The organism is Arthrobacter terrae, assembly GCF_015708085.1.
Taxonomy (GTDB): Bacteria; Actinomycetota; Actinomycetes; order Actinomycetales; family Micrococcaceae; genus Arthrobacter_M; species Arthrobacter_M terrae.
Genome location: NZ_JADNYM010000032.1, coordinates 1 through 49,548, shown reverse-complemented (window position 1 = coordinate 49,548; position 49,548 = coordinate 1). Strand labels below are relative to the sequence as shown.

Sequence of the window (49,548 nt, the reverse complement as noted above, 5' to 3'; positions counted from 1 at the left end):
AAGGCCCACAGCGCCGATGGTACTGCACTCGTGAGGGTGTGGGAGAGTAGGACACCGCCGGACAACCATTCAAAGGACCAGGCCCCGCACACCGTGCGGGGCCTGACCCCTTTAACACCCCACAACCCGGACCCCTGGTGGGTTCCCGAAAGGGCATGGTGCTGGTTAGGAATCCTCGCCCAGCGTGGGGTCTGAGCTGCAGCGGAACAGTGGTTGGCGCTAAGACTTCCAGCTTGGCTTTAGGTTGGTTGCATGCCAGTTGAATTTCTCAGTGATGACCAAGTAGCGGTATATGGCCAGTTCTCAGGTCCGATTTCACGGGCCGAGTTGGAACGGTTCTTCTTTCTAGATGACCAGGACTTGGAGCTGGTGGGTCGCCGTCGTGGCGAGGGCAGCCGGCTGGGCTTTGGGATTCAATTGGGAACACTGCGGTTTCTGGGAACGTTTTTTGATAATCCGTTGGCGGTCCCGGAAGAGGTGATCAATTTCGTGGCAACACAACTCGAAATCGTCGACGATTCCGTTTTGGGCAGTTACATGGAGCGGTCAAAGACGCCCTACGAGCACCGCTGGGAGATAGCCCGGGCATATGGGTACCGGCGATTCTCAGAACCAGAGACTGCCAAAGAATTTAGAAGCTTCTTGATGGCGCGTGCGTGGACACGGGCCGAGCGACCGACCCAGCTCTTTGATCAAGGCGTAGCGTGGCTTCGTGCGGAGCGGGTGCTGTTACCGGGTGTGAGCGTGTTGGCCAGACTCGTCGCCGAGGTCAGAGCGATGGCCGGGGATCGGTTGTATTCGATGTTGGCGGAACGGGTGTCACCGGATCTTTGCCGCTGCCTTGATGGTTTGCGCACGGTGCCGGGCGATTCCCGGTCCTCGGGATTGGAGCGGCTGCGTCGGGCCCCGCCCCGGGCATCGGGTCCCGAGATGGTCCGTGCCACCACCTGTAAGAAATCGTTTGAATACACCAACTCGACAGTGGAGCCGGACACGGCGGCTTGCGGTGCGGGAGTCCTCTGAAAATGATACTGGTGCTGCGAGACGCCGACGAAGGTCCGGTGGCCCGGCTCCTAGGCAAGTATCACGGCAAAGCGCAGCACGCATCATGGCTGAAGGTTCGTGACCACAACCCTCGTGTGCGGAACAGGGCGAAAATGGTGCCCCGTGTCCTTCCGCGTGACCAGGCATTAGAAGATCGGCAAAACCGCTCTCAACCGCTACAGATGGCCAATATCTGGGGCCGGAGCCATGTTCAGCCAACTCTTCAAAAACGGTTTTGAGACGGTTTCGGGGTCCGGCGACACGCCGATCAAAAACCGTCCATAACCGGTCTCACAACATGTCCGACACGCAGCGATGTTGTGAGACGGTTGTGCGACAGTTGACCCATGGAAACCCACCATTTCAATCTCATCGGCTATGCACGCGTTTCCACCAACGGTCAAGACTCCCAACTCCAGCGCGATGCCCTTGAGGCTGCCGGCTGTGGCCGGATCTTCGAGGACAAAATTTCCAGCCGCGCCACCGCGCGCCCGGGACTCGTAGAAGCAATCGACCATCTCCGTCCGACGGATACCTTGTGCGTCTGGAAATTGGACCGCCTCGGCCGATCGGTGAAGGAAATGCTCACCATCGCCGACGGCCTCTATGACCAGGGGGTAGGCCTGCGCATTCTCACCGGAACCCTGACGGGAACCTACAGCTCGACTGGAGAAGGGAAATTCTTTTTCGTCATGATGGCCGCGTTCGCCGAACTCGAACGCGACATGATCCGTGAACGAACCATGGCCGGACTCGCCGCAGCCCGCTCCCAAGGCCGCACCGGCGGCCGCCCCACCGTCATGGATGCCGATACCCTCGCCGCTGCCCAGGCCAGACACGCCAACGGGGAAAGCCCCACGCGGATCGCCAAAGCCCTGGGCGTTTCCCGTGCCTCTATATACCGACACCTGCCAACCAGCAACACCTGAATCATGCCACCCAAACTAATTCCTTAGCGCCAACCACTGTTCCACTACCGGTCAGACCCCAGCGTGCCGCCTTCCAGAATCTTCATGGTGGCGGTATCCGCGGTGAGCATGATGGCGGCCTCGTCGCGCCGGTGCCGGAGAATGGTGTCCAGGTAAGACTGCACGGCTTCCGCTAGCGGAACGTAACGGTCCTGCTGCTCAGACATGTACCAGCGGTGCTCCAGCACCTCGTGCACTACTTCGGCCGGTTCTAACTTGCCGCCCAGTTCGCGGGGGATGGACCGGACAATTGGCTCGAACACGTGGCTGACCCAGGAGTGGGCGCTGATTTCCTCGTCCACTTCAGGGCTGTTGTCCGCACGGTAGGTGTCCATGTCGTTAAGCAACCGCCGGGCCTGGTTTTCCTGGGCATCGATTCCCGTCAGGCGCAGTAACCTGCGTTGGTGGTGTCCGGCGTCGACTACCTTCGGCTGCAATGAGATGGTGGCGCCGTCGGGGGTGGTTTTAATCGTGTACTCGCCAACGTCGAATCCCAGTTCATTGAGGCGCCGGATGCGGGCACCCACGCGCCAGCGCTCACCAAGCTCAAAGGACTCCTTCCCGGTCAGCTCCCCCCAGAGCCGGCGGTAGCTGTCCATGATCAGCTCGCTGGTGGCAACCGGATCCACCTTTTCTTCGATCAGGCCACCCTCCAGCAGATCCATCAGTTCGCCGGCAATGTTGACCCGGGCGATCTCCAGGTCGTATTCGCGCTGCCCGGTGGAGAGGTCCGGGTACAGTTCGCCGGTTTCGGCATCCACCAGGTAGGCGGCGAAGGCCCCGGCGTCACGGCGAAACAGCGTATTGGAAAGTGAGACATCACCCCAGTAGAAGCCGATGAGGTGCAGTCGGACCAGCAGAAGCGCCTGGGCGTCAATGAGGCGGGTGAGGGTGTCCCGACGCAGCATCTGCGAAAACAGTGCGCGGTACGGCAGTGAGAATTTCAAATGGCGCGTGACCAACACCGGGTCCAGCGCGGCTCCTTCTGCGGTGGTGCGCCCGCTGATGACGGCGACCGGTTCGACGCAGGGAACGTCCAGGCGCCGCAGCTTACGGAGCATGTGGTATTCATGCTTTGCTACGTGCTCGCTGGTTTCCTTGATAGCGATGACGGAGCCGCTGAGGTGGGCGAAGCGCACCACATGCCGGGAGATTCCGCGGGGCAGGGCGGCCAGGTTTTCCTCCGGCCATTCCTCCAGGGCGATGTGCCAGGGGAGGTCCAGCAGTTCAGGTGCCGCCGTTGCCGCAGTGATATTGAGCGAGCCAAGAACACCGGCCGGTGGTGCCTCCGGTCGGGGGAGCTTCCCCTTCTGGCCGAAGTCCGTGGGCTCATCTGTCCACCGGGCGCCTGCTGATTCCGTCATGGGTCAATTCTCGCTTAAATGGTGGCAACGCTAAATGGCACAGGCGCTGAACAACACAGGCGCCGATCAACACAGGCGCCGAACAACACAAACGCGGCGGCACCCCGGAGGTTGCCGCCGCGCGCTAGGTGGATCCTGCTTAGTCTCCGAGCCGCAGTCCGGAGGTGCTGTCGAAGAGGTGGATGTGGCCCTGCTGTGGACGCACGAACAAGCGGTCACCCTTCGCCGGTGGGCGACGGCCGTCAACGCGGGCCACCATGTCGTAGTTCTTGCCGTCCACCGTGGTGTGCCCGTAAATGTAGGCATCCGCGCCCAGTTCTTCGACGACGTCAACCTCAACCTGGAGGCCTTCGCCCTCCGGAGCCATTTCCAGATCTTCCGGCCGCACGCCCACGGTGACCGTATTACCTGCGGCGGCACCGAGCACCTCGCTGGGTACCGGATAGACGGCACCGCCAAACTTCACGCCGCCGTCGGTGACGGCCAGCTCGAGCAGGTTCATGGCGGGGGAGCCGATGAAGCCGGCCACGAAGACATTATTCGGGTGGTCATACAGCGCCCGCGGGGTATCGACCTGCATCAGCAGCCCGTCCTTGAGCACAGCCACGCGATCGCCCATGGTCATTGCCTCGACCTGGTCGTGCGTGACATACACGGTGGTCACACCGAGCCGGCGGGTCAGCGAGGCGATCTGCGTGCGGGTCTGCACGCGCAGCTTCGCGTCAAGGTTTGACAGCGGCTCATCCATCAGGAAGACCTGCGGATTACGCACAATCGCCCGGCCCATGGCAACGCGCTGGCGCTGACCGCCGGAGAGCGCCTTCGGCTTGCGGTCCAGGTACGCCTCGAGGTCCAGCAGCCGGGCAGCTTCCTTGACCCGGGTGGCGCGTTCTTCCTTCGGCACGCCGGCGATCTTCAGGGCGAAGCCCATGTTATCCGCCACGGACATGTGCGGGTAGAGCGCGTAGTTCTGGAAAACCATCGCGATGTCGCGGTCCTTCGGGGGGATGTCGGTCACATCGCGGTCACCGATCAGAATCCGGCCGGAGTTAACGTCTTCCAGTCCGGCGAGCATGCGCAGCGAGGTTGATTTACCGCAGCCGGAGGGTCCAACGAGGACGAGGAATTCGCCGTCGGCGATTTCAATGTTGAGCTTGTCAACAGCGGGCTTCTCGGTGCCCGGGTACAAACGCGTAGCGTGGTCAAAAGTAACTGTAGCCACAGTCTTCAATCCCTTCATCGGCAGGTACGTGCCGAACGATCCGTAGTGAATGGTGATTTGTATTCAGTTAGCCGCGGCAGCGTGCGCCACCTCAGCAGTATGTCACACAAAACGTGATGTTCATCTCAGCAGCTGGGGCAGCAGCAGCATGCCGGCCGGGTATGCTCAGCCGCGGGTCCGGCGGGAGTCCAGCACCAACTCCAGCAGCGGCCCGACCGCCTCCGGCGAATCGATCCGAAATAGGGCTGCCGTCTGCCCGGAACCCACTTTGACGCCGACGTCCTCCGGACCGAGGGCGCTGAAGCCGTGTTCGTCTGTGACATCGTCGCCGGCGAAGAGCACCGCAGTGGCGTGGACCGCGTCGCGCAGCGTCCGCAGCCCCTGGCCTTTGTCTGCGCGCACCACGGAGACTTCCAGCACGCGCTTGCCGGCGCTTAGATAGACGCCGGGTAGGGCGTCAAGGGCAAGATGCGCTTGTTCGACGGCGGCGGCAGCCACAGCATCGGTCGCCATTCGGGTGTGCAGGACAATGCCGGCGGGTTTTTCCTCCAGCAGGGTTCCCGGGTGCTCCCCGGCAATATCCCGGAGCAGGGCGCTGGCCTGTCCGAGCAATCGTGCCTGGTCCTCGGTCAATGTCAGCGGCCGTGCGTCGGGTCCGAGCCACACTTCTGCGCCGTGACTGCCGATCAGCAGGGCCTCCCGCGGCGGGCTGGCGACCCGGCGCAGACTGGCCAGTGCGCGCCCGGAGATCAGCGCCGTCGTCGTGCCCGGCAGCTGCGCCAAGGCGGCGAAGGCGTCCGCAGCTGCCGGCAGCGGGCGCGCGTCACCGGCCAGCGGGACCAGGGGGGCCATGGTGCCGTCAAAGTCCATGGCCACCAGCAGCCGCGGCGTCCGGCACAAACGTTCGACGGCGGCGATCAGGTCTGCGGGAAGCCCGGCCGGATCAGCGGTCATCCCGGACGGCCTTTTCATCCAGCGTGACCAGGAAATCCTGCGACCAGCGCTCCACATCATGGTCCAGCACCTGCCGGCGCATAGCACGCATCCGGCGGCTGGCGGCCGCTGGGCTGAGATTGACCGCGGCCATAATGGTCTCTTTCAGCCCGTCGATGTCATGCGGATTGACCAGCATCGCCTGCCGGAGCTGGTCCGCAGCGCCGGTGAATTCACTGAGCACCAGCGCGCCGGTGTTATTGACCCGGGCGGCAACATATTCCTTGGCCACCAGGTTCATACCGTCCCGCAGGGCCGTGACGAGCAGGACGTCAGCGGCAAGGTAGAGCGCCACCATTTCCTCCACCGGGTAACTGTGGTGCAGATACCGCACTGCGGTGTTCTGGATAGTGTCGAACTGGCCGTTGATCCGGCCCACGGTACCCTCGACCTCTTCACGCAGCATCCGGTACGTTTCAACGCGTTCCCGGCTGGGGCTGGCGACCTGGATCATCGACGCGTCTTCAACCTTCACCTTCCCCTCGCTGAGCAGTTCGCCGTAGGCCTTGAGCCGGTGCGGGATGCCCTTGGTGTAGTCCAGCCGGTCCACGCCCAACAGGATGGTTGTGGGATTGCCCAGATCGCTGCGGATCTGGCGTGCCCGTTCAATCACATCCGGGCGGCGGGCCAGCGTCTGGATGTGCTCTACATCAATGGAGATCGGGAAGGCCTCGGCGCGCGCAATATGGCTCATTTCGCCGTCGGGCGTTGGAACATGCACCTGCTTTTGCTTCACGCTCGCGCCAAGGAAACGGCGGGCCGAGCGCAGGAAATTAGCCGTGTCGTTAGGTCGCTGGAAGCCGATCAGGTCCGCGCCGAGGAGCCCGTCAATAATGGCCCGGCGCCAGGGCAGCTGCGCGAAAATCTCCGGCGGCGGGAACGGGATGTGGTTGAAAAAGCCGATCCGCAGGTCCGGCCGGCTCTGCCGCAGGTACCGCGGCACCAGCTGGAGCTGATAATCCTGCACCCAGACCGTGGCGCCCTGGGCAGCGGAGTGCGCGGCGGCGTCGGCGAACCGATGGTTGACCCGTCGGTACACATCCCACCAGGTGCGGTGGAACTCCGGCGGCGCAATGACGTCGTGGTACAGCGGCCAGAGCGTTGAATTGGAGAAACCCTCGTAATACTGCTCAACCTCGTCGCTGCTGAGCGTCACCGGGATCAGCCGCATGCCGTCGTTATCGAAGGCCGCCAGATCCTCATCCGGTGCACCATGCCAGCCGACCCAGGCGCCGTCGGCTTTGTTCATGACCGGGGCAAGCGCGGTGACGAGGCCGCCCGGAGAACGCCGCCAGCCGCCGTCGCCCTCCGACGCCGGAATTCTGTCCACCGGCAGGCGGTTGGACACGACGATGAAATCGAAATTTCCCCGGGGTGCATTGCCCATCGGGGTGCGTGCTTGAATGATCTGGCTCGGACGAGTTTGAGGATCGGACAACAGTGTCTCCCGCGTTTGTCTGGTGCTTATCCGCCAGCCTATATGTTCCGGAAACTTCGCGCCTTTTGGCCGTTAGTACAGCCCCTCAATGCAGGCCGCCGGTGGGGTGTAACCCGAACTCCCCGGTTCGTCCCCTAAAATGGGGGAGTTGCCGCCGCGTGGAACTTCCGCGCCCACTGACACGAGGAACTATGACCCCGCAGAACGAGCCACGTCCCAGCAAAGCCGAACGAACCTCGCAGGCCCGTGAAGAGGCCCGCAGGATCCGCGAAGCACACGCCAAGAAGGAGAAACGCAACGGTTGGCTGATCCGCGGCAGTGTCCTGCTGGCCGCCGTCGTCGTTGTCGCCATCGTCGCGCTGCTGATTGTGCAGGGGACCAAAAAAGCGCCGGAAACCGCCGCCAGCGGACCCGTCCCCGCCAACGCCAACATCTACGGAGGCGTTGTGCAGGGCAAAAACGGCGTGCTGGAGCACCCGTCCCCGGGGCAGGTCGACAAGGCCACGCTGACGGCCGCACCTTCCGCCGGGGCCAGCGCCACGGCCACCGACCTGGGCGCGATCGGAATTGAACCCAGCCCAGCGGGCGAGCCCGTGCAGATTGTGGCTTACGTGGACTTCATCTGCCCCGCGTGCAAACAATTCGAGGACACCTACGGCCCGGTGCTCAAGCAATGGCAGGACTCCGGGAAAGCAACCGTCGAGTACCGGGCCGCCGGCATCCTGGACCAATACTCCACTACCAACTACTCCTCGCGGTCGGCCGCCGCCGCCGCCTGTGTGGTGGATGAATCCCCAGACAAATACGCCGCCTACTTCAGTGCTCTCTTCGCCAAGCAGCCCGCCGAAAACAGTGCAGGCCTAAGCAACGACGAGCTGAAAAAGATGGCAAAGGACGTGGGAGCTGCGGACATCGGCAGCTGTGTGGACAACTCCACCTACCGGCCGTACATCCAGTACAGTACGGCCGTTGCCCATGCGCACAACATCAACGGCACCCCCACCGTGTTCGTGGACGGCAAGCAGTACACGGATACGTCAGTTGCGTTCGACGCGTTTGCGCAGCCCATTATCGACGCGAAGAAGTAGCGGTTTTCGCTGGTTTCCGGACGGGCCTCGGGGCGGTCGCATTTAGCGATGCGGGCGCCCCTGGGCTAGTCTTGTGTAGCTGGCTTTTGGGCCGGTTACGCCTCCTTAGCTCAGTTGGCCAGAGCACCGCTCTTGTAAAGCGGGGGTCGTCGGTTCGAATCCGACAGGGGGCTCAAAAAGCCCGGAATGACGGGGATTTCGGTAGTTGCAATGGCCCCGATAAGGGGCTATTTCAACTTAAGTCTCCCCAAACTCTCCACATTGGGTCTCCATATTCATTAGTTTTCACCCTTCTTGGCGGGAGGCGGAGGCCCTTCCATCGGGCTGAAGGCATCCACGACGGCACTGGTGTCCAGGGCCTCCTCATGCCTCAAAAAGAGGGTACGTCGGGTCTGTGGCCACGCAGATCGTTCCGGAGCCGGTGATGTCTGCGGGCACGATTGCCGCGACGGCCAAGCGACCACCGAAAAATATGCCACGAAACGGTCATGGCAACCCTGAGTGAAGAAACTTGCGTTCTGCAACCAGTCCGGTTTCTACGATACGAACGTGTCGAGCTGTTCATGGCGGTGCAGTGGCACCAGCTCACCTTGGTCGCGTTCGGCACCCTCGTAGCTGTCATCGCCTCTGCCATCGGGGGACCGCGCTACTTCGGAGGCAAGACCCCTTTAAGCGCCTCCAAGGATGGTTTGCGCCCCATTTCAATGTGCGACAAAGCCAGAGCGGCTGCTAAATTGGGCCTTCCGTCGTATATTGCTTTGCAAAGGGCAAGGTGCTCGGCGCATTGGATGCGGGGATCCTGGTCGGGTGTGTGTGCGAACAGCCAAGGTACCCGGCCAGCCAGGGACTTCATATGCATCCTGAGTAGCTCGTTACCTGTCATCTCCACTATCCGGGTATGGAACTCCGCATTAGTGTCACATATTTCCCACCACAACCACCACCATCGCCACACGCCCATCGCATCCCTTCAGAATGCGCTAGAGCGAAGCGGAGGTCATCAGCGCTAGCCAACCAACCACCTCCGCGGTCAGAGGCGAAGCCTCACTAGAGGTTGAGTAACTTAAAAAGGCGTCAAAAGCGCCGCTATTTGAAGAAGAGGTCAGCAGTTTATTCGAACATGATGACGCTACGTGCGGCCGCACCTGACTTTAGCTTCGCGCAAGCTTGGTTTACTGAGTCGAGGTCTACTCGGTCCGAAATAAGCTCGTCGAGCATAAGCCGTCCCTGTTTGTACAGTTCGAGCAGTCTCGGGACGTCTAACCGGAACCGGTTCGAACCCATACGACAACCCTGCAGTCGGCGTTCTGCCATCATGTCGGCGCCGCTCACCCTAACCGTCGCTCCGTCTGGGATCATTCCGATTGCGGTCGTCACCCCGCCTCGGCTGAGCATCGCGATTGCCTGCTCGATCGTCGAGGGAAGTCCGATCGCTTCAAAGCTATACTCGACGCCGCCAAGTGTGAGGTCTCTTACGGCCGCGACCGGATCGCAGGAACTGGCGTCGATAACGTCCGTAGCGCCGAACTGTTTCGCGAGGGCCAATTTCGCGGCGGATTTGTCGATCGCGATCACTCTCAGCGCCCCGGCGATCCGTGCCCCCTGAATGCAGTTGAGCCCAACACCACCACAACCGATGACCGCAACGGTTGTTCCTGCGCGGACCTGAGCCGAGTTGAACACGGCTCCGCAGCCGGTCAAGACGGCACAGCCGACCAACGCTGCACGGTCAAATGGGATGTCGCGGTCAATTTTGACCGTATTTCTTTCATGAACGAGCATCTCCTCTGCGAACGATGCCAGGCCGACGAACTGATTGATCGAATTACCGTTCTGTGAGAGCGCAGGGGGCGCACCGGCGGCCCTGCCCGTTGACACGGCGTGGCAGAGAGACGGGTGTCCCGTCAGGCACTGCCTGCATTCTCCACAGAATCTCGAGACACATGTGACGATATGGTCACCAAGCTTAACGTGGGTGACGTCTTCGCCGATCGCGGTCACGACGCCAGCCGATTCATGGCCTAGAACCGTTGGTAGAAGGGCCGGGTTACGGCCCTCCATGATGTGGAGCTCGGTTTGGCAGACTCCAGCCGCCATGGTGCGGATGCGAACCTCCTCCCCGCGTGGCTTGTCTAGATCAACGTTCTCGATGGAGAATTTTCCTGGAACTTCGCGAAGAACTGCAGCTCGCATCTCTGCTGGCCTTTCGATAGAAAATTTGGATTAGTAAGTCTTCGTCAGCGCTTGACGTTAACGAGTGATTCTGGGGGAATCGAAGAATGGGCGTCGATGCCGTCGACTCGACGGATCCGGCTGCGCCCCAGGAAAATTGCCCCCGCGGAGACAAGCGCAATCGTGGAGAGATAGATCCCGTACGCGTATACGTTTCCGCTCTGTCCCGTTAGCGCGACGCCGAGCAGAGGGCCGGTCGCGCCAAACAGGATCACTGTGATGTTGTAAGAGAACGATCCGGCTGTGACACGAACGGTGGGTGGAAACATCTGCGAAACGGCCAGGGCAGCCGGTACAGCGAGTATGCCTCCGCAAACTCCGAGAATGACACCCGCGAGTATCGATGCGGAGTGGCCACCAGAGGCGATCAAGAAAATTGGTACACCAAGGACCGCGACTAGAAGGGCGCCGCTAAGAAGTGTGCGATACATACCGATCTTGTCGACGATCATCCCGGTGCCTAGCGCCGCGAGAATGAGGGCGACGTCTGTGATCAGGGTGATGGTGTAGGCCTCGCTCGGCGCAATCTTCACAGTACGGACTAGGAAGGTAGTGAAGTATGACGTGATGGTCGTGGTGATCAACGGATAGATTCCGATCGCCAGAATGAAGACGACCATCGTTGCCTTGTGCGATCTGAACGAGTCCCGTACGGGGCTGGGCTTGACCTTGGCAAGTTCGTCGGCCTTGCGAAGCGCGATGAACTCTGGCGTCTCTTGAACATGTTTCCGGATGTACATCCCGATCAATCCGATGGGGAGCGCGATAATGAACAGCACTCGCCATCCCCATTCCGCGAATGCCGTATTGCCTATGATTGCGCTGAGGAGGCTGGCGAATCCTACGCCAGCGAGCACTCCGAGGAATGTGCTCGAGACCAAGTAGCTGATGGTACGGGCTCGCCGCTCTGGGGCGCTGTGCTCATAGAGAAAACTTATGGCCGAGCCGTACTCGCCGCCCGCTCCGAGCCCCTGCAGCAAGCGGCATGAGAGCAGCAGGATCGGTGCCGCCACTCCGATCGCGGCGTAAGACGGGAGCACTCCCACGGCTGCCGTAGCCACTGTCATCACGGCAATGGTCAGAGCAAGCGCGGGTCGCCGACCGTATGTGTCGGCAATCCATCCGGTCAGAAGGCCGCCCAGCGGGCGTGTGATGTACGTAAGAGCAAAAATGATATAAGTGCTGAGAAGCGCAACGAACTGGTCTTTGGCGGGAAAGAAGTTCACTGCAATGACGGCTGCGACGACGCCATATACGCTGAAGTCGTACCACTCGCTAAAGTTGCCAGCGGCCGCGGCGACGATTGCTTTTCTGCGTTCGCGTGGGGACAAAACCGTGTTCGAGGTGGTACTAGTCATCGGTGACTCCTTGTGGGTATGCATTACTAGAAGCTGAACACGGTAGCTGGCTGAAACAGTTCCACGCGAAGACCATCGGGCCCAATGGCGTAGGCGATAATTCCGCCAGTGTTTCGCCCGGTGTCTATCTCATTTGGCGGTGACACGAACTCGACGCCCGAATTGATGCAAGTACCGTAGATTTCTCGGATGTCGTCGACAACCAGGGCGAGATGGGTTGCACCCGGGTGGTGAGCGGGCAGAAACGAGCCGTCGCATTCAGGCTGAATGTACTGAAGCAACTGCAGTTCCGCGCCAAGGTGTTCGGCGGTCGAAAGTATTGCGTTGTCGATGACGGCATCGGGCACCCCCACGGTGGCCCTCGTGTACGGGTTGTCTTGGATCTGCCGGTGTCGCAGATGAAATCCGAAGTGGTTCACGAAGAAGTCGATGGCCGCATCAAGATCTGAGACCGTGAAGCCAATGTGGGCGATGTTCATCTTAGGTTCCTCGTTTGTCGAAGGGTCCGGGGGTTTCGTTGACCACCGGGATCGCTCTTAATAGTGACCCTCGACACTAAGAAACAGAAGGCGGAAATACTTGCGCATATATAAGATTTCCTTATATAAATAGAGGCATGGAAACCAGACGTCTGCAGTATTTCCTTGCGGTGGCAGAAGAACTCCACTTCGGGCGCGCAGCGGTGCGCCTGCACCTCTCACAACCCGCGCTGAGCCAGCAGATCAATCTTTTGGAACGGGAGGTGGGCGCACGCCTGCTGCATCGCACAACCCGGGAGGTCGCTCTCACGAGGTTGGGTGTGGCCGTGGCGCAGCAGGCAAAGGTTTTCGCCGCGTCCGAAACGCATGTGAAAGAGCGGATTGCCGATTTGGTTTCCGGACGGCAGGGGTACTTACGCGTCGGCTTTGTTCCGTCGGCAGCATACGACCTGTTGCCGCGGATCGTTGCCCCCTTCAGTCACGAACATCCGGACGTCAGGCTCAGCCTGCAGGAAATGCCTTCGCAGCAGCAGATCGAACTGGTTCTTAGCGGTCAAATGGATCTGGGGTTAGTCCGCGATGTTGTCCACGCGCGCGGAACCTCGATTATCCCGCTCGCGCGGGAAAAATTGGTTCTTGCATGCCCGGACCGCCACCCAACGGCCGCGACCGATCACGTCAAACTCAGTACCCTGCAGGGGGAGCGGTTCATCGTCCTGCCCAAGCATGTTGCGCCCGCCATGTCGCGGACAATTTCCGCGCTCTGCCAGCATGCAGGCATTGATCTCAGCGATGCTATGGAGGTCCTCGCTTTCCCCACGACACTGGGCCTGGTCGCCAGCGGCATGGGAGTGGCCATCGTTCCAGCCTCGGTCCGGGCCACCGTACTTCCGGGACTCGTCTACCGCGAACTGGCTGAGGACAACGCAACCTCACAACTTTCAGCAGTCCTCCCGGACGGTGGCGCTGATGAGTTGACGCAGCAATTCCTGGACATCGCAAGCCGCGTCCTCACAGGCTAAATCTCTGCCCGACGCCCGCCCCGACCCCCACGCTCGTCCTGACTCAGCGCAACTACGCCAGGCCCGCTCCGCCATCGGCCGCCAATCTGCAGCTACATCGACAACACATGCTGGGAAACGCCCTCAAAAAAATTCAAGACAGCCCTGACCCGCAGTTCATGACGGCGCACCAGGTGACACGCCGGGATCTGGCACGGCGGCTGGCTCCGTCGGCTCATTCGTCCCGTGAGGTCGCGCCGGCTCAGTCGGCGAGGATTTCCCGAACGCTGCCCTGATTTTTGACACGAGCAGGGGGTTGGAGGCTTCCGTGGAGTAGATCAGGCTGACGGTCGAGGTGGCGTTGGCGTCCTCAATGTCCAGATAGACCAGGCCCGGGATGGCAAACGCACGCATCGACTCCGGCACCACCGCGATGCCCAGGTGGGCGGAGACCAAACCGAGAATGGTGGGAAACTGGACGGCTTCCTGGGCAATGTCGAAATCCACACCCACGGCATGGAGCAGTGCCGAAATGTGGTCAAAGAGCGAGGAGATGCGGCTTCGCGGGAAAGCGATGAAGGCCTCACCTTTCAGCTCCTTTAGGGCCACAGATGACCGGGTGGCCAAGTGATGGTCGGCGGCCACGGCGACCACCAGGGGTTCGTGCATGAGCACGGTGGCACTGATGCCCGCCACTGTCCGCACCTCCCGCGCAATGCCCGCGTCAAGGCTGCCGGCGGCAATGAGCTCCAATTGCATATCCGTGGTCTCCTCGCGCAACTGCAGATCGATTCCCGGCCACCAAGAGCGCATGTCCCGGACCAGCCCGGGCACCATGTAGATAGCTGCCGAAGAAACAAAGCCAAGTCTCAGCCGGCCAAGTTCGCCGTCCCTGGCGTGCGCCAGGGCCGCCGTCATGATGGCGTATTGAGCCAGGACTTTGCGCGCGTGCTCCAAGAGCACCTCACCCTCCGCTGTCAGTTCCACATTGCGGGAATTACGCACGAACAGGGCCACCTTGCACTCTTCCTCCAGCTTGCGGATCTGCTGGCTTAACGGCGGCTGTGCCATGTGGAGGCGCTGGGCTGCCCGGTTGAAGTGGAGCTCTTCGGCGACTGCGACAAAGAGTTCAAGACGTCTGAGGTTCATGTAATCAAGATTAGACAGGTATTGATGGGCGTCAAATAGATATTTTATTTTGCAACGCGATGCGTCTAGCGTTGTCCGTGAGAGAAGTCACAGATTGGAACGGAACAAAGGATTGACAATGCCTGTAATGACCAAGCCAGCCAGCAGCTTCATCAACGGTACCTGGGTGGACGGATCCGGTGCATTCGTGTCCCGGCACAACCCGGCAGTGCCGGAGGAGGCAGTGACCAGCTACCACCAGGCCGGCTCCGCGGACCTGGCGCAGGCGATCCAGGCCGCCGCTTCTGCAGGCACGTCCTGGGACGGGCTGGGCATATTGGCACGCGGCCGGGTCCTGGCCGCCGCCGCAGCAGCCATCCGGGAACGGGCCGAGGAAATCGCCGCCGTCATGACGGCCGAACACGGCAAGACGATCGCGGAGTCCCGGATGGAGGTCGACGCATCGGCGGACACCTTTGACTACCATGCCGCCTCCGCCCGCAATCCCGTCGGCACCGAATTCCCCTCCAGCCACCCGGAGGAGCGGATCCTGACCGTGCGGCGGCCGCTGGGCGTGGTCGGGGTGATCACCCCGTGGAACTTCCCCCTGCAGATTCCGGCTTGGAAGATCGCTCCGGCGCTCCTGCACGGGAACACGGTGGTGTGGAAGTCGGCTAGTAATACGCCTGGTGTATCTGTTCTGCTGATGGAGGCGCTGGCCGCCTCCGGCATCCCCGCCGGTGTCGTCAACCTGATTCTGGGCCCAGGTCAGCTGGGCTCGGAACTGGTGTCCGATCCCTTGGTAGGTGGTGTGACGTTTACCGGCTCCGTGCCGGTCGGCCACCACATCCGTGGGATTGTCTGCGGACGGGGAGCGAAACTGCAGCTTGAACTCGGCGGGCACAACGCCACACTCGTCCTTCCGGACGCGGATGCTGAACTGGCTGCCACCAGTGTTGTCGCCGCCGCCATGGGTTCCACCGGCCAGAAGTGCACCGCCACGCGGCGCGTGATCCTGGTCGGCGGCGGGCACGAGGACTTCCTGGCACGAGTCAAGGACAAAGTCTCGAAGCTGGTCCTGGGACCGGGCACGGATGCCTCGGTCCAGATCGGCCCCGTCGTTTCGCCGTCGGCCCGTGAAGAAATCAACGCCGCCGTCGAACAAGCGCTTTCGGAAGGTGGGGAAATCCTGGCCCAGGCGGTCCTGCCGAAGGGGGAAGGCAGCTACGTCGCCCCCACGGTGCTGACCGGACCGCGCTCCATGACCATCTGCCAGGAGGAAGTATTTGGCCCCGTCACCACAGTGCTGCACGCAGAGACCCTGGAGGAGGCCATTGAACTGGCCAACAACACCGTCTTTGGCCTCACCGCCGCTGTCTTCAGCAGTGATGAGCGTGCCATTCGCCGCTGCGTTTCCGCGCTGCAGGCAGGCTTGGTCAAGGTCAACGCCCCGACCACAGGGTCCGAGCTCCATGCACCGTTCGGGGGTATGAAGGATTCCACCTTCGCCGGACCCCGGGAGCAGAACAGCGCCGCCGCCGCCACTTTCTTCACCCACGAAAAGACCGCCTATCTGCGCCTGGCCCCCAAGAAGGCATGACCATGAACCTCATCGACGAAGAAACCAGGTGTGAGCTGCGCGCCCCGGAGGCTGTGCTCTGCGGCTCCGACATGAACGGCGCCTGGGGCACACGCCACAGTTTTGCCCGCACTATGCTCCGCCGCGCGGCCTCCCATCAATGGCGCGTGACCAAGTCCCGGCTGGAGCTGGACGAGCTGGGCCGGGGTACCGCGGTCTACACCATCGACGCCGAGGGCTACAGCTTGAAGTTCATCGCTTTTTGCCAGGCACTGGAAGAAAGCGAACGCACCGACAGGGTCATCGCGAATGCTTGGGACGTCACGGCGGCACTCATCGAAGGTGTTCTGAGCCCGGAGCGTGAGGCGGAGCTGCGCCGCAATGTCACGGTCCAGGAACAAGGTCGCACCGACCCGGAAACAATCATCATGACCAGGGCCAACCGCAGCGCCCGTTTCTTCGACTATGTCAGCGACTGCCTTGCCGCGGGGATCCAGCCCGACGTTGCGAAGATTGGCCCCAGCCCCTATCTGATCCGCAGCACCGCGTTCTACGGCAACGGCAAGTTCGGTCTCAAGGAGCTGGCCACCCTGCCGGCCGGCCACCCCTTGTCTGTCCCTTACCGTTCTCAAATGCTCGCCGCGTGGCTGTTGCGCGAGCTCAGCATGGACCTGGTGGAGCATGTTGCCAAGGCTAAGGCGCGGGCCGCGGGAACCGATGCTGTTCCCCTGAATGCGCAGTGGGGCAAGTACTTTGGGTTGGGCAACGCCACCGGCTTGGGCATGGTGCCGTTCCTGGTCAACCACCCCGGCTACCTCGACGCCTGGTGCAAGCTCCGCGAGCTTCCCCTCGCGGTGGGACTCGCCGCCAGTTACGCACCGGAAAATCCTGATCTGGGCCGGGTTGTCGAACTTCTTGACAGGGCGGACCGGCACCTGGCGGAAAAGTCCGAACTGAAGACCGTGCCGTTCCTGTCGACCGATTCGATCAGACCGCAACTTCGCCAGCTGCTCCGCGAACTCCAGACCTTCATGGCCTCCGGAGGGAAGGCCGCTCCCGTGCTGGCGCGCCTGCACGAACTGGCGGCCGACCTCAGCCCGGAAGCCCGCGGTCTCTTTGCCTCCATCGTCATTGAACTCCGGAACGATTTTGACCAGGAAGCCGACGCACTTCTCACTGTGGCCGCTCCGCCGGCCTTCGACCCAGCCATGCGCTGCGGCGAATTGCGGGCACTGCTGGAGCAGAACTACGGCTGGACCCGCAGCTACGACTTTGCCGCCCCGGAGCACTCCCTCTACTACTGGTACACCTCCGCGGACAGCGAAGAACCGCGGCGGGCGCAACGGACGCAGAAGGCGGCGGGCACGGTGGAGCACTGCACGGACGTTGCACGCCGCATCAACACGCTGACGGCCGACCTGGCGGCCTTCCCCGACGGGGCCAGCGTGGCCGAATTCCTGCTGGCCCATCCGGACGACCGATTCGCTGCCGAACGGATCCAGCAGACCAAGGATTACCGCTACGGCGATGTGCAGGACAACCTCGTGGATGCACAATTCCTGCCGCTGAGCACCCAACGCTTCCAGTTGGCGACGTACGGAATGAACAACTTCAGCCCGCAGTCCACCGACTGGGTTCGCGTCACCTTGTTCAGCGGCGCCCCGCGCGTGGCGGAGGTCATGAGTGGAACCGACGACGACGACTGGCTGTTTCCGCTGGCACCTGAAGGAGAGAAATAATGAGTATGCACCAGCAGGCAACCGTCGTGGACGGACTGCAGATCAGCAACTGGAGCCGGCCGGTGCTGGAGGAATTGCGCACCGGAGGCGTCAGCGCTGTCAACGCCACCTGTGCCGTCTGGGAAAACGCCGCCGAAACCATCCGCTCCATCGCCCAATGGCTCGAACTGGCCAACCGCAACGACGACCTCTTCTTCCTTGCCACCAGCGGCGCCGACATCGAAAGGGCGAAGGAACAAAACAAGATCGCCGTTTTCCTTGGCTTCCAGAACACCAGCCCCTTCGAGGACGACTACCGCTATGTGGAACTCTTCCACCGCCTCGGCGTCCGCATAGCCCAGCTGACCTACAACAACCAGAACCTGCTCGGAGGCGGCTGCTTTGAGGCCGAGGACTCCGGCCTCACACGCTACGGACGTGTGGTGGTGTCGGAGATGAACCGCGTCGGGATGCTGATTGACCTGTCCCATGTCGGGTACCGCACCAGCCGCGAGGCCATCGAGGCCTCCACGGTGCCCGTCGCGATCACCCATTCAAACCCCTTGTGGTTCTTTGACACGCCCCGAAACAAGCCCCACGATGTCATCCAGCCGCTCGTTGACCGCGGCGGAGTCATTGGCTGCTGCCTCTACCCGACCGTCAGCGGTGGCGAGCACATGACCATCGAGAGCTTTGCCGGCATGGTCGCACGCATGGTGGACCAGTATGGGCCTTCACATGTCGGTCTGGGCAGCGACTGCACCCGCGGCTGGGACCACGAATTCGTCGGGTGGCTCCGCAACGGACGCTGGCAGCCCACCGCACCGGAAAACTCACCCCGGTGGCCCGCCTGGCCCAACTGGTTCACCGGGCCCGAAGACTTCCCCCGGCTCACCGAAGGACTAGTGGCCGCCGGACTCACCGATGGCACCATTGCCGCGGTCCTGGGCGGCAACTTCAGCCGCCTGTTCGCCGAGGTCATGGACACCACCAAGGAGAAGGCCAATGTCTGAGACCACAGTATCTGGGACCACAGTATCTGGGACCGCCGTCTGCTCCGTCCAGCCCCGCGAGATCGTCGAATCGGCGTTCCGCGCCCTGTGCGCTGCGGGTGCGGACCCTGCCGAGGCGCAGGAAGGCGGACTGGCCGTATTGCGGGCCGAAGTCGACTCAAAGCACGGGCTTGCCCTGCTGGAGCAACTACTCGCGGCGGACTGGTCCCAGCCCGTGCGTGCCGCAGCCACCAGGTCGACTGCCTGGGCCGGCGTCACCGTGCACGAACTCGACTGCCCGGACCAGCCGGCCTTGCGTTCGGCGATGCAGCTGATCGACCTGGCCGCCAGCGGCGGCGCCGAAGAAGTCCGGGTCAGCCGCACAACGGTGTCCGGGATCCCGCGCCCACTGTGGAATGACCTGCTGCTGCGGCGCAGCGCCAACCTGCAGCGCACCATTATTGTGGCCATCTCCACCAAGGCCGGCACGGAATACCTCTCCGTCCACCATGGCTCCGTCACCTCGGCAAGTGAGCCGCCCAGCGCAGCCATGGCAGCATCGCTGCTGCCGCGGTCAGAGGGGGAGAACACCGTCGTCGTTGTCCTTCCCGGCACCACCGGCCTGGACCGCCAGGACGCCAACATCTGTCAAAATCCTCTGAAAGTAAGTGAATACGAATGGCTTCGCATGTATCAGCTCTCCCGGAACTACCTCATGGCGGACCGGTGAGCAGCATCGAGCGCATCCAGTTCTCCGACGGCAAACCACGGCCCTACTCGGCCTCGGCCGCCGTCAACGGCATCATCTTTCTTTGCGGGCAGATACCGGCCCGTGCCGACGGCACGACCCCGGCCGACATTGCCGGCCAAGTGGTCCAGGCCTTCGACAACCTGGAAAACGCCCTGGCGGATGCACATTCCAACCTGTCCAGCCTCCTCAAACTCACCGTCTTCCTCGCGGACCTGGACGAGTTTGACGATTTCAACGCCGCCTACCTCACCCGGCTCAGCGGCCATCCACTGCCTCCCCGTACCACGGTGCAGGTTGCCCGTTTCCGGGGCCAGAAGCGCATCGAAATCGATGCCGTCGCAGCCGTAACAGCCTGACCCACCTCCGGTCACGGATCTGTTGGGCAACCATCGCCGCTTTCCTTAAGCCCAGATCGGAACCATCATGCTCTCCCACGCACCCGTTCCAGCACCCACCTCCCAACTAACCATCGATTCAGCACCGCTGAACTCGTTCCACAAGCGACTGACCCTCTTCAGCTCCGGCGGTCCGTTCCTGGACGGCTACATTCTGGCCATCATCGGCATCGCGTTGGTCCAGATCATCCCCCAATGGCAGATGAACGAGTGGTGGAACGGGCTCATCGGCGCTTCCGCACTGGTCGGGGTGTTCATTGGCGGACTGGTCTTCGGCAACATCACGGACAAAATCGGCCGCAAGCTCATGTACACGATCGACCTGGTCGCGATCATCGTGTTCTCGATTGCGCAGTTCTGGGCCAATGAGCCGTGGCAGCTGTTCACTCTGCGCCTGCTCATCGGTATTGCCGTCGGCGCCGACTATCCGATCGCCACCGCGCTCGTTGCCGAATTCGTGCCGTCAAATTGGCGGGCCCGGCTGCTGGGCGGCTTGAACGCCATGTGGTTCGTCGGGGCCACCGTTGCAGCCTTTGTCGGCTACTGGCTGCTGTCGCTCGATGACGGCTGGCGTTGGATGCTCCTGTCCTCGGCGGTACCGGCCGTCTTGATCCTTATTGCCCGGGCCACGATCCCGGAATCCCCGCACTGGCTGGTCGGCAAGGGCCGCCACGACGAGGCCCTGGTAATCCTGAAAAAGACCATCGGTGAAGAAGCAACCCTGGACGGGATCACGGCCCACGATCCCAACGCCGTCAAGCTCAGCACCGGCAAGGCCTTCAAAATGGTGCTGACCGGCGGCTACCTGAACCGCGTCATCTTCATTTCCATCTTCTGGACCTGCACCATCGTGACGCTGTTCTCGATCTACGCCTTTGGACCGCAGATCCTGGCCCTGTTCCACCTCGAGTCCGGCGACGCAGCCAACATCGGCTACGGGCTGATCAATCTATTCTTCCTCGTCGGCAACATTGTTGCCCTGCTCGTCGTCGATAAGCTTGGCCGCCGCCCCGTCCTGATCTGGGGCTTCATCCTCTCCGGCGTCGGCCTGCTGTTCCTCGCCCTCTTCCCCACCGCCCCGCTTGGCCTTATCGCGCTGGCCTTCGCCTTCTACGCCATCTTCAACGGCGGGCCCTCAATCCTGGAATGGATTTACCCGAACGAGCTGTTCCCGACCAAGGTCCGGGCCACCGCCGTCGGCCTGTGCACCGGAACCAGTCGCATCGGGGCCGCCATCGGCACCTTCGCCACGCCCCTGGCCCTGACCCATCTGGGACTCTCCGGGACCATGTGGATCGCCGCTGGCATTGCCCTGGTCGGAGCCGGAGCCAGTTACTTCATGGCACCGGAAACCAAGGGCAAAAACCTCGAAGACGCCGCCTCACTCCACGCCTGAGAACGCCGGAGGCAATCGCGACACCGCTAATTCATAGACAAGGAAACACCATGCCGTTACTGAACGTCGCCGTCCACACCACAGGCAAAGACGCGACGACGCAGAAAAGGGCTGATTGCGGGACATCTTCCACTGACGTCCATGCTCCCCCGGCGGTATCGGCAGGTCACGTCGTTGTCGAGTCGCTTCTGGCCCACGGTGTTCGACGGCTCTATGTGGTCCCGGGGGAGAGCTACCTCGAGGTCCTGGAAGGTTTACATGCCTCCCGATTGAAACCATTGTGTGTCGTCATGAGGGGGTCAGCTACATGGCGGGGCCGACGGGAAAATGGACGAGCTTCCGGGCATTGCGATGGTGACCCGGAGCCCGGAGCGATGAACGTGCACGTATGCCTATGCACCGCCTGGCAGCATTCAACACCACGGTTCTCTTCGTCGGGTTGATTCCGTTCGACCTTCGGGACCAGGAGGCGTGCCAGAAATTCGACATCAGGGCTCAGTTCGATACCCGGGCCCGGTTCGACACGGGGGCCAAGCGCGTCATGGTCCTTGACCATGCCTAAGGGCCTCGGAGATCGTCGTCGAAGCCATGTTTGCGGCCCAGAGCGGGCGCCCCAGACCCGTCGTCGGCCTGCCCGGGGAGAGCCCCGACGCCCGGATCAACACCTTTGCCGCTTGATGTCGCCGGGCGCCTTGCATGCAAAGACAAGGAGGTCGGGTCTCTTCCAGCAAGTCATGGGTGGGCCGGAGCCGGCCGTAGCCGATCGGGCCCATCTAGGACGGGGAGTCGAAGGTAACGGTAAATTCCGGGTGCCCCTGCGCTGCGGCCGGGATGTGGTGTCCTTCCAGCCACCGGGTCAACCGGCCCGCCCCCTTCCTGCGTCCAGTCATTGCCGCCCGGCACGAACAGCGGCCGGCTTGGCCATACATTCGCCGGTGACGCCCGCTGCCGTTAGGCTGACCGGCTGCTCGACGGACGCGCCTTCGCGGGAAAAATGGGTCGGCAGGTAGTATGCGCATCGCCGTCAACGGGGGTGTGTAACGGGGGCGATACGGCCCTCCATTCCAGTTGGAGGCGCTCCCGCAACGCCCAGCCCAGCAGATGTGGCAGGCCTGCCAGAAACGAACCGGCTGCGGCAATTCAGCCCACCGCCAGCTACCAAGCTGACGCCAGTAACCGTCCACGGAACCCAGCCGCGCAAGAGTATTCCCTGGTCGTCGTCCGCTGGGATCCCGCATTTGCTGCCAATGAGGGTTACTCGGCTGCCATTATCGCCCGTATCTCTTCCAAGTCCAGCATCCTTGATGCCGGTGATGAGCTTCTCGGGTCCGGTCGCGTTCATTGCCCCCGGCTGGGAGGCGACGAGGGTCTTTTTCCCCAAGTCCCTCAGGGTGGGCAGGCGGGGCGTGCACCAGGCTACCCAGAACTCCACCGGCACGGTGTCGTCGCCGGTGATGATGCCGCTAAAGGTCTTTTCGGAAATATCGATGGTTGCCGTAGACTAATTATTATACCCCTAGGGGTATAATAATTAAATGAACGAACGCCCGCCATCATCGGCGTCCGGCCCCACCGCGACAGCCCCGTCCTACCGAAAGGTTTAGCCATGGAAATTACCCCACAGCAGCTCTCGGAGCAGCTCACTAACGGCGGCGACGCCCAAATTGTGGATGTCCGCGAATCAGCTGAAGTCGCCCTAGACATGATCCCCGGCGCTAGGCACATTCCCTTAGGCGAACTGCCCGAGCGCTTCAAAGACCTGGACAAATCACGTCCCGTCATCGCAGTATGCCGGAGCGGACGCCGCAGCGCCGTGGCCGCGGAGCAGCTCGCGGCCGCAGGCTTCACTGCGTACACCATGCCTGGCGGAATGCTCGATTGGACAGCCGCAGGCTTCCCCATCAGCTGAGCTCACCAGACCGCCCGGGCGGCATGTCCCCCACATGCCGCCCGGGCTTCCACTTGCCCGGACCCTGCCCGTGTCTCTGACATGGGGAACCGGACGGTGGCCGGCGGCAACCCGTAAACGCGGGCCGCCACCAGAAACGCTCCAAGACACACCGAAAGAGATCATGACTTCCTTGAACACGACCAACGCCCCTGATGCCGCTCCCAGGTCCATCGATGCCTCGACCCTGAAGACTTGGGAGGATAACCACGACGATCTGATGATCGTTGACGTCCGCAGCGGCGCAGAGTTTGATTCCCTGCACATTTTGGGCTCCTATCATGTACCGCTGGCTATGCTCAGCGAGCATGCGGAAGAGTTCGCGGCAAAGATGGGTACCCGTGTGGTCCTTGTCTGCCAGTCCGGTAACCGGGCCGAGCAGGCCCGCAAGCACCTGGATGCTGTTGGTCGGGCCGGTGTTAGTGTCCTCTCCGGAGGGGTTCCGGCGTATGCAGCCGCCGGCGGTAACGTGATCCGCGGCCGCGGCCGCGGCCGTGGCCCTTGGGCGCTGGAGCGGCAGGTCCGGATGGCCGCTGGCTCCCTCGTCCTGGCCGGCGTGCTTGGCAGCAAATTCGTCTCGCCCAAGCTGGGGCTGATCGCTGGCGGGATCGGGGCCGGGCTGACGTTTTCCGCAGCGACGAACAGCTGCGCCATGGGACAGGTGCTCTCTAAAATGCCGTGGAACCGCTCCGCTAATGAGCCGACCGCGCACCAGGCCCTGCAGAGCCTGAGCGCCGGCGTATGATCATCTCCGCTGCGGCGTTCGGGCTGATCGTGGGCGCACTGCTCGGCCTGGTCGGAGGCGGCGGATCCATTCTCGCCGTGCCCGCCCTGGTCTATGGCGTGGGGCTACCGCTTGCCGCGGCGATCCCCACGTCGCTGGTCGTTGTCGGCGCTTCCTCAGCCGTCGCGGTGCTGCCCCGGCTGCGCGCCGGGGTGAACTGGCGCCTGGCGCTGATCATCGGCGCGGCAGGAACCGTGACCGCTTACCTCGGGGCGGTAGTTAACCGGCTCCTTGACCCGAAGATCCTACTGCTGGTCTTCGCCGCGATCATGGTCTTCGCCGGGGTTCGGATGCTCAGACCGTCCACAGCAGCCGGAGGAGCCTGTGCCCTCCCCGGCGGCGGGATCAACTGGCGCAGTTGCCTGCCCAAGGCGATCGCCACCGGCGCCGTCGTGGGGTTCCTGACCGGTTTGCTCGGCGTCGGGGGCGGTTTCCTGATCGTCCCGGCCCTCACGCTGGTTCTCGGGCTCCCGATGGCGCTGACCGTCGGCACATCCCTGGTCGTCATCGTCATTAACTCCGCTGCCGGCTTCGCCGCCCACATGGGCGACCTGCAGATCGACTGGGCCGTCACGGCAGCCTTCGCCGTAACCGCGATGGCTGCCTCGCTCGTGGCCGGACGGATCGGCAGCAGGATTCCGGATGCAGCGCTCAAGCGCGGCTTTGGCATCCTGGTCTTGGTAATTGCCGCTTACGTTGCCATCCAGGCAATCCTTTCCTGACAGTGGCGACAAAGGAATAGCGAAAGCGCCGAAGGATGTTTCCTCCGGCGCTTTCGCTATTCCCCATTGCCCCAGTACCGTGGGCCGGCAGGGTGGGCTTAGCGTCCGAACAGCTTCGCGAAGAAGGCCCTCCCTGTGGACTTTTCCTGCTCGTGTCCGCGGCAGCGCTGGGAGCTGGGAACCCCGCGCATAACCTGGTCAACGTGCTGACCGCAGCCGGCCCACGTCGTTTTACCGCATGTCTTACATGTCACTGCACGGCACATCTGCTTGCTCTCCTATTTGGCTGGATTGTCATTGAAATATACCCCATGGGGTATTCTCGGGAAATAAGTGCGTACGGTGAATCGGAGGTCCGGGGAGACCGCGCGTCGCCGTCACGTCGGTCTCTGGCTGGCCGGCGTCGTGAATCGGACTCGGCGGTGGGAGGGGTCTACTCCGGCGCCGGTGCGGTTGCTTAGATGGCGGGTTTGTGGTCGGTGCCGCGCATCCGGACGGCCACGAGGATTCCTGAGACCGCGGTGAGGGCACCGACGACGGTGACGGCGGCCGGGATGCCGTAGGCATCGGCGAGGATCCCGGCGAGCAGCGCGCCGACGGCGAATCCGCCGTCCCGCCAGAGCCGGTAGATTCCGACGGAGCGGGCCCGCCAGGCCGGGTGCGCGACGTCGCCGATGGCGGCCAGCAGGGTGGGGTAGACCATGGCGGTGCCGGCGCCGAGCAGGACCGCTGCGGCCAGCCAGAACCCGAAGTTGCTGCCGACGGCGACCATGCCCAGTGCCACCGCCTGGACGACCATGCCGCCTACGATCAGCGGTTTGCGGCCGTATTTATCGGATAGTGCGCCGGTGGCGAGCTGACCCGCGCCCCAGACGGCGGGGTAAACGGCGGCGAGGATGCCGATCTTTTCGATGGTCAGTCCGGCCGCGGCGAACATGACGGGAAACAGTCCCCAGGCGAGGCCGTCGTTGAGGTTGTTCACCATGCCGGCCTGGCTGACCGAAGACAGGGACTTATCCCGGAAGCTGGTGAGGGTGAAGACCTGCCGATTGCTTAGATCCGCGTGCGCACCGGCGTGGGCCGTGGTGTGGTTGGCGGCTTCCAGTTTGGCATGGTGATGGGTTTCCTTCACGGACAGGACGGACAGGCCAAGGCCGAGTGCGATGTAGGCGGCGCCGAGCAGGAACGGCCCCGGCCGCAGCCCGTAGTTGGCGGCGATGTAGCCGGTGGCCAGTGCGGTGGCGGCGACGCCGAGGTAGCCGGCCGCCTCGTTCAGGCCCATGGCCAGGCCACGGCGGGCCGGCCCGGCGAGGTCCATCTTCATCATCACGGTGGTGGACCAGGTCAGGCCCTGGCTGATGCCCAGGATCACGTTCGCGGCGACGATCCAGCCCCAGGAGGGCCCGAGAATCAGCAGCAGGGGCACGGGGATGGCGATGAGCCAGCCTGCCACGAGGACCGGCTTTCGGCTGTAGCGGTCCGAGAGGGTGCCGGCAAAGTAGTTGGTTCCGGCCTTGGCCAGCCCGAAGGCCAGGATGTATGTCAGCGCGGATGTGTAGAGGTTCAGGTGGAAGACCTGGTCCGCCAGCAGGGGCAATACCGTGCGTTCCTGGCCGAGGGTGCCGCCGACGAGGGCGTTGACGGCGACTAGGAGTATGAACTGGGCCAGGTTCTGCCGCAGGCCCAGCGTGACCGCGGGCCGTACACCGCAATCACTTGTTTCAGTTGTGGCCAAGGTCAGTTGCTGGAGAGGGTGTCGCGTGACTGCTGCCAGGCGGCCCAGCCTGTGTAGCTGCCGTGGAGTTCGACGACGTCGTAGCCCGCGCGGCGCAGCGCGCTGGCGGCCACGGAGTTCCGGACCCCGCTTTGGCAGTAGGACACAATGGTGCCTGCGGTCGGGAGTTCCTCCAGGTGCCACATCAGCCGGCCGCCGCTGAGCTGATGGGAGCCGGGGATGTGCCCGGCGGCATGCTCGGTGCGGTTGCGGACATCGAGCACCATCGCGGCGTCAAAGCCTTCGAGTTCTTCGGGCCGGATCAGTTTCGGCGTGCTCGCCGGCAGGCCCTCGGTGCTGGTGAGGTAGCCGGCGACCTGGTCGATGCCGACCCGGACCAGGTGGTCCCACATCTGCTGCGCGGACGCCCGGTCCGGGGCCAGCAGCACCAGCGGGTTCTTGTCCTTTTCCGGGTCCACGACCCAGGCGCCGAAGCTGGCGGTGGACTTCCCTGCCGGGATGTTCACAGAGCCGGTGACGGTACCCTGATGGACCTCGGTGTTGGCCCTGGTGTCCACGAACGTTACTGTGTCTGAGGCGAGGTCCCGGGCGACGTCAGCGCTCTGCAGTTCCTCAAGCGGGGCGCGTTCGCCCATCACGGCCGGACCCTGCCGGTTTTCGCGCTTCATCCTGCCGAAGTAGGCGTGGGCGTCGGGCTGGCCGTTGAGGAGTTCGTTAATGAAGCCTTCCTCGTCGTTGGCGGCCAGGTACGGCCCCCACCAGGCGTAGAGCCGCTCGTAACCGACCGTGGAGGAAGGGATAGCGCCCAGGGCCTTACCGCAGGCACTGCCGGCGCCGTGGCCGGGGTGGACCTGAACATGGTCCGGCAGGGTCAGGAATTTATCCCGCAGGCTGGTGAAGAGTTGCTTGGCCCCGGCGAAGCGGGTGTCCATGCCGCCGGCGGCCTCGTCCAGCAGGTCAGGGCGGCCCAGGTCACCGGCGAAGACGAAGTCCCCGGAGAGCAAGTATCCCGGAGTGTCGGCGAACGCCCCGTCGGTGATCAGCAAGGACAGGTGCTCGGGCGTGTGGCCGGGGGTGTGCACGGCCTTGATGGTGATGTTGCCCAGGATAATCTCGTCGTTGTCGCTCAGGCGTTCGGCGGCGAACCCGTACTGCCAGTCCACCCCGCCCTCACCGGAGACATAAGCGGTGGCACCGGTCGCGGCGGCCAGTTCGCGGGTCCCGGAGAGGAAGTCCGCGTGGATATGGGTTTCGGTGACGGCGACGATCTTCATCCCGTTCGCTGCCGCCAAGGCCTGGTAGACGGCGATGTCCCGTCGGGGGTCCACCACAAGGGCTTCGCCCTTGGCCTGGCAGCCGATCAGGTAGCTGGCCTGGGACAGGTCTTCATCGTAGATGCGCTCTAAAAGCATGGGGCTCTCCTTCGTTGGGCGGTGGGGGAGTTTCCGGGAGGGGATTCTCCGTTCCTCTCTCCACAACGGTAATACCCCAGGGGGTATCTTGCAAGTAGTCAGCGCCGGGCCGGATGCGCACGGCCTACGGCTGGACTATATACCCCCAGCGGTATAAAATTAGTGCAACATCCACCCAGCCTTGGAGCCCATCATGGAACTCGATTCGACAGAACTCACCCCCGTCGTCAACCGACTCAAACGCGCCCAAGGCCAGCTTGCCGCCGTCACCCGCATGCTCGAAGAGGGCCGGGACTGCAAGGACATTGTCACCCAGCTCGCCGCGGTCTCTAAGGCACTGGATCGGGCCGGGTTCGCTATCATCGCCAGTGGTCTGGAGCAGTGCATCACCAAAGAAGATCCCACCATGAACAAGAAGGACCTGGAAAAGCTCTTCCTGTCCCTTGCCTGAGCCGTCACCAGCCCAAAACCAAACCCGGGACTGCGGCGTTGTGGCCCGAGCCGCTTCCGGTCACGAACTGCCATGACCCCCGCGCCGGCCGTCACGACAGTGGCCGGGGAACCAGGAACGGAGCAGGAAAGTGATGAACGGATACGGTTTCATGATGGACTGGACGTGGCTATTCTGGCTGCTCCTGATTATCGGTGTCGTCCTGCTCGTGATCCTTGCTGTGCGGACTTTTTCCGGGGGAATTAACCGATCCGGGACCGGCCGAGGCCCTGGCCCGGGCGCGGAACGCCCAAGCGCTATGGGCGCCACTACCGCCCGACGGATTCTGGACGAACGGTACGCCAAGGGAGAATTGAGCACAGAGGAATACCGTGAACGGCTCAAGGTCCTCGGGGACGATGCCTGATGCAACCTCTCAGCCGCCGCAGTGCCCTGATGCTGGGAGGTGTGGGTGCTGCGGCGGCAGCGACGGGCGCGGCCGGATTGCTCTGGAACCAGGCCATGGGATTCCAAGCCGCCGGCGGCCTGGACCTGAGTGAACCGCACGCCCTGCGCAGTGCCGATGGCCGGCTGCAGATAAAACTGTCAGCGGCCCGGGGCCAGGTGCGGATCGCGGGTAGAGACGCCATTGCGCTGTCCTATAACGGGTCCCTGCCGGGCCCCACCCTTATCCTGCAGCCCGGGGACCGGCTGAACGTGACGCTGGAGAACAGCCTGGGTGATCCGACCAACCTGCACGTCCACGGGCTGCACGTCTCCCCGCAGGGTAACAGCGACAACGTGCTGGTTTCGATCGCCCCGGGAGAGTTCTTTAACTATGAGTACCGGCTGCCGGTGAACCATCCGCCGGGCGTGTACTGGTACCACCCGCACCACCACGGAAGCGTCGCCGACCAGGTCTTCGGCGGCCTGTACGGGGCGATCATAGTCCAGGACCCCCGACCCGTGCCCGTGACCAGGGAACGGGTCCTGGTCATCTCGGACATCTCCCTCACCGGGGGCGGTTCCACCGCCACCGTGTCCGCGATGGAGAAGGTGATGGGCCGGGAAGGTGCACTGGTCCTGGTCAACGGGCAGCTGAACCCGGCCCTGGCCGCCCGACCGGGCGAGCGTGAACGGTGGAGGATCGTCAATGCCTGCGCCTCCCGCTACCTGAAACTACGCCTTGACGGCCAGCACCTGCAACTGCTGGGCCTGGATTCGGGCCGCTTCCAGAGTCCCAAGGACGTTGAAGAGGTGCTGCTGGCCCCGGGCAACCGGGCCGACCTGCTCGTCACCACTGGCGCAGGGACCGCGATCCTGCAGGCCCTGCCGGTGGACAGGGGCGGCATGGGAGCCATGCTGGGGGGCAATAACGGTGGCGGACAATCCCGGACCGTCCCGGACGGGACCGTCCTGGCCACCCTTTACGTTACCGGCGCGCCGGCGGCTACGCCGGGACCGGTCCCGCCGCAGCCGGCACCCAGGGACCTGCGGGCCACCACGGTGACCGCCCACAGGGAACTGGTCTTCGCCATGGGAATGGGCATGAACAGCGGCGGCATGGACGGTGGGATGGGATCCGGGAAGATGAGTTTCATCATCAACGGCAGGCCGTTTGACCCCACCAGGGTTGACACCACGGTCCCCGCCGGTGCCATCGAGGAATGGACTCTGCGGAACACGAGCCCGATGGACCACCCCGTGCACCTGCACGTGTGGCCGATGCAGGTCGTCGAACAGGCCGGCCAGCCGGTGGATAGCCCCGAGTGGCAGGATGTCGTCAACGTCCCGGCCCGCAGCAGCGTCCGGGTCCGGATCGCCTTCGATGACTTCCCTGGTAAAACCGTCTATCACTGTCATATCCTGGACCACGAGGACAGCGGCATGATGGGCTTGATCGAAGCCCGGTAGCATAGCGGACCCACAGTCCGTTGCGTGAATGAGCAAACCGATGAAGGAGCTCAGCAATGAGCTACGGACACACCATCACCGTCTCCCGGCCCTATGAAGAAGCAGTAACCCTGACCCGTGAAGCACTCTCGGGTCAGGGCTTCAGCGTGCTTTCCGAAATCGATGTCCGCGCCACCTTCGAGGCCAAGCTCGGCTCCGACACCGGTCAGAGCCTGGCTGACTACCTCATCCCCGGCCGTCGTCGAAGCCGCGGCGGCGCCGACCGGGAGTAAACGGTCTCTAACCGGGAAGGGTGTTGCGGAAGCGGTAGAGGAATGCGGCCATTGCGTCGCGGTTCACTGTATCTCCTGGGCGGTAGGTGCTGTCCGGGTAGCCGGTGGTGATGCCGGTAGAGGCCAGCCAGCTGATCTCTTTGTAGAAGGGGTCCGTGGTGCCCAGATCGGTGAAGGGGGATTTCGCCGGGGCCGTGTAGGCCGGGGAACCGGCGAGGCGGTAGAGGAATGCGGCCATTGCGTCGCGGTTCACGGTATTCAGGGGGCGGTAGCTGCCCTCCGGGTAGCCGGTGGTGATGCCGGTAGAGGCCAGCCAGCTGATCTCTTTGTAGAAGGGGTCCGTGGTGCCCAGATCGGTGAAGGGGGATTTCGCCGGTGCCGTGTAGGCGGGGGAACCGGCGAGGCGGTAGAGGAATGCGGCCATTGCGTCGCGGTTCACGGTATTCAGGGGGCGATAGGTGCCGCCGGGATAGCCGGTCGAGATCTGCGTGGCAGCCATCCAGTTGATCGGCGCAAAAAACTGATCGGCGGCGCTGACGTCAGTAAACGCCGGGCCGGGGCCGGTGGCAAAGGCGGTCAGCTGGCGCAAGGTCCCATTGAAGACGTCCTGATCTCCAGGGAAGATGCCGCTGTCGGCGTGTTGCCAGAAGCTGTAAGTATCCCAGCTGGCCGGCATTGGACCCACCCATGTGGAATAAGCGGCTATGAACAGCGGATTATCGCTGAGCCCGGCGTTATTGCCAGTGCACCTCGTCCACCAGTCCGCGGTCGTGTAGATTGCCGGCGGACGTCCCGTACGGTCTCTGACCGTTTTGGCGAAATCGTTGATCCACCGGACCATTCCGGACTGGCTCAGACCGTAGCAGGTGTCTCCGTACGGGTTGTACTCGATGTCAAGAAGCGGGGGCAGGGTCCCGCCGTCGGGGGACCAACCGCCGCCGTTGCTGACAAAGAAGTCAGCTTGTGCTTTTCCGGTGGACCGGTCCGGTAAAGCGAAATGGTAAGCACCGCGGATCATGCCCGCTGCGAAGGCGCCGTTGTACTGACTGGCGAAATAGTTGCTGGTAAACCCCGTTCCTTCGGAGGCCTTAATATAGGCAAATTTTGCACCGTTGGCCGTGGCCCTCGCCCAGTCTACGTTTCCCTGCCAGCCGCTGACATCCATTCCGGGAACACCGGCAGGTGCGGAATACGCCGTCGTGGTTCGTGAAGCTGCCGAGGACGAGCCTTCATGGCCACGAATCGTGGATCCCATCGCATGACCTTGGTCCACGATTGAAGATGACGGTGCCGACGGCGGCGGATACGGTGCCGCCGAAGCGCCCTGTACATCGACGAGCATGGACACAGCAATGAGGAGGACCGCGCTGGTCAGCGTGCGGAACCAAGCGGGGGACACGAAGTTCCGGGATGAGGCCGTTGGGCGACCGGGAGAGGCAAGCATGGGAATGTGAGACCTTTCGGGGCTAATCGGACCGGTCAGGCGGGCGTGCGTAGGCGCGCCCGATGTTCAGCCTTGGTAAACCATCGGATCTGAGGGGGAACCCTTCGGTTTTTTGTTGGCGACGGCGGAACTGTAGACCACCCGTCCTGCAGCTCACTATCGACTTCGCCAGCCACGCCGTTACCTGTTGCAGTCACCTTTTGTAAAAAAGGCACGACGTGTGGATCGGCGGGAGCGTTGCAGTGAACAGCGCCTGCCGGCTTTGGAATGCCCGGACCATGCCGACCCCAGCGCGTGACGCCCCTCCTGCATATCCGGCCCGCCACGCTGATTGACCGGGCCCATCCATCCGGCCTGTACAAACTTTGCACGTTTTGCGTTGCAACATCCGCAGCCGCACCTCATGCCCTTTGGACTGCAACCGGGAGACCTTCGCAACCTCGCGTTGGCGCAAAGTCGGTCACCGACACGTCGAAGTCCCGCACACAGGGCGCCATCACTACCACTGCGGCTTCGATTGGCGTCGTTGCACAGGCCTTGTCGGAGCGTCGGCGGCATCATCGGCAGGCAACGCCATCCCGCTGGCCCACGACGTGGCCGCTCAGTAGAACCATCCCAGCTCGCCACCGCCCACGGACCCTCACGGATCAGGGACGGTAGTTCACGGATCTGGCCGGCCTTGAATGCGCAGATTACCTGCCATCTTGCCGGGTCATAACCAAGTAGAGCAGGTATCTTTCAACGGTCCAGCCTTACGCACGGATCCGAGGTGCCGATAGAGGGTCCTGACCGGCAATGACGCGGGGACACTTCTCATTTATGCCACACACATGATTTGGGTTCCGCTACCGGCCGCACACAAGCCAGGCCCACGATGTCCCCGACAAGAAATACTGGTTATGAAAAAGTTTGCCCTCAGCGCCTCAGCCCTGCCCCTTGCTCTTGCCCTCGCATTGGGGTGCGCATCCCTCCCGTTCGCGGGAGCGAACGCCACAGAACGGACGGGCACCGTATCTGTCCCAGCCGAATCCGATCTCATCCCTGTTATGCCGGATACACCCAAACCTCCAGCGGATATGACTCTGCCAGCGGGGAGCGCACTGATGCCGGCCGGCACGGCTGCCGGGAACCCTCTGTCCACCGGTGTAAATTCAGACTCCAGCGACACCTACGCTGCGCAGGTCCTCCAACTGATGAACGCCCGGCGACGCGACGCCGGGGTGCCTGCACTGCGCTGGAACCAGAACGTCGCTGACGTCTCACAGGAATGGGCAAACCATCTTGGTGAAGCCACCAAGGACCCCAACTTTGATTGGGGGACCATCCACCGGGCTGACGGCGGCGGCCCGAGGATTTCAGCTGGCGCGACGTGGTACGCCGAAATCATCGGTTTCAATTTCACGCCGCAAAATATTGTTGACTGGTGGATGAGTTCGCCCTCACACCGGGCAGCCATGCTGGACGGGCGCGAAACTGACGCCGGCGTCGGCTATGTTGTGCCGACCTCCGGACCGTACGCGGGCTGGCATATGGTCGTCTCGAACATGGCCGGCTATCGCTCTTCTGTGCAGACACCTGCACCTGCACCTGCACCAGCACCAGCACCAGCGTCCCCTTTCGGCGACTTGCGTGCCGGGCAGCAGTTTCTCAGTGAAATGAACTGGGTCGCTGACAGAAGGGTCTCCACCGGCTGGACCGAGGCCAACGGATCCAAAACCTACCGGCCCTTTGACTCCGTGAGCCGGGATGCCATGGCTGCTTTCATGTACCGTCTCGCCGGTTCACCCGCGTACACAGCACCCAAAACGTCCCCCTTCGCAGACGTCTCCACCGGTCAGCAGTTTTACAAAGAAATGGCCTGGCTCGCTTCGAAAAGGATTTCCACCGGCTGGACCGAAGCGAACGGCACCAAAACCTTCCGACCGCTGCAGCCCGTCGCGCGGGATGTCATGGCTGCCTTCATCTACCGCCTCTCCGGTTCGCCGGCCTACACGGCACCTAAGATATCTGCGTTCGCTGACGTCTCAACGGGGCAGCAGTTCTATAAAGAAATGGCCTGGCTCGCTTCGAAAAGGATTTCCACCGGCTGGACCGAAGCCAACGGCACCCGGACGTTCAAATCGCTGCAAAGCGTGAACCGCGATGCCATGGCCGCTTTCATGTACCGATGGGACCACTGAGCGGCGGTGAGCCGCTTTACTGGTTCCGCACACTCGGAATTTTAGGCCCGGAAACTGGGCATCAGGCTAATAGGGAGAGCGCAGACGGGAGGACGGACAGGGAGGTGGGTCGGCACCCGTTCACCTGGTTTTGGAGTGGAACCCCTGAGAGGGGGCTTGGCGTCGCTTACCGGCAATGGACAAAGAGACCCACAGAGAGCAGGCTCGAGACAACAGCCGACGGACGCTAAGTGCTGAGCTGACGATGTGCCGGACTGGCTCAGTGCTCACTGCGCACCTTGGTAACTACTTGGGTCGTTGAATTTATACGTGTTGACTGCTGCGGAGCCCTGGCGGACGATGAGTGCAGCCGGGTAATCCCATGCCGGCTTAGCCACGAGGTGGTGGAGTACGTCCGGCAGGAATTGGCGGAACATCGCATGAATAACCGTATTGCACCGTCTGGCATCGTCCTCGCGCAGCGGTCACTGACGTGAATCGCATCGTGGTCGTCGAGGACGAGCCCGTTCTGGCCCGACTCCTCGGCCGCATCCTCGGTGGTGCCGGCCATACGGTTACCGTGGCAGGCACGGTGGCCGGCGCTCTGGCGGCGATCCGCGCTGTCGACCCGGAACTGATCATTCTCGACCTCGTACTGCCGGACGGACGCGGCGAGGACGTGCTCGCCGAACTGATGCGATTCCGTCCGGCGAGCCGCGTCCTGGTGCTGTCATCGATGACGCAGGTGGCCACCAGGGTCGGTGTTTTGGAGGGCGGTGCGGTGGATTTCCTGGCCAAACCGTTCGCCAATGCCGAGCTGCTCGCCCGGGTCAACGCACGCATCCGAACGCCCGCATCGACGCAGGTATCGGCTGCGAAAGTTACCCGCTATCTCCGTAGGGCCGGCATCGAAATCGATGTGCAGCAAAGGGAACTCGTGGTCAGCGGGAGCCGCATCCCGTTGACGCACCGGGAATTCGTGCTCCTGGTCTTCCTCCTCGAGCGAGCGCCCGAGCCGTGTACACGGACCGAGCTGCTCGAGCGCGTCTGGGGGACGAAATTCGACCCCGGGACGAACGTCGTCGACGTCTGCGTGCGCCGACTGCGGTCTAAACTGTCGAACGACAAGATTGAAACGGTGCGCAATGTCGGATATAGGATCGCGGCTTAAAGTCGTCCTCGCCGCCGCATGGGCGTTGTTCGCAGGAGTGAACTGCTACTTCACCTTCTCGCTGCCCGGCAAGGAAACCATCCCCTTCCACCTCGTATGGGCCAGTTTCGCGCTGGTCTACGGACTGTGCCCGTGGCCTCGGCGTGCCACCCTGGTCGTCTTCGGCGTCATCACGATGGTAACGGGGTTTGCCCTGGTCCATCACGCGATGGCAGGGGTCATCGCGTGGGAAGAATGCAGCGAGACCGTCCTGATGGGCGGCATTCTCTCGCTGCTGATCTGGCACGTGAACCGGCAGTGGACCGCTCAGGCCCGGTTGCGGGCACTGCAGCAGGCCGACCGGCACCGCAGTGAGCAGCGGGAGAACGCAGCCCGGTTCGGTTCGCATGAGGTACGCACCCGGCTGACTATTGCCCGGGGCTACGCGCAACTCATTGCCGACCAGTCTGCCGAGCCGACGGTGCGCGAGGACGCTGAGCTGGTGGTGGCCGAACTCGTCAAGGCGTCTGTCTTGGCGACCAACTTGCTCACTCTGGTCCGGGTCGTGGAGCCGTCGTCCCCTGAGCCGGTCGACGTCGACCGGATACTGATCGATGTCTTGCGCCGATGGTCGGTCACCGCCGACCGGATCTGGAGCTCCCGGAGTACGGTCGGTACCGCGCAGGGCGACAACGAGCGACTCGAGGCGATGCTGGACTGCCTGCTGGAGAATGCGGTTAGGTTTACCGGTCCGGGAGACACTATTGCGATGACGGCGGACGCCGATGGCGACGAGCTGGTCCTGACAGTGCGGGACACCGGGGCGGGTATCCCCGCCGCGGATCTTGACACCGTGTTCGAGATCTTCCGGACTGCGTCTACTGCGGGCGAGCGCGCCGGGAGCGGGCTGGGCCTGGCCATCGTGAAGGCAGCCACGGAAGCCCGTGGCGGCACCGTCTCGGTGGCCAGCTCGCTTGGTCACGGAACCACCTTCACCCTGCGACTTCCGGTACAGCCGTCGCCGCTTACCCCAGTCGGAGAAACCGCCTACGATCCGGCTGACCGTGGTCCCCTCAATGAACCGGTTGACTTCCGCAGCTGACGTGGGCACCTCTGCCGAGCAGCTGCCGTGCTATCGGGGTCGCACGCCGAGTCGGACCGGGGCCGGGAGCTCATCTCACAATGACCAAGTCGGCGACGGCGGCGGGCTGTTCCAACTCGTTGATCCGGACGGCGGTGGTGATCTTCCACTGACCCGCTACGGGGAGCACGACGACGGCCCGGTAACTGCCTGGCGTTGTCCCCAGCTCAACCTTGGCGGTCACCGGTCCGAGGCTCAGATTAGGTTCCGCCACACTGACCTGTGGCATGCCGAGCGGCACGATGGGCGCACCCCCCGCGTCGGTGAGGTCGAAGGTGATGACGTTGACTCCTGCCGTGCCAGGGCTGAACCGGCCGGTGAGGTGACCGGCGCCGAGGTCGGCGACCACGGGCGTCCCAACCGCAGCCGGGTCAGCGGGGGTATCGGTTGCCCGCGGATTTTGCAGCGTCAGGGCCGAGGTGAGCCCAACGACCAGCACCACCCCAAGCACCTCCAGACGGATGGCCAGTGCCAGCCGGCGCCAGGCTATCCCCGTGATGGCCTCGCGCGCCAGGTGAGGGACCAGACCGAATCGGTTCCAAACCGCAAACGCGCCGATGACCGCGACCACGCCAAGTTTGATCAGCAGCAGCCGGCCGTAGGAGCTGGTGACGAGGGCCGTCACCGAGCCGACCATCACCACGGCCAGGATGGTTCCGGTGACGCCCAATAGGACGACAAGCCCACCGGCCAGGGTAGAGAACCTGCCTAGGACCACGGCAGCCTTGCCCGGATTATCCTTTCGCCGTCGGGCACGGTTAACGTGCAGGATAAGAGCCACAAGACCGCCCAGCCAAACTGCTGCTGTCGCGGCATGGACCAGGTCGGCGCCCATCACCAGCCAGCCGGGGCCGAAGGTTCGGGTGTGGCCGACGGGCAGCACGGAGGCCAGCGCCGTACCGGCCCCCACAGTGCCGACCCAGAATCCTTCCCGACGCGGCAGACGCCCCCGGAGCAGCATCAGCGCAACCCCGGTCCCGGCGAGGAGCAGAGTCAATACGGCGCTCCCGGACCATCCGGGGGTGAGGGCCGTCGGTTGCAAGAGCGCACTAAGACCCAACCCCAGCTCGCGCACCGCGGTGAGGGGCACCAGGACGACGTAGGCACAAACGGAGACGAGTGCGGCCACCCGCGGCAGCAGGGGAGCTACAGCGGCGGTCCGGGCAACGAAAATATCGAAAACCGTCAGACCCACAAGATAAAAAAGGCCCAGATAGCCCAACGCGGTGAGAACCCCGTACAGCACGTCCACGGGTCCTGTATAGCTTTTGGCGATGGTCGGGACCGATGCGCTGGCCCGGCCCACGATGAACGACAGCGTCCCGGACGCAGGGTGGGAGTCGGCGGAAATCACCCGCCAGCCGAGCGCGTAGCTGCCCTCGCCGAGGTTTGACGGCAGGTTTACCCGGACAATCGCGTCCACTTCCTCCCCGGACACCGTCCGGTGACCACCGCTGCCGTCATAGAGTTGGAGGCCATCGGGGATCAGGGAGACTTGCTCGTCGAAGGCGAGTTCCACCACGGTGGGCGCCTGGGCGAGTACTGCGCCCTCAACCGGCGTCGTGTACAGCAGCGCGGTGTGCGCCAAGGCTGGTGCCGGAGGGAGCACCAGCACCACAGTCAGGGTTGCCAACAACAACGCGAGGAGCCGGCGGACCAGTGGTCCGCGGGCCCGGGATTCCTGTTCGCGGTTCCTGTGATGCGTTCTTCTCGACACGATGGTCTCCTCGTCCTGTGTGACGGTGCCCATGCAAGGCCGGGCCCACCGCCCCCCGGATGATAGCTTCCGGGCGGCGGTGGGCGTTGTCGGAGATGCTACTTGCCGGTAGTGAAATTCCAGGTGACAGGAGTCAGCAGGTTGCCAGCGGTGTCCTTGATCCCGCTGCTGAGGGTGACGGTGTACTGGGTGTTGGCCAGCAGGGTACCGGTCGGGTTGAGCGTTGCCACCTTCGTGGTGCTGGAGTAGCTGACCGCGGAGGTGAAGGCGATGCCGGTCGACGTCCGCTTGATCGTGAAGTTCCCGTTCGCCGTGGCCATGGTCGGCAGACCGGCGACTACCTCGCTGAAAGTTACAGTGATGTTCGCCGTTCGGCTGACCCCGTTGGCGTTGACTGCCGGGGTCCGAGCCGTGACGACTGGGGCGGGACCGGTGATGAATGTCCACGTCCTGGCGGTGAGCGGGTTGCCGGCCACGTCCTTGACCGCGTTGCTCAGGGACAGGGTATAGGTGCGGTCACTGGCCAACGGAGTATCCGGGGTCAGAGTGACGACCCGAGTGGTGGCGTTGTAGGTCACTTTCGAGGCGATGGTCGCCGTCCCCAGCTTCAGGGTGAAGTTGGGCGTGCTGGCAGCGGTAGTGGGAAGACCGGTCACGGACTCGCTGAACGTTGCACTCAACGGGGTCCGCGTGGTAGTCGTTCCCAGACTGATGCCGGTGGCTCCGGCTGCGGGGTTGGTGGTACTGATTGTCGGGCTGGGTCCGGTGACAAAGTCCCAGCTCGTCGCCGCGAGCGAGCCGCCCGACACGCTCTTGATGGCCGTGGTCAACGAGAGGGTGTAAGGCTTGTCAGCGGTCAGTGCCGTCGTCGGGATGAGGGTGGCCGTCCGCGTCGCCGTGCTGTAACTCACCGAAGCCGGAACATTCGTGGCGCCCTGCTTCAACGTGAACGTGGTGTTGCTGACGCCGGTGACGGCTTCGTTGAAAGTGACGGTCGGCCGAACGTTGGTCGCCACCCCGGTCGCCCCTGATGCGGGGTTATTGGTGGTCACCCTGGGCGTGGTGGAAGCGGTGAGTAGCGGTGCGGACGCCGCGTTCCCGGCCGCGTTCCAAGCCGTGATCCTGTAGGCGTACTGGCCGGTCCCGGCGGTCTTGTCGGTGTAGGTGGTGACGTTCGCCAGCGTGGTGGCGATCTGCGCGTAGCCACCGACCGTGCCGTTGGTCAGTGGTGCGCGCTCGACCTTGTAGCCGACTTCGTTTTTCGCATTGCCCCAGGTAGTGGGATCGGTGATCGACACCGGGGTCCCGTCGGTCCAGCTCAGCAGCACGTCATTTGTGGGTCGAGTGAAGCTCACCACCGACCCATCGGGCAGCGTGCGGGGCGTACTGACCGAGATGGGCCGCATCATGTCCATCTCCTCGTGGCTGAGGATGTGGCAGTGCCACACGTACTCCCAGCCGAAGTTGGTCATGTCGTTGCTGATCGGGGCGATCGGATTACCGTTGGTGTCGGTGTTGTTGAACCCGGCTTCGGACCCGTTCGAGCCGGTCGTTGAGCCCCTGGCGCCCAGTGGCATCATCGGGTTCAGTGGCCGGTTGCTGTCCGGGATGGCGAACGGGAGTTTCGGCAGGATGGGCCTGACCGCCACGATTGTGTCCTCCAGAGGACTGACACGCACGGTGTCCTTCCAGCCAAGTTCTGTCGGTTCAGGCGGAATGATGATGTTGTCCCAGGTAACTCTGTTCAACACCTGTACGTCGTTGAGGTGGAAGTGCAGCGGATGGGTGTCCACGCCGTTATGCGTGATCTTCCAGATCTGCGTGCCGTCGGTGCTGGTGGAAATCGGGGCCACATTGAGACTGTTCGTCCCCGTGGTGCCGTCCAGCTTCTCCGTGGCGGGGTTGACATACGGGTACAGTATGACGTTTTGGAGCAGCGGTGTTGCCCCGGGCGCCTCCAGCCCGATGTTGCCGCTCATCCGGCCCCACTCGTCGAAATTCGCCGAGTTCATCTCATCGTGAACGCTCTTACCCTCGATTGGAATGCTGAGCTGGGGCCCTGCGAGGGTGTCGAACTTGAACTTGTCTCCTCCTTGCTCCGCGATCCGGACGAGGCCGTCACATTTGGCGGCGGGGTTGCTGGCCGCGTTGCAGTACCCACTGCTGACGAAGCTCTTCCCGTAGGCCTGGTTGTACGCGGACTGGCCGACAACGATCGGGTTCTGACTAGACTCGAAGACGCCCGCGGGTTGGCCTGCTGCGTCGGTGTGGTGATCGAATGCTGCCATCAGCTTGCCCATCTGGTCAGCGGTGGTGTTCGGCCGGTCGAAGGCCAACGCGGGCGCGGCGTTCGAAATCTTGACCTGCATGACCGACCGGGTGTCGGGCCCATAACCGGGAAGGGTCGTAGGAGCGCCAGCCGGGGCCATGTCCGGCCCACCGGTGTAGTAGTCGTAACCGGGGATCCGGCCCGGGAACGCCGCCGGTGCGTCGTTGTAAAGGATCAGCGTCTTCCCCTTGTAAGCGGAGAAGTCGACGATCACGTCGGCTCGTTCAGCGGGCGCGAGCAGCAGCGAGTGCTGGTCGACGTTGCCGACGTCGAATCGGGTCGCGTCGGTGATAAACGTCGTCTCGTGGGCGGGGACCACTGCCGGGGTCGGCAGAAAGCCGCCCTCATTACCGATCTGGATCCAATCAGGGCCCTTGGGGCTCTTGGTGGTGTCCGGCGTCGGCATGACGACCGGGTCGGTCTGCGCCATCGAGACCTCGCTGGACTTCAGTGCGACCTCGGTGCCGGTGGCAGGATCGGCGACGTACCAGGAAAGGTTCCAGAACCGATCGTCGGAGCCGTTAAGGATCCGGAACCGGTATGTCTTTGGGTCCATGGTTGTTGTGGGGTAGGCGGTGCCGTTCACCACCGGCGTGTCATGGAAGGCCTCCATGCCGACAGAGTTGTTGGGAGTCGACGGGATGAGGGCCGGTTCGCAGAAGGCAACCACGTTCGGGTCGCAGGCGGGATCGTAGTAGGGGTTGGCCATTGGCGGGTACTTGGCATCTTTTGCCGGCGGCCAGAACCACGGGCCGTAGAACCAGCGGCCGAATGCGCTCATCCCGCTGGGGTCGCTAGGGTTCTGTGCGGGCATATAGACGTGCGGCTGCCAAAGGTTGCCCTCGCCGCCCCACTTCTTCGGATCCCAGGTTGGGTCGAGTTGAGCCATCCGCTTCGCGCTCGGCACAAAGGTCTTGTCCTGGACGGTGAGCGAGGTGCCCATCCCGAGACCTTCCAGGGCGCCACCGGGAGCCATCAGTTTCTGTTCGGTGTCGTCAGTGATCATGTAGCCGGCTTCCTCGCCGGCGTATACGTTGAGCCGCGTGATGCCCCACGAGTGGTCGTGGTAGAACATCATCCGTGCGCTCTGCTGGTTGGTGTAGAAGAAGGTCTCCGCACCGGGACCGGGGTCCGGCATGTCCGGCACGTTGCTGACACTGACACCGTTGGGGTACGCCGTGTTCTCACCGCTCGGGGTGACCCACTGGTGTGGCGTGCCGTCGCTGATCCACGGGGTGATACCGCCGTGCAGGTGCAAAGTGGCACGGTTCTCCGAGTAGCACGTGGTCGGCTTCGGAGTCTGCCCGCACATCGGGTTGCGCACGCCGTCGAGGACGCTCTTCTCATCCTTCGCCATGTCCACCGGGATCTTGGTTTTAGGGTCGAGCGTCATCATCTTAGGACCGGCACCGGCACCCATCACCGAGGTATCGACCGGGAGGAACAGGTCGCCATCCACGCCCGTTGGCAGCAGGTTGCGGAACAGTACCCGGACGGGCTTGTTCTTCGTGGCGACGATTGTCGGGCCGAGGTAGTGCGGATTGTCAACCCCGCCGAAGCTGATGGGACTGTCAGGCAGGGCAGGATCGAGATTGGCGTTGCCAAGGACGACCTTTTTGCCCGGGACGACGCTGGTCGAGAGCTGGACGTAGCCACGGAGCAGAGTGGCCGGCAGGTCCCGGTGGAACTTCATCCGGTACTGCACCACCGCGATCTCGTAGTAGTCGGTGCCGGGGTAAGTGGTGGTGTCGGGCACCGCTACCGGGATGTACTGCCCCAGGTCGTTAGCATTGGCCGCTCCCTCCCCCGGAAGTGTGTCGACGAACTTCTTAATCCCCGGTGTGAGGTAGCCCGCTCCGGGCGCGGTGACCACTATGTCGGTGACCGATCCCTTGACCGCAACCTTTGCGGTGGCGCTGGCGCCCTTGTCTGCCGTGCCCACTGTGTCAGCGACTGCCACGGTCGGTGTGGAGCTGTAGCCCGCGCCGCCGTAGGTGACGTCGATGCGGGTGACACCGATGGTGGCCTCAGCCTTGGCCACCTGAGTGGGTGGGGTCTTGCTGGCATCGGTGAGGGTTACGGTAGGGGTGGAGGTGTACCCGCTGCCCGCGTTCGCAATCACGACGCCGGTAACCACGCCGTTAGTGTCCATCGTCGCACTGCCGGTGGCCTGTTCGCCGTCTGCGAGGTCAGGCTTGGAGAAGTTCACCAGCGGTTGGGCCTGGTAGCCCTTGCCGCCGTCGGTCAGCTTCAGATTGTCGACTGCGCCGCTGGCCAGCGCATGCGCCTCGGATCCCGCAGTGGGGTTCCCGCCCGTTAGCGTTACGGCTGGGGCGGTAAACCCGTAACCGGTCTCGTTGACGTTAATGCCGGTGAGGACGCCGGTGGCAATCTTGGCGGTGGCCTTGGCCACCGTAGTCGGAGTGACTCCAGCGGTCGTGATCTCTACCGTGGGCGGGACGGCGTAGCCGTCACCCGGGCTGGTCACTGTAACACCGGAGATGGCGCCCGTTTTCGGGTCCACCGAGGCCGTAGCTTCCGCGCCAGTGCCCGGATCGGTGATGGTCGGCGTGACTTCGGCCCCAAAGGAGTAGGTCCGGTCGTGGGAGAAGTCCGGGTAGTTCGAGGCACCGAGCTTGATGGTGCTGTCCTTGGCTGGGGAAACGTTAGTGTTCAGCGTCGGGTCACTGGTTGCCGGTGTGCTCAAGGTGTCGCCGTTGGCCGGCACTTGAGTGTCGATCGGAATCCCTTGACCGTAGAAGCCGATCACGTCATCCTTCTGTACTGTCACAGCTGGCACGGGATAGGTCATGACCTCTCCGGAGTCCACAATCGGCGTCGGAACCTTCAGCTCGTCGCTGGCGTAGACGACGGTGTACTCCCCGGCGCTGCCGGTGGGCCGCAGCACCAGCGCGTGGAAGAGGCTGCCCGCCGAGGTGGTCGGGCTCGCCCCAGCGGTGCCCTGGTTCCAGCTCTGGAAGTTGTTGAGCGTGCCAGCGGGCAGCTTGGCATGGTCCAGCACCACCAGCACCGGACCCAGTTCACCAGTCGGCTTCGCGTAGTCGGTCGCGTAATTGCGCTTGGTCAGCGGGTTGCCGTACAGGACCGGTGTAGGGGTACCGACGCTAATTTTTACCATCGCGTCCGCCAACGTCTGCGGGCTGTTTGCCCAGTTGGGGTAGGGACCGAAGTAGTGCGGCACCTTGGTCATGTCGGTGGTACTCGAGGGGATGGCGGCTGCGGCAATATCGGGTTGGAAGGGAGTGCGCATACCTCCCAAGGGGCCGACACTGCTGATCAACAGCGCCAGCGCCAGGATGGCAGCCGGCCTGGCCAGACTACGCTTCGGGGCCCGGTGAAAACGGGGACGGGCAGATGGTTGCATAATATTTCCCCTAACAAGCGGAGTCCGGGATTGCGGACTCTATGTGAAGAGGGTGCGCCACCGAGGGCCAAAACGGGCGGTTTATGACATAAGTGTCATCTAGCCGGAAGCGTCTCTTGTCCCCGTATTTGCATTGAGGGACCTAAGCCCCTGTTCCGGGTGTGTACCCGGCCCTATTGTCTTTGGAGGAGGTCGGATCATGATGTATGACTGGGATGGGAACGGCTGGGGTATCGGCGCGTGGGTGGCCATGGCTGTGTTGATGCTGATTTTCTGGGCCGGGGTGGTCACCGTCGTTGTGCTGCTGGTTCGGCGCGCCCATCCGGGTGAAGGTCCGTATGTTGCGCGGCCGTCGCACCACGAGGCCGAGCGCATTCTTTCTGAGCGCTTCGCCCGTGGAGAAATTGACGAGCAGGAATTCACTGCCCGGCGCACAGCGCTGAGGCGTCAGGAATGAAGTGTGCGGCCAGTGCATTATGGGCCGTCAGCTCAAGGGCGGTTAAGGCTCGCCCGGCGGCCCGATGCCTCTGCGCTCAGCCGTCGCAGTCGACAATCATGCGGCCGCTGTTGCCGCCCGAAAGCAGCGATGCGAAAGCCTCTGGGATGCGGCCAAAGCCGTCAATTAAGGTGTGGACGCTGTGGATTGTCCCGGCCCGCAACCACCGGGTGGCGTCGGACTCGAAGTCCTGGCGCAGGTCCTCATTGAATGTCACATCGAAGCCGCGCATGGTCAGCTGCTGGTGGATCATCCGCAGGTAGTTCACCGGACCGCGGCGGTCGCCGGCCTTCCCATACTGGGACGCGGCACCGCAGATCACGACGCGCCCGCCAAAGCGGAGCACCTCCAGGGCGGCTTCCAGCTGTTCGCCGCCAACGTTGTCATAGCACAGGTCAATCCCGTCAGTGGCTGCTCCGTGCAGCAGGTCCAGGGCCGCGCCGTCGTGGTGGTTGAAGGCTGAGTCAGCGCCCAATTCGCCGAGCAGCCGCACCTTCTCGGCGGAACCGGCGCTGCCAATAACGGTGGCGCCGACGGCCTTGGCGAACTGCACGGCACAGCTGCCCACACCGCCGGCTGCCCCGGAAATGTAGACGGTGTCTTCCGCCCGCACCCCGCCAAACCGCATCAGGCCGGTGTACGCGGTGAAACCGACATGTCCAAGCACTGTCAGGTGGGCCTCTAGCGGGATGTCAGCTCCCAGTGCGGGGATGCGGCGCAGCTCGTCGGCTGCGGCTACTTCGATACTGCGCCACGGCGATTTTCGGACGGCGAGATCGCCCTGATGGAACAGATCGCTGCGGGAGTCAAGAACCTCCACGACGCCGTCGCTCGCCGGCACGTCACCGGGATGAATGCCCGGGCCGTAGGCCGTGTTCGGGCCACCGATCCGATTGGCCAGCCCGGCGTTCAGGCCCAGCCGACGCAGACGCACCAACACCTGCCCGCGGCCAAGCTCCGGGACCTGCGCCGTTTCTATCCTGAAATTCCGGGCCTCGACGGCGCCGTCCGGGTAGCTGGCCAGCTGCACTTCGTGGGAATCCATGCTGCCAGCCTAGACTAGGCGGTTGCGCGGTTGCGCGCCGAACCGCCCGGGCCCGGGCCCGGGGAGACAGTAAAAGGTTCCGCTACCCGGCGATGATGGCCGCGAGCTCGCTGAGCTGGCTTTCGTCGGCGAGGGCGGAGCCGACGGCGCCAACGCGGGCTCCGGCGCCAAGGTAGTCGCGGAGGTTGCCGGCGTCCACGCCCCCGGTGGCGACGATGTTCAGCTGCGGGAAGGGTCCGAGCTGGGCCTTGAACCAGGTGGTTCCCAGGGCGGTGGCTGGGAATGCCTTGACCCAGCTAAGGCCCTGGCCCAGCGCACGTTGGATCTCGGAGGAGCTGGCGATGCCGGGCAGGCTGGGCATCCCGGCGGCCAACGAAGCCGCGACGGTGTCTAGGTCCAGGCCGGGACTGACCGTAAAGGCGGCGCCAGCGTCGGCGGCTTGGCGCACATGATCGGGGGTCAGGACGGTGCCGGCCCCGACGTGCAGGCCGCGGGCGGCACCGGCGGAGGCGATGGCGGCGAGGCTTTCAATGTCTTGGGGGGACTGGATGGGAATTTCGACGCTGTTGATGCCCAGGTCCCAGGCAATGGTGGCGAGTTCAAGGCTGCGCCGGACGCCGAAGCCGCGCAGGATGGCCATAATGGGGGCGGCTTCGAAGTTGTGGCTGAACCAGTCGTTGGACTGGGCTGCTGTGATGGTCACGGTCGATCCTTCTCTTGGCGGGGTCACAAAGGTGCTCACTGAAGGCGGAGCTGCCTGCGGGTCCATACGGCCGTCAGCCGTCGAGCGGGTAGTCACCGGTAGACCGCAGGACCTTGACCGCGCACTCGTGGCCGGCCTGCAGGCATCGTTCGGGCGGGAGCCCGCTGAGCAGTGCGTCCAAGTAGCCGGCGGCGAAGGCATCGCCGGCACCCACGGCCTCGACGACGGCGCATTTCATGGCAGGGACGAAGGCTTTCCCGGTGGGGGAGAATTCGGTGGCTCCGACGTCGCCGTCCTTGATGATCAGGGTCGGTACTCCGTCCAGCAGATCGCGGACGTCCTCGGGTGTCTTTGTTCCCCAAAGTACTTCCGCTTCGTCCAGTCCCACAAAAACCAGATCTGACTGCCGCGCAAGGTCTCGCAGCCGTGGGCCGGCCTGCGCGATATCCCACAACGGCGCGCGGTAGTTAACGTCGAAGCTCAGCACAGTGCCGCTGCCGGAAATCCGCCGGACGACGGCGTCAGCCAAGTCGGAGCAGCCAGCTGACAATGCGGGCGTAATGCCGGAAAGATGGACGACAGCAGCCTGCTCCAGCGGGATATCCCGGACGGTTCCGGGATTCATCAAGGATGCGGCCGAGCCGGTACGAAAGTACTGGACGCCGTGACCGGGGTTCTTGAAGTACACGCCGCTGGGCGCCGAGGGTTCGATCCGGGCCCAGCGCAGGTCGATGCCGCGGCCGCGCAGCAGCCGTAGCGCGCGGCGGCCCAGGGCGTCATTGCCGAACTGCCCCACCCAGGCGGCGCAGCGGCCCAGGGACGCCAGATGGGAGGCCAAGTTGGACTCCGCACCGCCGACATCAAGGTGGAACGTTGCAGCATCTTCAAGCGCCTCGCCCACGGTGGGAGTCACGAGCAGCATGGTCTCGCCAATCGTGATGATCTCCGGGCCGGCGTCGGTGCTCATGTATCGTCTTTCATTCTCTGGAGCATATAACACAACGTTGTTGCGGTATATGCACACCCGGTGAACTTGGTATCTCCTAAATGACGGAGTAGATTATGGAGTATTTTGCGGATCCCGCAACCCGGTATGCAATATATGCAGCAAGCAGGACTCCAGGAAGAGGAAAATCTGATGTCCCAAAGTGTCCGCAGGGCGGCGCGCATCATCGACGCGATTGCCCAGGAACCCCGGTCGGTCAACGAACTGGCCGCGTCCTTCGATCTGCACAGGTCCACAATGTTCCGCGAGCTGGCTGACCTGGCGGAGGTTGGCTACGTCCGCCGCGGACGCGACGGTAAGTATTCGCTCGGACTGCATCTGGTGTCCCTGTCCAAGCTGGCCGTGGACAACCTCGACCTGCGTGAGGCCGCACATGTACACATTCGAGCGCTGCACAAGGTCGTTGGAAACACCATCCATGTGGCTGCGCTGATGGAGCACAGCATTGTCTACGTGGACAAAGTTGAGGATTCGGCGGGTGTGCGGATGTATTCGCGGATCGGCAAATCCGTGGAGGCGTACTGCACCGGCGTCGGCAAGGCTGTTTTGGCCGAGCTGGATCTGACCGGGCGCAATGCGGTGCTCCAAGGCACCAGCTGGAAACGGTATACCCCCAACACGCTTTCTACCCGGGCTGCGCTGGATAAGCAGCTGGCCGAGATTGAAAAACGCCATTGGGCGGTGGACGACGGCGAACACGAAGGTTTCGTCAACTGCATCGCCGTGCCAATTCTCGACTCTCACTCAGTAGCCGGTGCGCTCTCCGTAACGGCCATCCGCATGGTGGCTGACCTGGAGCGGCTCAAGGAGCACCTGCCGCTCATTCAAAAGACTGCCTCGCTGATCTCCGCGGAGCTTGGCTAACCGGGACGTCCATGTCCGGGCGACGGCGGCCGCTAGTGTTTGCTGTGCCGCGAATCCAGGGCGCGGCGTAGGTTTTCGGCGGCTTCGAGCACGAGGGCGTCTTCCCTGTTGGCTACCACGACGGTCCTGCTTTGCGTGGGCAGCGACACCTCGTAATCGCCGGAAGGGGACAGCTGCTTGATAAGCTTCGGTTGCATTCCCTCAGCTTTTTCCGTTGTCACTAGCGTCACCTTCTTCATATGCTCTCTTTCCATTATCGTCCGTGGCCCGGGCCCCGTCCACCGGTCCGGACAGCAATTGGGCCGTGACGCCGTCAGCGATGTCACGCAGAAGATCCGCGTCTTCATCACGGCAGAGGTCGCTGACCCCTAACCGGGCAAGGACGATAAGGCCCGTCCGCTGCCGGATCCGATCGCTGGTGCAAATAGCTGCGTCGATGGCCCACTGCAGGCGCTGCCAAAATTGGTCTCGCCTGTCGGCCCGGGTGCGCTCGACGAGTGTCACCAAACCGATGACCCCCGCGATGACGGCGCCAACCAGGATGGCCAGGGGTGCCCCGGCGGAGACATACTGCAGCCAGTCCGGGATTTCGGTAGCCGTTGCCATCGGATCAGCATAGTCCTGCAGCGCGATCCAAGGGGAGCTCCGCACCCGATCAGCGCTATGGTGCGACGGCAGGTTCCGCGTTTAGCTGCAGGCCGGTGGCCAAAACTGCCTGGTTCACGATCCCGTCCACGGGTTGGTTGATGTCTACGGTGTGGCCGTTTTCTTCGGGTCCGAGGGGTTCCAGGGTCTGCAGTTGAGAATCGAGGAGGGTGGCGGGCATGAAGTGTCCGCTGCGTCCTTCCAACCGGGTGCTGAGAACCTCGCGGCTGCCGTGCAGGTGCAGGAAGACGGTGTCGGGGGCCTGGGCGCGGATCGCGTTGCGGTAGCTGCGTTTGAGCGCGGAACAGGCAACCACCAGACCGGCACCGGTCCCGGCTGCGTTGGCCAGGGAACGGCCGACGACGGCGAGCCAGGGCCAGCGGTCCGCGTCCGTCAGCGGGATACCAGCAGCCATTTTCGCGATGTTGTCCACCGGGTGCAGGGAATCCGCATCCACGAACGGTGTGTCCAGGGCAGCAGCGACAAGAGCGCCGATGGTGGTTTTCCCGCAGCCGGAAACACCCATCATGACGACCGTCGGGTGGAGGACCGGGACCGGGACCGGGACCGGGGTAAGCGCTTTCACCAGTCATGCACCGTGCCGTCGGCCAGACGGTTGTAGGGCAGGTACGCCTGCTGGTACGGGAAGGACGCAGCGGCTTCTTCATTGAGTTCAACACCGAGTCCGGGTTTCTCCCCCGGATGCAGGTACCCGTCGGCGAAGGTCATGGATTGTTCAAAGACCGTGTTCGTCGTCCCGCTGTGTTCCATGTATTCCTGAATCCCGAAGTTATGGATCGCCAGCCCCAGATGCGTCTGCGCGGCCAACCCGACCGGGGAAACATCGGTGGGACCATGGAAACCGGACTTAATCTGGTACTGCGCGGCATAGTCCATGACCTTCTTCAAAGGCGAAATTCCCCCGAAGTGCGTGGACGCGGCCCGCACATAATCAATCAGCTGTTCACGGATCAGGGTCTGGAAATCAAAAACGGTGTTAAACACCTCACCGACCGCCAACGGCGTCGTCGTATGCGAGCGGACCAGCCGGAAGGCGTCCTGGTTCTCCGCCGGCGTGCAGTCCTCCAACCAGAACAAATC

General features: G+C 63.4%; 44 protein-coding genes, 1 tRNA gene and 4 pseudogenes. 25 read left to right on the top strand and 24 right to left on the bottom strand.

Annotated elements, in window-relative coordinates; all coding sequences use genetic code 11:
* Nucleotides 1-252 precede the first annotated feature (252 nt).
* Both IV500_RS19475 and IV500_RS19470 read left to right on the top strand, forming a co-directional pair.
* Nucleotides 253-1,023 (top strand): DUF4158 domain-containing protein, encoded by a 771-nt coding sequence (locus IV500_RS19475; RefSeq protein WP_230855213.1) that lies wholly within the window; start codon nt 253-255, stop codon nt 1,021-1,023.
* Between the two features lie 368 nt (nt 1,024-1,391).
* The gene (locus IV500_RS19470) at nt 1,392-1,973 is read left to right on the top strand and encodes a recombinase family protein (RefSeq protein WP_196398477.1); all 582 of its coding nucleotides are present in this window, start codon (nt 1,392-1,394) and stop codon (nt 1,971-1,973) included.
* A 44-nt stretch (nt 1,974-2,017) separates the two neighbouring features.
* Here IV500_RS19470 and IV500_RS19465 read toward each other — a convergent pair whose 3' ends face one another.
* The 4 genes from IV500_RS19465 to IV500_RS19450 all read right to left on the bottom strand — a co-directional run bounded on the left by IV500_RS19465 (nt 2,018) and on the right by IV500_RS19450 (nt 6,978).
* Nucleotides 2,018-3,376: a DUF4032 domain-containing protein gene (locus IV500_RS19465; protein WP_196398476.1), complete on the bottom strand. Its 1,359-nt coding sequence runs from the start codon at nt 3,374-3,376 to the stop codon at nt 2,018-2,020.
* A gap of 139 nt (nt 3,377-3,515) precedes the next feature.
* Nucleotides 3,516-4,598 (bottom strand): ABC transporter ATP-binding protein, encoded by a 1,083-nt coding sequence (locus IV500_RS19460; RefSeq protein ID WP_196398475.1) that lies wholly within the window; start codon nt 4,596-4,598, stop codon nt 3,516-3,518.
* 165 nt (nt 4,599-4,763) lie between these two features.
* Nucleotides 4,764-5,552 (bottom strand): trehalose-phosphatase, encoded by a 789-nt coding sequence (gene otsB / locus IV500_RS19455; protein WP_196398474.1) that lies wholly within the window; start codon nt 5,550-5,552, stop codon nt 4,764-4,766.
* A complete protein-coding gene (locus IV500_RS19450) occupies nt 5,542-6,978 on the bottom strand; it encodes an alpha,alpha-trehalose-phosphate synthase (UDP-forming) (protein ID WP_196398473.1) in 1,437 nt (478 codons plus the stop codon). The genes otsB and IV500_RS19450 overlap by 11 nt, the downstream gene beginning before the upstream one ends.
* A gap of 242 nt (nt 6,979-7,220) precedes the next feature.
* Here IV500_RS19450 and IV500_RS19445 point away from each other — a divergent pair, with 242 nt between their 5' ends.
* Nucleotides 7,221-8,117 carry a DsbA family protein gene (locus tag IV500_RS19445; protein WP_196398472.1) on the top strand — a complete coding sequence of 299 codons (897 nt, stop codon included), beginning with the start codon at nt 7,221-7,223 and terminating at the stop codon, nt 8,115-8,117.
* 99 nt (nt 8,118-8,216) lie between these two features.
* Nucleotides 8,217-8,290 (top strand) — tRNA-Thr (locus IV500_RS19440).
* 473 nt (nt 8,291-8,763) lie between these two features.
* Here the strand turns inward: IV500_RS19440 and IV500_RS19435 are convergent.
* The 4 genes from IV500_RS19435 to IV500_RS19420 all read right to left on the bottom strand — a co-directional run bounded on the left by IV500_RS19435 (nt 8,764) and on the right by IV500_RS19420 (nt 12,186).
* Nucleotides 8,764-9,078, bottom strand: coding sequence for an FCD domain-containing protein (locus IV500_RS19435; protein ID WP_196398471.1), 315 nt, complete (start codon nt 9,076-9,078; stop codon nt 8,764-8,766).
* A gap of 149 nt (nt 9,079-9,227) precedes the next feature.
* Complete coding sequence (locus IV500_RS19430; RefSeq protein ID WP_196398470.1) at nt 9,228-10,310, bottom strand: Zn-dependent alcohol dehydrogenase; 1,083 nt, start codon at nt 10,308-10,310, stop codon at nt 9,228-9,230.
* Between the two features lie 44 nt (nt 10,311-10,354).
* A complete protein-coding gene (locus tag IV500_RS19425; RefSeq protein ID WP_196398469.1) occupies nt 10,355-11,707 on the bottom strand; it encodes an MFS transporter in 1,353 nt (450 codons plus the stop codon).
* A gap of 26 nt (nt 11,708-11,733) precedes the next feature.
* Complete coding sequence (locus IV500_RS19420) at nt 11,734-12,186, bottom strand: VOC family protein (RefSeq protein ID WP_196398468.1); 453 nt, start codon at nt 12,184-12,186, stop codon at nt 11,734-11,736.
* Between the two features lie 137 nt (nt 12,187-12,323).
* Here IV500_RS19420 and IV500_RS19415 point away from each other — a divergent pair, with 137 nt between their 5' ends.
* On the top strand, nt 12,324-13,208 hold the full coding sequence (locus tag IV500_RS19415; protein WP_196398467.1) for a LysR family transcriptional regulator: 885 nt from the start codon (nt 12,324-12,326) through the stop codon (nt 13,206-13,208).
* 156 nt (nt 13,209-13,364) lie between these two features.
* Here IV500_RS19415 and IV500_RS19410 read toward each other — a convergent pair whose 3' ends face one another.
* Nucleotides 13,365-14,336 (bottom strand): LysR family transcriptional regulator, encoded by a 972-nt coding sequence (locus tag IV500_RS19410; RefSeq protein ID WP_196398466.1) that lies wholly within the window; start codon nt 14,334-14,336, stop codon nt 13,365-13,367.
* A gap of 127 nt (nt 14,337-14,463) precedes the next feature.
* Here IV500_RS19410 and IV500_RS19405 point away from each other — a divergent pair, with 127 nt between their 5' ends.
* The 7 genes and pseudogenes from IV500_RS19405 to IV500_RS19375 all read left to right on the top strand — a co-directional run.
* Nucleotides 14,464-15,915, top strand: coding sequence for an aldehyde dehydrogenase family protein (locus tag IV500_RS19405; protein ID WP_230855210.1), 1,452 nt, complete (start codon nt 14,464-14,466; stop codon nt 15,913-15,915).
* Nucleotides 15,912-17,633 (top strand): hypothetical protein, encoded by a 1,722-nt coding sequence (locus tag IV500_RS19400; RefSeq protein WP_230855209.1) that lies wholly within the window; start codon nt 15,912-15,914, stop codon nt 17,631-17,633. Before IV500_RS19405 ends, IV500_RS19400 begins: the two co-directional genes overlap by 4 nt.
* The gene (locus IV500_RS19395) at nt 17,633-18,625 is read left to right on the top strand and encodes a membrane dipeptidase (protein ID WP_230855208.1); all 993 of its coding nucleotides are present in this window, start codon (nt 17,633-17,635) and stop codon (nt 18,623-18,625) included. The genes IV500_RS19400 and IV500_RS19395 overlap by 1 nt, the downstream gene beginning before the upstream one ends.
* On the top strand, nt 18,618-19,334 hold the full coding sequence (locus IV500_RS19390) for a hypothetical protein (RefSeq protein WP_196398464.1): 717 nt from the start codon (nt 18,618-18,620) through the stop codon (nt 19,332-19,334). The genes IV500_RS19395 and IV500_RS19390 overlap by 8 nt, the downstream gene beginning before the upstream one ends.
* Nucleotides 19,331-19,711, top strand: a complete 381-nt coding sequence (locus IV500_RS19385; RefSeq protein WP_312875995.1) for a RidA family protein — start codon at nt 19,331-19,333, stop codon at nt 19,709-19,711. Before IV500_RS19390 ends, IV500_RS19385 begins: the two co-directional genes overlap by 4 nt.
* Before the next feature lie 67 nt (nt 19,712-19,778).
* The gene (locus IV500_RS19380; protein ID WP_196398462.1) at nt 19,779-21,146 is read left to right on the top strand and encodes an MFS transporter; all 1,368 of its coding nucleotides are present in this window, start codon (nt 19,779-19,781) and stop codon (nt 21,144-21,146) included.
* Between the two features lie 188 nt (nt 21,147-21,334).
* Nucleotides 21,335-21,782: pseudogene (locus IV500_RS19375) on the top strand (thiamine pyrophosphate-binding protein); the annotation flags it as partial.
* A gap of 40 nt (nt 21,783-21,822) precedes the next feature.
* Here the strand turns inward: IV500_RS19375 and IV500_RS21710 are convergent.
* Nucleotides 21,823-22,061: pseudogene (locus tag IV500_RS21710) on the bottom strand (acetolactate synthase); the annotation flags it as partial.
* A gap of 691 nt (nt 22,062-22,752) precedes the next feature.
* On the opposite strand from IV500_RS21710, the gene IV500_RS19370 reads away from it, so the two are divergent.
* From IV500_RS19370 to IV500_RS19360, 3 genes are all read left to right on the top strand, one after another.
* Nucleotides 22,753-23,055 (top strand): rhodanese-like domain-containing protein, encoded by a 303-nt coding sequence (locus IV500_RS19370; protein WP_196398461.1) that lies wholly within the window; start codon nt 22,753-22,755, stop codon nt 23,053-23,055.
* Between the two features lie 163 nt (nt 23,056-23,218).
* Entirely contained in the window at nt 23,219-23,839 is a 621-nt protein-coding gene (locus IV500_RS19365; protein ID WP_196398460.1) for a rhodanese-like domain-containing protein, read from the top strand.
* Nucleotides 23,836-24,600, top strand: a complete 765-nt coding sequence (locus tag IV500_RS19360; RefSeq protein ID WP_196398459.1) for a sulfite exporter TauE/SafE family protein — start codon at nt 23,836-23,838, stop codon at nt 24,598-24,600. The genes IV500_RS19365 and IV500_RS19360 overlap by 4 nt, the downstream gene beginning before the upstream one ends.
* A 98-nt stretch (nt 24,601-24,698) precedes the next feature.
* Here the strand turns inward: IV500_RS19360 and IV500_RS22505 are convergent, their stop codons facing one another.
* The 3 genes from IV500_RS22505 to IV500_RS19350 form a co-directional block, all read right to left on the bottom strand.
* The gene (locus IV500_RS22505; RefSeq protein WP_512699641.1) at nt 24,699-24,866 is read right to left on the bottom strand and encodes a DUF8730 family Cys-rich protein; all 168 of its coding nucleotides are present in this window, start codon (nt 24,864-24,866) and stop codon (nt 24,699-24,701) included.
* Between the two features lie 191 nt (nt 24,867-25,057).
* Nucleotides 25,058-26,335, bottom strand: coding sequence for an MFS transporter (locus IV500_RS19355; protein WP_230855207.1), 1,278 nt, complete (start codon nt 26,333-26,335; stop codon nt 25,058-25,060).
* A 2-nt stretch (nt 26,336-26,337) separates the two neighbouring features.
* A complete protein-coding gene (locus IV500_RS19350) occupies nt 26,338-27,747 on the bottom strand; it encodes an MBL fold metallo-hydrolase (RefSeq protein WP_196398458.1) in 1,410 nt (469 codons plus the stop codon).
* Nucleotides 27,748-27,940: 193 nt separating this feature from the next.
* Here IV500_RS19350 and IV500_RS19345 point away from each other — a divergent pair, with 193 nt between their 5' ends.
* From IV500_RS19345 to IV500_RS19330, 4 genes are all read left to right on the top strand, one after another.
* On the top strand, nt 27,941-28,198 hold the full coding sequence (locus tag IV500_RS19345; RefSeq protein WP_196398457.1) for a metal-sensitive transcriptional regulator: 258 nt from the start codon (nt 27,941-27,943) through the stop codon (nt 28,196-28,198).
* Nucleotides 28,199-28,331: 133 nt separating this feature from the next.
* Complete coding sequence (locus tag IV500_RS19340) at nt 28,332-28,604, top strand: SHOCT domain-containing protein (protein WP_196398456.1); 273 nt, start codon at nt 28,332-28,334, stop codon at nt 28,602-28,604.
* Nucleotides 28,604-30,091, top strand: a complete 1,488-nt coding sequence (locus IV500_RS19335) for a multicopper oxidase family protein (RefSeq protein ID WP_196398455.1) — start codon at nt 28,604-28,606, stop codon at nt 30,089-30,091. The genes IV500_RS19340 and IV500_RS19335 overlap by 1 nt, the downstream gene beginning before the upstream one ends.
* 56 nt (nt 30,092-30,147) lie before the next feature.
* On the top strand, nt 30,148-30,363 hold the full coding sequence (locus IV500_RS19330) for a DUF302 domain-containing protein (RefSeq protein ID WP_196398454.1): 216 nt from the start codon (nt 30,148-30,150) through the stop codon (nt 30,361-30,363).
* Nucleotides 30,364-30,370: 7 nt separating this feature from the next.
* On the opposite strand, the gene IV500_RS19325 is transcribed toward IV500_RS19330, so the two are convergent.
* Nucleotides 30,371-31,807 carry a GH25 family lysozyme gene (locus tag IV500_RS19325; protein WP_196398453.1) on the bottom strand — a complete coding sequence of 479 codons (1,437 nt, stop codon included), beginning with the start codon at nt 31,805-31,807 and terminating at the stop codon, nt 30,371-30,373.
* Between the two features lie 830 nt (nt 31,808-32,637).
* On the opposite strand from IV500_RS19325, the pseudogene IV500_RS22210 reads away from it, so the two are divergent.
* Both IV500_RS22210 and IV500_RS19320 read left to right on the top strand, forming a co-directional pair.
* A pseudogene (locus IV500_RS22210) lies at nt 32,638-33,330 on the top strand (CAP domain-containing protein); the annotation flags it as partial.
* Between the two features lie 63 nt (nt 33,331-33,393).
* Nucleotides 33,394-33,987: pseudogene (locus tag IV500_RS19320) on the top strand (peroxidase family protein); the annotation flags it as partial.
* A 266-nt stretch (nt 33,988-34,253) separates the two neighbouring features.
* Here the strand turns inward: IV500_RS19320 and IV500_RS19315 are convergent.
* On the bottom strand, nt 34,254-34,403 hold the full coding sequence (locus IV500_RS19315; protein ID WP_196398452.1) for a hypothetical protein: 150 nt from the start codon (nt 34,401-34,403) through the stop codon (nt 34,254-34,256).
* 68 nt (nt 34,404-34,471) lie between these two features.
* On the opposite strand from IV500_RS19315, the gene IV500_RS22205 reads away from it, so the two are divergent.
* Both IV500_RS22205 and IV500_RS19305 read left to right on the top strand, forming a co-directional pair.
* Nucleotides 34,472-35,137, top strand: a complete 666-nt coding sequence (locus IV500_RS22205) for a response regulator transcription factor (RefSeq protein ID WP_312875994.1) — start codon at nt 34,472-34,474, stop codon at nt 35,135-35,137.
* A complete protein-coding gene (locus tag IV500_RS19305) occupies nt 35,112-36,218 on the top strand; it encodes a sensor histidine kinase (RefSeq protein ID WP_196398450.1) in 1,107 nt (368 codons plus the stop codon). The genes IV500_RS22205 and IV500_RS19305 overlap by 26 nt, the downstream gene beginning before the upstream one ends.
* 70 nt (nt 36,219-36,288) lie before the next feature.
* Here IV500_RS19305 and IV500_RS19300 read toward each other — a convergent pair whose 3' ends face one another.
* Together IV500_RS19300 and IV500_RS19295 are read right to left on the bottom strand one after the other, a co-directional pair.
* On the bottom strand, nt 36,289-37,974 hold the full coding sequence (locus IV500_RS19300) for a copper resistance CopC/CopD family protein (RefSeq protein ID WP_196398449.1): 1,686 nt from the start codon (nt 37,972-37,974) through the stop codon (nt 36,289-36,291).
* A 98-nt stretch (nt 37,975-38,072) separates the two neighbouring features.
* A complete protein-coding gene (locus IV500_RS19295) occupies nt 38,073-43,574 on the bottom strand; it encodes an Ig-like domain-containing protein (RefSeq protein ID WP_196398448.1) in 5,502 nt (1,833 codons plus the stop codon).
* Between the two features lie 313 nt (nt 43,575-43,887).
* Here IV500_RS19295 and IV500_RS19290 point away from each other — a divergent pair, with 313 nt between their 5' ends.
* Nucleotides 43,888-44,145, top strand: a complete 258-nt coding sequence (locus tag IV500_RS19290; RefSeq protein WP_230855205.1) for an SHOCT domain-containing protein — start codon at nt 43,888-43,890, stop codon at nt 44,143-44,145.
* A 76-nt stretch (nt 44,146-44,221) separates the two neighbouring features.
* Here IV500_RS19290 and IV500_RS19285 read toward each other — a convergent pair whose 3' ends face one another.
* The 3 genes from IV500_RS19285 to IV500_RS19275 form a co-directional block, all read right to left on the bottom strand.
* A complete protein-coding gene (locus IV500_RS19285; RefSeq protein WP_196398447.1) occupies nt 44,222-45,229 on the bottom strand; it encodes an MDR family NADP-dependent oxidoreductase in 1,008 nt (335 codons plus the stop codon).
* 82 nt (nt 45,230-45,311) lie between these two features.
* Entirely contained in the window at nt 45,312-45,932 is a 621-nt protein-coding gene (locus tag IV500_RS19280; RefSeq protein WP_312875993.1) for a bifunctional 4-hydroxy-2-oxoglutarate aldolase/2-dehydro-3-deoxy-phosphogluconate aldolase, read from the bottom strand.
* Nucleotides 45,933-46,005: 73 nt separating this feature from the next.
* Nucleotides 46,006-46,899: a sugar kinase gene (locus IV500_RS19275; protein ID WP_196398446.1), complete on the bottom strand. Its 894-nt coding sequence runs from the start codon at nt 46,897-46,899 to the stop codon at nt 46,006-46,008.
* Nucleotides 46,900-47,070: 171 nt separating this feature from the next.
* On the opposite strand from IV500_RS19275, the gene IV500_RS19270 reads away from it, so the two are divergent.
* Nucleotides 47,071-47,802, top strand: a complete 732-nt coding sequence (locus IV500_RS19270; RefSeq protein ID WP_196398445.1) for an IclR family transcriptional regulator — start codon at nt 47,071-47,073, stop codon at nt 47,800-47,802.
* A gap of 32 nt (nt 47,803-47,834) precedes the next feature.
* Here IV500_RS19270 and IV500_RS19265 read toward each other — a convergent pair whose 3' ends face one another.
* The 4 genes from IV500_RS19265 to IV500_RS19250 form a co-directional block, all read right to left on the bottom strand.
* Complete coding sequence (locus tag IV500_RS19265; protein WP_196398444.1) at nt 47,835-47,999, bottom strand: hypothetical protein; 165 nt, start codon at nt 47,997-47,999, stop codon at nt 47,835-47,837.
* A gap of 4 nt (nt 48,000-48,003) precedes the next feature.
* Nucleotides 48,004-48,408: a hypothetical protein gene (locus IV500_RS19260; protein WP_196398443.1), complete on the bottom strand. Its 405-nt coding sequence runs from the start codon at nt 48,406-48,408 to the stop codon at nt 48,004-48,006.
* A gap of 55 nt (nt 48,409-48,463) precedes the next feature.
* Nucleotides 48,464-49,033: a gluconokinase gene (locus IV500_RS19255; RefSeq protein ID WP_312875992.1), complete on the bottom strand. Its 570-nt coding sequence runs from the start codon at nt 49,031-49,033 to the stop codon at nt 48,464-48,466.
* Nucleotides 49,030-49,548, bottom strand: a 519-nt coding sequence (locus IV500_RS19250) for an enolase C-terminal domain-like protein (protein ID WP_281064072.1), incomplete at its 5' end; no start/stop codon positions are given. The genes IV500_RS19250 and IV500_RS19255, both read right to left, overlap by 4 nt.

Excerpts from the sequence above, each read along its gene's own strand:
- IV500_RS19475 (WP_230855213.1), top strand. The coding sequence starts at position 253 with ATGCCAGTTGAATTTCTCAGTGATGACCAAGTAGCGGTATATGGCCAG.
- IV500_RS19470 (WP_196398477.1), top strand. The coding sequence starts at position 1,392 with ATGGAAACCCACCATTTCAATCTCATCGGCTATGCACGCGTTTCCACC.
- IV500_RS19465 (WP_196398476.1), bottom strand. The coding sequence starts at position 3,376 with ATGACGGAATCAGCAGGCGCCCGGTGGACAGATGAGCCCACGGACTTC.
- otsB (WP_196398474.1), bottom strand. The coding sequence starts at position 5,552 with ATGACCGCTGATCCGGCCGGGCTTCCCGCAGACCTGATCGCCGCCGTC.
- IV500_RS19450 (WP_196398473.1), bottom strand. The coding sequence starts at position 6,978 with ATGGGCAATGCACCCCGGGGAAATTTCGATTTCATCGTCGTGTCCAAC.
- IV500_RS19445 (WP_196398472.1), top strand. The coding sequence starts at position 7,221 with ATGACCCCGCAGAACGAGCCACGTCCCAGCAAAGCCGAACGAACCTCG.
- IV500_RS19435 (WP_196398471.1), bottom strand. The coding sequence starts at position 9,078 with ATGGGCGTGTGGCGATGGTGGTGGTTGTGGTGGGAAATATGTGACACT.
- IV500_RS19430 (WP_196398470.1), bottom strand. The coding sequence starts at position 10,310 with ATGCGAGCTGCAGTTCTTCGCGAAGTTCCAGGAAAATTCTCCATCGAG.
- IV500_RS19425 (WP_196398469.1), bottom strand. The coding sequence starts at position 11,707 with ATGACTAGTACCACCTCGAACACGGTTTTGTCCCCACGCGAACGCAGA.
- IV500_RS19420 (WP_196398468.1), bottom strand. The coding sequence starts at position 12,186 with ATGAACATCGCCCACATTGGCTTCACGGTCTCAGATCTTGATGCGGCC.
- IV500_RS19415 (WP_196398467.1), top strand. The coding sequence starts at position 12,324 with ATGGAAACCAGACGTCTGCAGTATTTCCTTGCGGTGGCAGAAGAACTC.
- IV500_RS19410 (WP_196398466.1), bottom strand. The coding sequence starts at position 14,336 with ATGAACCTCAGACGTCTTGAACTCTTTGTCGCAGTCGCCGAAGAGCTC.
- IV500_RS19405 (WP_230855210.1), top strand. The coding sequence starts at position 14,464 with ATGACCAAGCCAGCCAGCAGCTTCATCAACGGTACCTGGGTGGACGGA.
- IV500_RS19400 (WP_230855209.1), top strand. The coding sequence starts at position 15,912 with ATGACCATGAACCTCATCGACGAAGAAACCAGGTGTGAGCTGCGCGCC.
- IV500_RS19395 (WP_230855208.1), top strand. The coding sequence starts at position 17,633 with ATGAGTATGCACCAGCAGGCAACCGTCGTGGACGGACTGCAGATCAGC.
- IV500_RS19390 (WP_196398464.1), top strand. The coding sequence starts at position 18,618 with ATGTCTGAGACCACAGTATCTGGGACCACAGTATCTGGGACCGCCGTC.
- IV500_RS19380 (WP_196398462.1), top strand. The coding sequence starts at position 19,779 with ATGCTCTCCCACGCACCCGTTCCAGCACCCACCTCCCAACTAACCATC.
- IV500_RS19370 (WP_196398461.1), top strand. The coding sequence starts at position 22,753 with ATGGAAATTACCCCACAGCAGCTCTCGGAGCAGCTCACTAACGGCGGC.
- IV500_RS19365 (WP_196398460.1), top strand. The coding sequence starts at position 23,219 with ATGACTTCCTTGAACACGACCAACGCCCCTGATGCCGCTCCCAGGTCC.
- IV500_RS19360 (WP_196398459.1), top strand. The coding sequence starts at position 23,836 with ATGATCATCTCCGCTGCGGCGTTCGGGCTGATCGTGGGCGCACTGCTC.
- IV500_RS22505 (WP_512699641.1), bottom strand. The coding sequence starts at position 24,866 with ATGTGCCGTGCAGTGACATGTAAGACATGCGGTAAAACGACGTGGGCC.
- IV500_RS19350 (WP_196398458.1), bottom strand. The coding sequence starts at position 27,747 with ATGCTTTTAGAGCGCATCTACGATGAAGACCTGTCCCAGGCCAGCTAC.
- IV500_RS19345 (WP_196398457.1), top strand. The coding sequence starts at position 27,941 with ATGGAACTCGATTCGACAGAACTCACCCCCGTCGTCAACCGACTCAAA.
- IV500_RS19340 (WP_196398456.1), top strand. The coding sequence starts at position 28,332 with ATGAACGGATACGGTTTCATGATGGACTGGACGTGGCTATTCTGGCTG.
- IV500_RS19335 (WP_196398455.1), top strand. The coding sequence starts at position 28,604 with ATGCAACCTCTCAGCCGCCGCAGTGCCCTGATGCTGGGAGGTGTGGGT.
- IV500_RS19330 (WP_196398454.1), top strand. The coding sequence starts at position 30,148 with ATGAGCTACGGACACACCATCACCGTCTCCCGGCCCTATGAAGAAGCA.
- IV500_RS19325 (WP_196398453.1), bottom strand. The coding sequence starts at position 31,807 with ATGCTTGCCTCTCCCGGTCGCCCAACGGCCTCATCCCGGAACTTCGTG.
- IV500_RS19315 (WP_196398452.1), bottom strand. The coding sequence starts at position 34,403 with ATGTTCCGCCAATTCCTGCCGGACGTACTCCACCACCTCGTGGCTAAG.
- IV500_RS19305 (WP_196398450.1), top strand. The coding sequence starts at position 35,112 with ATGTCGGATATAGGATCGCGGCTTAAAGTCGTCCTCGCCGCCGCATGG.
- IV500_RS19295 (WP_196398448.1), bottom strand. The coding sequence starts at position 43,574 with ATGCGCACTCCCTTCCAACCCGATATTGCCGCAGCCGCCATCCCCTCG.
- IV500_RS19290 (WP_230855205.1), top strand. The coding sequence starts at position 43,888 with ATGATGTATGACTGGGATGGGAACGGCTGGGGTATCGGCGCGTGGGTG.
- IV500_RS19285 (WP_196398447.1), bottom strand. The coding sequence starts at position 45,229 with ATGGATTCCCACGAAGTGCAGCTGGCCAGCTACCCGGACGGCGCCGTC.
- IV500_RS19275 (WP_196398446.1), bottom strand. The coding sequence starts at position 46,899 with ATGAGCACCGACGCCGGCCCGGAGATCATCACGATTGGCGAGACCATG.
- IV500_RS19270 (WP_196398445.1), top strand. The coding sequence starts at position 47,071 with ATGTCCCAAAGTGTCCGCAGGGCGGCGCGCATCATCGACGCGATTGCC.
- IV500_RS19265 (WP_196398444.1), bottom strand. The coding sequence starts at position 47,999 with ATGCAACCGAAGCTTATCAAGCAGCTGTCCCCTTCCGGCGATTACGAG.
- IV500_RS19260 (WP_196398443.1), bottom strand. The coding sequence starts at position 48,408 with ATGGCAACGGCTACCGAAATCCCGGACTGGCTGCAGTATGTCTCCGCC.